The 54557-nt window shown below is 67.7% G+C and carries 54 protein-coding genes and 12 pseudogenes (1 of these 66 running past the window's edge); 41 read left to right on the plus strand and 25 right to left on the minus strand.

The features are described from left to right. Positions 1 to 233: 233 nt before the first annotated feature. A pseudogene (locus AB5J53_RS00005) lies at positions 234 to 596 on the plus strand (transposase); the annotation flags it as partial. 520 nt (positions 597 to 1116) lie between these two features. Here the strand turns inward: AB5J53_RS00005 and AB5J53_RS00010 are convergent. Next, the gene (locus AB5J53_RS00010; RefSeq protein WP_369243586.1) at positions 1117 to 1950 is read right to left on the minus strand and encodes a YhjD/YihY/BrkB family envelope integrity protein; all 834 of its coding nucleotides are present in this window, start codon (positions 1948 to 1950) and stop codon (positions 1117 to 1119) included. Positions 1951 to 2910: 960 nt separating this feature from the next. Here AB5J53_RS00010 and AB5J53_RS00015 point away from each other — a divergent pair. The 3 genes from AB5J53_RS00015 (at position 2911) to AB5J53_RS00025 (ending at position 4377) form a co-directional block, all read left to right on the plus strand. After that, positions 2911 to 3066, plus strand: a complete 156-nt coding sequence (locus tag AB5J53_RS00015) for a DUF6131 family protein (protein ID WP_369243587.1) — start codon at positions 2911 to 2913, stop codon at positions 3064 to 3066. A gap of 200 nt (positions 3067 to 3266) precedes the next feature. Further along, positions 3267 to 3818 (plus strand): hypothetical protein, encoded by a 552-nt coding sequence (locus AB5J53_RS00020; protein WP_369243588.1) that lies wholly within the window; start codon positions 3267 to 3269, stop codon positions 3816 to 3818. Positions 3819 to 3897: 79 nt separating this feature from the next. Next, positions 3898 to 4377 (plus strand): hypothetical protein, encoded by a 480-nt coding sequence (locus AB5J53_RS00025; protein WP_369243589.1) that lies wholly within the window; start codon positions 3898 to 3900, stop codon positions 4375 to 4377. On the opposite strand, the gene AB5J53_RS00030 is transcribed toward AB5J53_RS00025, so the two are convergent. Next, positions 4367 to 4732 carry a transposase gene (locus tag AB5J53_RS00030; protein WP_369243590.1) on the minus strand — a complete coding sequence of 122 codons (366 nt, stop codon included), beginning with the start codon at positions 4730 to 4732 and terminating at the stop codon, positions 4367 to 4369. The two genes, AB5J53_RS00025 and AB5J53_RS00030, sit on opposite strands and share 11 nt — an antisense overlap. 347 nt (positions 4733 to 5079) lie before the next feature. Further along, a pseudogene (locus tag AB5J53_RS00035) lies at positions 5080 to 5741 on the minus strand (GAF and ANTAR domain-containing protein). A gap of 1277 nt (positions 5742 to 7018) precedes the next feature. On the opposite strand from AB5J53_RS00035, the gene AB5J53_RS00040 reads away from it, so the two are divergent. From AB5J53_RS00040 to AB5J53_RS00050, 3 genes are all read left to right on the plus strand, one after another. Then, positions 7019 to 7363, plus strand: coding sequence for a MerR family transcriptional regulator (locus AB5J53_RS00040; protein WP_369243591.1), 345 nt, complete (start codon positions 7019 to 7021; stop codon positions 7361 to 7363). A gap of 477 nt (positions 7364 to 7840) precedes the next feature. Continuing rightward, on the plus strand, positions 7841 to 8197 hold the full coding sequence (locus tag AB5J53_RS00045) for a PRC-barrel domain-containing protein (protein ID WP_369243592.1): 357 nt from the start codon (positions 7841 to 7843) through the stop codon (positions 8195 to 8197). 27 nt (positions 8198 to 8224) lie between these two features. Continuing rightward, positions 8225 to 8398, plus strand: a complete 174-nt coding sequence (locus AB5J53_RS00050; RefSeq protein WP_369243593.1) for a hypothetical protein — start codon at positions 8225 to 8227, stop codon at positions 8396 to 8398. A 146-nt stretch (positions 8399 to 8544) separates the two neighbouring features. Here AB5J53_RS00050 and AB5J53_RS00055 read toward each other — a convergent pair whose 3' ends face one another. Further along, positions 8545 to 8742, minus strand: coding sequence for a hypothetical protein (locus AB5J53_RS00055; protein ID WP_369243594.1), 198 nt, complete (start codon positions 8740 to 8742; stop codon positions 8545 to 8547). A gap of 344 nt (positions 8743 to 9086) precedes the next feature. Between AB5J53_RS00055 and AB5J53_RS00060 the strand changes: the two genes are divergently transcribed. The 3 genes from AB5J53_RS00060 (at position 9087) to AB5J53_RS00070 (ending at position 11446) form a co-directional block, all read left to right on the plus strand. Further along, entirely contained in the window at positions 9087 to 9626 is a 540-nt protein-coding gene (locus tag AB5J53_RS00060) for a hypothetical protein (protein ID WP_369243595.1), read from the plus strand. A gap of 279 nt (positions 9627 to 9905) precedes the next feature. Beyond that, positions 9906 to 10196, plus strand: coding sequence for a hypothetical protein (locus AB5J53_RS00065; protein ID WP_369251961.1), 291 nt, complete (start codon positions 9906 to 9908; stop codon positions 10194 to 10196). A 500-nt stretch (positions 10197 to 10696) separates the two neighbouring features. After that, entirely contained in the window at positions 10697 to 11446 is a 750-nt protein-coding gene (locus tag AB5J53_RS00070) for an SDR family oxidoreductase (RefSeq protein WP_369243596.1), read from the plus strand. A 64-nt stretch (positions 11447 to 11510) separates the two neighbouring features. Here AB5J53_RS00070 and AB5J53_RS00075 read toward each other — a convergent pair. Further along, a pseudogene (locus tag AB5J53_RS00075) lies at positions 11511 to 11903 on the minus strand (transposase); the annotation flags it as partial. A gap of 174 nt (positions 11904 to 12077) precedes the next feature. Here AB5J53_RS00075 and AB5J53_RS00080 point away from each other — a divergent pair. Together AB5J53_RS00080 and AB5J53_RS00085 are read left to right on the plus strand one after the other, a co-directional pair. Beyond that, complete coding sequence (locus tag AB5J53_RS00080; protein WP_369243597.1) at positions 12078 to 12218, plus strand: hypothetical protein; 141 nt, start codon at positions 12078 to 12080, stop codon at positions 12216 to 12218. Then, positions 12187 to 13365 (plus strand): annotated as a pseudogene (locus tag AB5J53_RS00085) (recombinase family protein); the annotation flags it as partial. The gene AB5J53_RS00080 and the pseudogene AB5J53_RS00085, both read left to right, overlap by 32 nt. Before the next feature lie 860 nt (positions 13366 to 14225). On the opposite strand, the gene AB5J53_RS00090 reads toward AB5J53_RS00085, so the two are convergent. The 3 genes and pseudogenes from AB5J53_RS00090 to AB5J53_RS00100 all read right to left on the minus strand — a co-directional run bounded on the left by AB5J53_RS00090 (position 14226) and on the right by AB5J53_RS00100 (position 16395). Further along, positions 14226 to 14807, minus strand: a complete 582-nt coding sequence (locus tag AB5J53_RS00090) for a transposase (protein ID WP_369251963.1) — start codon at positions 14805 to 14807, stop codon at positions 14226 to 14228. Further along, positions 14692 to 15456 (minus strand): annotated as a pseudogene (locus AB5J53_RS00095) (transposase); the annotation flags it as partial. The gene AB5J53_RS00090 and the pseudogene AB5J53_RS00095, both read right to left, overlap by 116 nt. A 195-nt stretch (positions 15457 to 15651) precedes the next feature. After that, positions 15652 to 16395, minus strand: coding sequence for a hypothetical protein (locus AB5J53_RS00100; protein WP_369243598.1), 744 nt, complete (start codon positions 16393 to 16395; stop codon positions 15652 to 15654). A 306-nt stretch (positions 16396 to 16701) separates the two neighbouring features. On the opposite strand from AB5J53_RS00100, the gene AB5J53_RS00105 reads away from it, so the two are divergent. The 4 genes from AB5J53_RS00105 to AB5J53_RS00120 all read left to right on the plus strand — a co-directional run bounded on the left by AB5J53_RS00105 (position 16702) and on the right by AB5J53_RS00120 (position 19672). Further along, on the plus strand, positions 16702 to 17613 hold the full coding sequence (locus AB5J53_RS00105) for a pentapeptide repeat-containing protein (RefSeq protein WP_369243599.1): 912 nt from the start codon (positions 16702 to 16704) through the stop codon (positions 17611 to 17613). Between the two features lie 140 nt (positions 17614 to 17753). Beyond that, positions 17754 to 18374, plus strand: coding sequence for a helicase associated domain-containing protein (locus AB5J53_RS00110; protein ID WP_369243600.1), 621 nt, complete (start codon positions 17754 to 17756; stop codon positions 18372 to 18374). Between the two features lie 182 nt (positions 18375 to 18556). Next, entirely contained in the window at positions 18557 to 19027 is a 471-nt protein-coding gene (locus tag AB5J53_RS00115) for a ricin-type beta-trefoil lectin domain protein (RefSeq protein WP_369243601.1), read from the plus strand. Between the two features lie 381 nt (positions 19028 to 19408). Next, positions 19409 to 19672, plus strand: a complete 264-nt coding sequence (locus AB5J53_RS00120) for a hypothetical protein (RefSeq protein WP_248866513.1) — start codon at positions 19409 to 19411, stop codon at positions 19670 to 19672. Between the two features lie 104 nt (positions 19673 to 19776). Here the strand turns inward: AB5J53_RS00120 and dnaN are convergent, their stop codons facing one another. Beyond that, positions 19777 to 20916 carry a DNA polymerase III subunit beta gene (gene dnaN / locus AB5J53_RS00125; RefSeq protein WP_369243602.1) on the minus strand — a complete coding sequence of 380 codons (1140 nt, stop codon included), beginning with the start codon at positions 20914 to 20916 and terminating at the stop codon, positions 19777 to 19779. A 111-nt stretch (positions 20917 to 21027) separates the two neighbouring features. On the opposite strand from dnaN, the gene AB5J53_RS00130 reads away from it, so the two are divergent. Further along, positions 21028 to 21942: an IS982 family transposase gene (locus AB5J53_RS00130; protein WP_369243603.1), complete on the plus strand. Its 915-nt coding sequence runs from the start codon at positions 21028 to 21030 to the stop codon at positions 21940 to 21942. 130 nt (positions 21943 to 22072) lie between these two features. Here AB5J53_RS00130 and AB5J53_RS00135 read toward each other — a convergent pair. Continuing rightward, a pseudogene (locus tag AB5J53_RS00135) lies at positions 22073 to 23249 on the minus strand (IS3 family transposase). Positions 23250 to 23333: 84 nt separating this feature from the next. On the opposite strand from AB5J53_RS00135, the gene AB5J53_RS00140 reads away from it, so the two are divergent. Beyond that, entirely contained in the window at positions 23334 to 24176 is an 843-nt protein-coding gene (locus AB5J53_RS00140) for an acyl-CoA thioester hydrolase/BAAT C-terminal domain-containing protein (RefSeq protein ID WP_369243604.1), read from the plus strand. A 31-nt stretch (positions 24177 to 24207) separates the two neighbouring features. Next, positions 24208 to 24807: a DUF1349 domain-containing protein gene (locus AB5J53_RS00145; protein WP_369243605.1), complete on the plus strand. Its 600-nt coding sequence runs from the start codon at positions 24208 to 24210 to the stop codon at positions 24805 to 24807. A 106-nt stretch (positions 24808 to 24913) separates the two neighbouring features. Here the strand turns inward: AB5J53_RS00145 and AB5J53_RS00150 are convergent. Continuing rightward, a pseudogene (locus AB5J53_RS00150) lies at positions 24914 to 25321 on the minus strand (GNAT family N-acetyltransferase); the annotation flags it as partial. A gap of 608 nt (positions 25322 to 25929) precedes the next feature. Then, a complete protein-coding gene (locus AB5J53_RS00155; RefSeq protein ID WP_369243606.1) occupies positions 25930 to 26787 on the minus strand; it encodes a hypothetical protein in 858 nt (285 codons plus the stop codon). A 471-nt stretch (positions 26788 to 27258) separates the two neighbouring features. Between AB5J53_RS00155 and AB5J53_RS00160 the strand changes: the two are divergent. Both AB5J53_RS00160 and AB5J53_RS00165 read left to right on the plus strand, forming a co-directional pair. Next, positions 27259 to 27585: pseudogene (locus tag AB5J53_RS00160) on the plus strand (glutaredoxin domain-containing protein); the annotation flags it as partial. A gap of 262 nt (positions 27586 to 27847) precedes the next feature. Further along, positions 27848 to 28716, plus strand: a pseudogene (locus AB5J53_RS00165) (IS5 family transposase). Positions 28717 to 28738: 22 nt separating this feature from the next. Here AB5J53_RS00165 and AB5J53_RS00170 read toward each other — a convergent pair. Further along, the gene (locus tag AB5J53_RS00170) at positions 28739 to 29323 is read right to left on the minus strand and encodes a GNAT family N-acetyltransferase (protein ID WP_369243607.1); all 585 of its coding nucleotides are present in this window, start codon (positions 29321 to 29323) and stop codon (positions 28739 to 28741) included. A gap of 564 nt (positions 29324 to 29887) precedes the next feature. On the opposite strand from AB5J53_RS00170, the gene AB5J53_RS00175 reads away from it, so the two are divergent. Both AB5J53_RS00175 and AB5J53_RS00180 read left to right on the plus strand, forming a co-directional pair. Further along, entirely contained in the window at positions 29888 to 30247 is a 360-nt protein-coding gene (locus AB5J53_RS00175; RefSeq protein ID WP_369243608.1) for a DUF1707 domain-containing protein, read from the plus strand. A 25-nt stretch (positions 30248 to 30272) separates the two neighbouring features. Further along, positions 30273 to 30548 (plus strand): hypothetical protein, encoded by a 276-nt coding sequence (locus AB5J53_RS00180; RefSeq protein WP_369243609.1) that lies wholly within the window; start codon positions 30273 to 30275, stop codon positions 30546 to 30548. Between the two features lie 66 nt (positions 30549 to 30614). Here AB5J53_RS00180 and AB5J53_RS00185 read toward each other — a convergent pair whose 3' ends face one another. The 5 genes from AB5J53_RS00185 to AB5J53_RS00205 all read right to left on the minus strand — a co-directional run bounded on the left by AB5J53_RS00185 (position 30615) and on the right by AB5J53_RS00205 (position 33069). Further along, complete coding sequence (locus AB5J53_RS00185; protein ID WP_369243610.1) at positions 30615 to 31310, minus strand: hypothetical protein; 696 nt, start codon at positions 31308 to 31310, stop codon at positions 30615 to 30617. A 45-nt stretch (positions 31311 to 31355) separates the two neighbouring features. Then, entirely contained in the window at positions 31356 to 31553 is a 198-nt protein-coding gene (locus AB5J53_RS00190) for a hypothetical protein (RefSeq protein WP_369243611.1), read from the minus strand. A 171-nt stretch (positions 31554 to 31724) separates the two neighbouring features. Then, positions 31725 to 32012, minus strand: coding sequence for a hypothetical protein (locus AB5J53_RS00195; RefSeq protein WP_369243612.1), 288 nt, complete (start codon positions 32010 to 32012; stop codon positions 31725 to 31727). Between the two features lie 23 nt (positions 32013 to 32035). Further along, a complete protein-coding gene (locus AB5J53_RS00200) occupies positions 32036 to 32350 on the minus strand; it encodes a hypothetical protein (protein WP_369243613.1) in 315 nt (104 codons plus the stop codon). A gap of 434 nt (positions 32351 to 32784) precedes the next feature. Next, positions 32785 to 33069 (minus strand): hypothetical protein, encoded by a 285-nt coding sequence (locus AB5J53_RS00205; protein WP_369243614.1) that lies wholly within the window; start codon positions 33067 to 33069, stop codon positions 32785 to 32787. 81 nt (positions 33070 to 33150) lie between these two features. On the opposite strand from AB5J53_RS00205, the gene AB5J53_RS00210 reads away from it, so the two are divergent. Next, a complete protein-coding gene (locus tag AB5J53_RS00210) occupies positions 33151 to 33789 on the plus strand; it encodes a TMEM175 family protein (RefSeq protein WP_369243615.1) in 639 nt (212 codons plus the stop codon). 201 nt (positions 33790 to 33990) lie between these two features. Here the strand turns inward: AB5J53_RS00210 and AB5J53_RS00215 are convergent, their stop codons facing one another. Continuing rightward, the gene (locus tag AB5J53_RS00215; RefSeq protein ID WP_369243616.1) at positions 33991 to 34581 is read right to left on the minus strand and encodes a TetR/AcrR family transcriptional regulator; all 591 of its coding nucleotides are present in this window, start codon (positions 34579 to 34581) and stop codon (positions 33991 to 33993) included. 189 nt (positions 34582 to 34770) lie between these two features. Between AB5J53_RS00215 and AB5J53_RS00220 the strand changes: the two genes are divergently transcribed. From AB5J53_RS00220 to AB5J53_RS00235, 4 genes and pseudogenes are all read left to right on the plus strand, one after another. After that, on the plus strand, positions 34771 to 35262 hold the full coding sequence (locus AB5J53_RS00220) for an ATP-binding protein (protein ID WP_369243617.1): 492 nt from the start codon (positions 34771 to 34773) through the stop codon (positions 35260 to 35262). A gap of 654 nt (positions 35263 to 35916) precedes the next feature. Then, positions 35917 to 36045, plus strand: a pseudogene (locus tag AB5J53_RS00225) (ATP-binding protein); the annotation flags it as partial. Between the two features lie 635 nt (positions 36046 to 36680). Next, positions 36681 to 37322, plus strand: coding sequence for a carbonic anhydrase (locus tag AB5J53_RS00230; protein ID WP_369243618.1), 642 nt, complete (start codon positions 36681 to 36683; stop codon positions 37320 to 37322). A gap of 112 nt (positions 37323 to 37434) precedes the next feature. Then, the gene (locus tag AB5J53_RS00235) at positions 37435 to 37635 is read left to right on the plus strand and encodes a hypothetical protein (RefSeq protein ID WP_369243619.1); all 201 of its coding nucleotides are present in this window, start codon (positions 37435 to 37437) and stop codon (positions 37633 to 37635) included. Positions 37636 to 37655: 20 nt separating this feature from the next. Here AB5J53_RS00235 and AB5J53_RS00240 read toward each other — a convergent pair whose 3' ends face one another. Beyond that, positions 37656 to 38627 carry an L-threonylcarbamoyladenylate synthase gene (locus AB5J53_RS00240; RefSeq protein WP_369243620.1) on the minus strand — a complete coding sequence of 324 codons (972 nt, stop codon included), beginning with the start codon at positions 38625 to 38627 and terminating at the stop codon, positions 37656 to 37658. A 131-nt stretch (positions 38628 to 38758) separates the two neighbouring features. Here AB5J53_RS00240 and AB5J53_RS00245 point away from each other — a divergent pair, with 131 nt between their 5' ends. Then, a complete protein-coding gene (locus AB5J53_RS00245; RefSeq protein WP_369243621.1) occupies positions 38759 to 39310 on the plus strand; it encodes an SMI1/KNR4 family protein in 552 nt (183 codons plus the stop codon). Positions 39311 to 39410: 100 nt separating this feature from the next. Then, positions 39411 to 39950 (plus strand): DUF4262 domain-containing protein, encoded by a 540-nt coding sequence (locus tag AB5J53_RS00250; protein ID WP_369243622.1) that lies wholly within the window; start codon positions 39411 to 39413, stop codon positions 39948 to 39950. Positions 39951 to 40019: 69 nt separating this feature from the next. Here AB5J53_RS00250 and AB5J53_RS00255 read toward each other — a convergent pair whose 3' ends face one another. Further along, a complete protein-coding gene (locus AB5J53_RS00255) occupies positions 40020 to 40769 on the minus strand; it encodes a helix-turn-helix domain-containing protein (RefSeq protein WP_369243623.1) in 750 nt (249 codons plus the stop codon). On the opposite strand from AB5J53_RS00255, the gene AB5J53_RS00260 reads away from it, so the two are divergent. Both AB5J53_RS00260 and AB5J53_RS00265 read left to right on the plus strand, forming a co-directional pair. Next, positions 40751 to 41023: a hypothetical protein gene (locus AB5J53_RS00260; protein ID WP_369243624.1), complete on the plus strand. Its 273-nt coding sequence runs from the start codon at positions 40751 to 40753 to the stop codon at positions 41021 to 41023. The genes AB5J53_RS00255 and AB5J53_RS00260 overlap by 19 nt on opposite strands. A gap of 367 nt (positions 41024 to 41390) precedes the next feature. Beyond that, positions 41391 to 42692: a S8 family serine peptidase gene (locus tag AB5J53_RS00265; protein WP_369243625.1), complete on the plus strand. Its 1302-nt coding sequence runs from the start codon at positions 41391 to 41393 to the stop codon at positions 42690 to 42692. Positions 42693 to 43134: 442 nt separating this feature from the next. On the opposite strand, the gene AB5J53_RS00270 is transcribed toward AB5J53_RS00265, so the two are convergent. After that, on the minus strand, positions 43135 to 43662 hold the full coding sequence (locus tag AB5J53_RS00270; RefSeq protein WP_369243626.1) for a hypothetical protein: 528 nt from the start codon (positions 43660 to 43662) through the stop codon (positions 43135 to 43137). Positions 43663 to 43785: 123 nt separating this feature from the next. Further along, complete coding sequence (locus tag AB5J53_RS00275; RefSeq protein ID WP_369243627.1) at positions 43786 to 44151, minus strand: STAS domain-containing protein; 366 nt, start codon at positions 44149 to 44151, stop codon at positions 43786 to 43788. A gap of 1182 nt (positions 44152 to 45333) precedes the next feature. Here AB5J53_RS00275 and AB5J53_RS00280 point away from each other — a divergent pair. The 3 genes and pseudogenes from AB5J53_RS00280 to AB5J53_RS00290 all read left to right on the plus strand — a co-directional run bounded on the left by AB5J53_RS00280 (position 45334) and on the right by AB5J53_RS00290 (position 47909). After that, positions 45334 to 45873 (plus strand): hypothetical protein, encoded by a 540-nt coding sequence (locus tag AB5J53_RS00280; protein ID WP_369243628.1) that lies wholly within the window; start codon positions 45334 to 45336, stop codon positions 45871 to 45873. Positions 45874 to 46744: 871 nt separating this feature from the next. Beyond that, positions 46745 to 47023, plus strand: a pseudogene (locus AB5J53_RS00285) (transposase); the annotation flags it as partial. 649 nt (positions 47024 to 47672) lie between these two features. Beyond that, positions 47673 to 47909, plus strand: coding sequence for a hypothetical protein (locus tag AB5J53_RS00290; protein WP_369243629.1), 237 nt, complete (start codon positions 47673 to 47675; stop codon positions 47907 to 47909). Between the two features lie 84 nt (positions 47910 to 47993). Here AB5J53_RS00290 and phoU read toward each other — a convergent pair whose 3' ends face one another. Then, positions 47994 to 48665 carry a phosphate signaling complex protein PhoU gene (gene phoU, locus AB5J53_RS00295; RefSeq protein ID WP_369243630.1) on the minus strand — a complete coding sequence of 224 codons (672 nt, stop codon included), beginning with the start codon at positions 48663 to 48665 and terminating at the stop codon, positions 47994 to 47996. Between the two features lie 290 nt (positions 48666 to 48955). Here phoU and istA point away from each other — a divergent pair, with 290 nt between their 5' ends. The 5 genes from istA (at position 48956) to AB5J53_RS00320 (ending at position 53201) form a co-directional block, all read left to right on the plus strand. Further along, positions 48956 to 50575 carry an IS21 family transposase gene (gene istA, locus AB5J53_RS00300; protein WP_369243631.1) on the plus strand — a complete coding sequence of 540 codons (1620 nt, stop codon included), beginning with the start codon at positions 48956 to 48958 and terminating at the stop codon, positions 50573 to 50575. Between the two features lie 22 nt (positions 50576 to 50597). After that, positions 50598 to 51044, plus strand: a complete 447-nt coding sequence (locus tag AB5J53_RS00305) for a hypothetical protein (protein ID WP_369243632.1) — start codon at positions 50598 to 50600, stop codon at positions 51042 to 51044. 91 nt (positions 51045 to 51135) lie between these two features. Beyond that, entirely contained in the window at positions 51136 to 51309 is a 174-nt protein-coding gene (locus AB5J53_RS00310) for a CsbD family protein (protein ID WP_078983438.1), read from the plus strand. Positions 51310 to 51634: 325 nt separating this feature from the next. Continuing rightward, entirely contained in the window at positions 51635 to 52588 is a 954-nt protein-coding gene (locus AB5J53_RS00315) for a YihY/virulence factor BrkB family protein (protein WP_369243633.1), read from the plus strand. A 403-nt stretch (positions 52589 to 52991) separates the two neighbouring features. Next, the gene (locus tag AB5J53_RS00320) at positions 52992 to 53201 is read left to right on the plus strand and encodes a hypothetical protein (protein ID WP_369243634.1); all 210 of its coding nucleotides are present in this window, start codon (positions 52992 to 52994) and stop codon (positions 53199 to 53201) included. 104 nt (positions 53202 to 53305) lie between these two features. On the opposite strand, the gene AB5J53_RS00325 is transcribed toward AB5J53_RS00320, so the two are convergent. Then, positions 53306 to 54139: a YhjD/YihY/BrkB family envelope integrity protein gene (locus AB5J53_RS00325; RefSeq protein ID WP_369243635.1), complete on the minus strand. Its 834-nt coding sequence runs from the start codon at positions 54137 to 54139 to the stop codon at positions 53306 to 53308. Between the two features lie 140 nt (positions 54140 to 54279). On the opposite strand from AB5J53_RS00325, the pseudogene AB5J53_RS00330 reads away from it, so the two are divergent. Further along, positions 54280 to 54557: pseudogene (locus AB5J53_RS00330) on the plus strand (YihY/virulence factor BrkB family protein) (its annotated part continues 70 nt past the right edge of the window); the annotation flags it as partial.

The following is a 54557-nucleotide window of genomic DNA, read 5'->3' on the forward strand; positions in this document are numbered from 1 at the left end:
GAGTGCAGATCCGGACCGGGTCCCGCCGGATTTCGCCTGGCGCCCACGAGCCAGTGATGACGCCTGGGCCGCCATCTGCGACGGCGTCAGATCCAACGGCGGCACCGGCCGTGGCCGATCTGTTCGGCATGCACGCGAACACGCTCAGGGAATTCGCCCGACCTGTCGGCGCGGCAGGTAGCCGGATCGATCTGACTATCTGTCAGAATCTGCGCAAAACCTCAAGCGCCCCCATGACCCGTACTCCATGCGGTGAGGGGAGAGCTGGCACAGGCCCTCGGAGGGTAGCCCGAGGGCCTCTTGCATACCTGCGGTTGCCTGGCCGTACCGGAGCCAGACCGCAAGACACCCCAGACCGCTTCGGTCATCGTCAACTCCCAGTCCGTCACAGCGTCCGAGACCGTCAGCAAAGCTACGCGAGGGTGGACGGCGGGAAAATGATCAACGGCCGGAAGCGGCATCTGATCTGCGACCATCGCAGCCTCGTCCTGCTGGTCATGGTCACCCCTGCCGACGCCCAGGACTCGCTCGTGGCACGGGAGTTGCTGTTCCGCCTCACCCTGCTGCACCCGGAGATCGCCATCGTCTGGGCCGACTCCGCCTACAGTAGGTGGCGTCCAGGAAGACGTAGGGAAAAACGGTGTGGTCCAGCGGCCATAGACCTTGAAGGAGACAGTCACCTTCAGTCGGGTCACCCGCTGAACACGGCTGCTACAGCGATCCTGTTGGCCTACGGTGCTATCCGAGCCTGGCTGCCGGGGATGGCGAGACTCCTTTGCAGGTCGCGCGCAGCTACGACCACGAGCCAGCGCGCCGACGGCTTCAGCGGTTCCTGTCCCCCGGCAAGGGGCCGGGGTCTCGAGGGGGTGTGGGTCCTCCGCCGCAAGAGCCTCATGAACACCGCAACCGGCAAGCAGGCTCTCCCGCGACGCAGCCCCCGGCCGGGCAGGAAGCCCTCGACCGCGCTTGCCGCGGCCCGCGCGTTCGCCGCCGGCACCGGCCGCGAACGCCAGCTCCTGGCCGAAGCCCGCCCCACGGTGAACGCGCTCAAACCAGAAGCATTCCGCGTGCCGGTCCGGGGCGTTCGCCAACGGCCGTTTCTTCCAGATCCGGATCTCACTTTCGCGTTTTCAGAGCGTGTGCCACGCGTGGGAGTTCCTCATGCAGCAGACGGCCTACCAGCGCACCGCCGAACACGACCATGCCCACACCGACCAGCCAGGACTGGAGGACCAGCACAGTTCCGATGGGGCCGTAGGTAACCGTATTGGATGCAATCAACGGCGAAAAGACAAGCAGGGAGAAGACCCTGAGACCGATCAGCCCGATCACCGTAGCCACCGCGCCGGGCAGCAGGGCGCCCCAAGCGACCCGCCCACCGAGCAGCATTCGCTGCGACCACCACACAAACAGAATGGCGGTCAGGATTGCCGCCAACGTGACAGCCGATGACTGTCGCCACAACGTAGTGGTGGCGGACATGAAGAGGTACCCAATGAGCACGGCAAGCCACAGCGCATGCCGCCACCGGGCGTACCAGCGCGCCGGGGAGAGCTCCCAAACCTTCTCAAAGCCGGTCTGCACCGCCGCCCCCAACGACAGACCGAAGGCAGCAAGGGTGGCGATGCCGAACGCTGTCGTGGTCCGTGGTGCCTGGCCGGGCCGGGTGAACAGCTGCTCGATGTCCTCTCTGGAGGTCGCTGACACGCCGATCCCGTCCCCCAGCCACTGCGCGAACCCACGCCCGTGTGTCGGATCAGCCGCGGAGACAACGATCAGCAGTGGCACCAGCGTGAGAAGCGCGAGCGCCGCGAAACCCAGCGACCGCGGCCCCAGCTCTAGCCGGCGGTTCCGCCGCCATCCGCGCACGACCGGTGCTTGTCGGATCGCACGGCGCAATCTTGCGGACAGAGACAAATGGTCCGCGGCGTCGGAGGGCTTCATCGGCATGCATTTCCAGTACCACGGATGACGGGCGAGGCCAAAGAATTGACCGAGCACCCCGATTCGGCCTGCGGATCGCCCAGACAGCGGCGGCCCCTGCCATGAACAGAGAGTTCCCCTCGCGCCGGCAGTCCTTCGGGCCACGCAGCCGCCGTAATACACGACCGGCGGGTCGCGGCCTCCCTCATGTGGATGGTCATAGAGTCCGATCGCCGGGGCTGGTGGAACGTCTACGGCGACGTCCCGTTCAACGTCCAAGTCGGCCTCGTGACCGAAGACGCCCGATCCACTCCTACGAGCCTCTGGTAGCCCCCGGAGCCGAGACCGGCGGTCCACCAATACATCGCTATTGATCAGGATAAGTAGCCTGATACGGCTGATCTTCCCTGGCGCCAATCAAGGGCCAGAGGTGCATGCGGGGTCACCCCGCGCGCTCGGCGTCTGCGCGCGGGCGGTCTCGCGTTGGTCGATCAGGTCGTCGCGATCACTGCCGACGGCGGCCGTCTCGCGGCGCGAGGTACGGCCATGGCGAGAGGTGCGGCCGCGGTGAGAGCTGCGGCGCGCACCGGCCACGAATCCGGCCGGCGGGACGGAGTCCCGCACATCCGCACGGAGTGCGGATGTATTCCACGCGAAGCGTGGAATCCGCCGCGTAGCGGCGCCGCCCACGCCGTCCGTACCGTCACCGGGGGAATCCGCTGGAAACTTGCCGGACGCATCGACACCGTCCACCGCCCCAAACCGAGGCCGCCCCGCCACCGACCAGCCAACCACCATCAGCGACCGCCGTCACCACCCCGTCAAGATCACCAACAGAGTCACGGCATTGATCCTAGACCTCCAGTAAACAGTGGGTTGGCGAGACGCGGCGAGTCACCCTTGAGCCGCCGGTCAGCGGTTGCCCCTGAGGCCGAGGGGGATCAAAGTCAGAGAGGGAGAAGAACTCACCCGCGATCGGAGGACACCGTGATCGCCCTCGGAGTAATTCTGCTCATCATCGCGTTCCTGGCCAAGATCTCCATCCTGTGGATCATCGGGATCATCTTGATCGTCATCGGGGCGATCTTGTTCCTCCTTGGCCACGTGGGCCACGCGGTCGGCGGACGACGGCATTACTGGTAGAAGCAGCACACCCGCTGTGCGACGACCGCCGGCGTCGCCCCCTTGAGCCGCCCCTGCGGCGGTCGCAGACGGTGCTCACTTCAGAGGGGGTACGGTCTCGGGCCGCAGCCAGCAGCGGACACCAGTATCTAAATTTCGGATCACTGGTCGGGGGCACCCGCACTCCAGGGGTAGCCAGTCGGCCACAAGCGGAGGACCCAATGTCCGTCATCACAATCATCGTTGCCGTGGTGCTTGTGCTGATCGTGTGCGCGGCGGTGGCGTGGGTGGTTACCACGCGCCGCCGCAAACTACGGGAGCGCTTCGGACCGGAGTACGAGCGGACCGTGGAGGCCAAGGACAGCCGTCGGGCGGCCGAGCATGAGCTGCGCGAGCGCGAGGAACGCCACGATGCACTGGACATCAGGCCGCTGCCGTCAACTGTCCGGGATCGGTACGCCCAGGACTGGACCCGGGTGCAGGAACGTTTCGTCGACCGACCCGACGACGCGGTCCACGAGGCAGACCGGCTCGTGACCACCCTCATGAGCGAGCGCGGGTATCCGACCGAGGGGTACGAGCAGCAACTGAAGGACCTGTCGGTCGAACACGGGCGCACCCTGGAGCACTTCCGGGCCGCCCACGAGGTCAACGATCGCAGCAGCCGCCATCAGGCGACCACGGAGGAGCTGCGGGGCGCGATGGTGCACTACCGCGCGCTGTTCGAGGAACTGCTCCACAACGGCGACCGGCCGCGCGAGAGCCGGGCGTGAGCCCGGCACCAGCGACGTGAGCCGACGAGCTGGACCTGTCGGCGGCCGGCCCGAACGCGTCAGGAACGGAAGTGAAGAGATGCAGAGCCAAGAGACACCCGAGCCGAGCGAGGTCGGCCTGTCCACGGAGGACCTGGCCGGTGCTCGGCAGGACACTGGGGAAGACGAGCGGGGCTTGGCGGATGCGCCGGAGTACCCCGGGGAGTCGACCACCATAGACCGAGAGGATCGGCAGGAAGACGGCGGCCAAGACGCCGAGCCCGCTGGGGCGAATGCGGAACTCGACGAGGAGAACGAACCCCTCCTCGGACCGGAACAGGAGGAGTTCCGCGCCAGGTGGCAGAAGATCCAGAGCGAGTTCGTCGACGATCCACAAGATGCCGTCAACGCGGCCGACCAGCTGGTCGCCGAGGTGATGCAGGCCCTGGCCACGACCTTCTCCGAACACAAGCAAGGTCTAGAAGGCCAGTGGCAACGCGGCGAGGAGGTAGCGACCGAGGATCTGCGCGTCGCGCTCCAGCGTTACCGGTCATTCTTCAACCGCTTGCTCAGCACCTGACCACCAGCGCGGCCACGGCGCTGCCTCGCTGCGCGCGCGCCACCAGGCGCGCACGAAATTCTCGATCGGGACGGCGCCGCGGATCGCCGGTATCAGCAGGGCCTTCCTCCTGCCAGCGGGCGAAGTAGGCGTAGACGCTGTTCCAATAGGTAGTCGTGCGGGAGGTAGCGCCAGGGATCCCCGTGCGGTTCACGTAGAGCACCACGTCCAAAAGGCTCCGCAGATCGTGGTCAGGAGGCCAGCCGATGTCCAGGCCCCGGCCGCGGCGCTCGGACCACCAGGCGGTCAGGACCGGCTCGATCAACTCCCACCGGGCATCGGACAGATCACTGGGGTAACGGCGACGTTCTGGCACGATCAAGGGCTACCCGCCCATGACCGGCCGGGGCCCAGGCACGTGTACCGGCGCCCGAAGCACAGGGCGCACAACACAACGCCTTGGCATGAAACAGGAGCAGCCACACAGAGACACCCGCGCGACTGCCGCTCCTGCACCACACACCTCACCAGACCCAGCACAAGGCCGAAGCCAATATCGGCACAAATAATCTGAATCTCGGTCTAAACGGCCCGCATGCGGAGGTGTGGGGGTGGTCGGGCAGGGGACTTGGTGGGCAGGCCGGGTTCAGCGGCGTCCCATGGGGCTGGCTTGGCCCAGGCTTCTCCGGTTCAGCCCACGAGCCGGGGAAGCCGCAGGTCAGGTCACGAAAGGCTGCCCTCTTCACAGACCCGGCGGGCGACCTCGCGGAGCTTGATGGTGTTTGCTTGTGAGGAGCGGCGCAGCACGTTGAACGCCTCTTCTTCGGTGAGGTGGTGGCTGCTCATGAGGATGCCCATGGCCTCGCCGATGACGTGGCGAGTGGCGACGGCCTGTTCCATCTGGGCGTGGCTGCGAGCGTTGGAGAGGGCGACCGCCGCGTGGGATGCCAGCAGCCACCGGCCAGCTCGCTGGCCTCGGTAAACGCACCGGATTTGCGGGAGTAGAGGTTCAGCGCGCCGAAGTCCTCGTCATCGGTGAACAGCAGGAAGCCCATCATGCTGCCCACGCCGAGCGCCTGGGCCTGCGGGGCGTAGGCGGGCCAGCGCGGCTGCTCGCCGGTGAGGTCGGCGATGCGAAAGACCCGCTCGCCTTGCGAGCTGTTGGCGGCATCAAAGCACGGCCCTTCGCCCAGACGCTGCTGCAGCAGGTCGCTGTCGGTGACCAGCTGGTGGGTGGGGGCGAGCGTCTCCACCTTCGTGTCGTGCAGCACGAGAATGCCGGCCGCGTCGCAGCCTTCGACCAATTCAGTGGCCGATGCGGTGATCCTCTCCAGCGTGGCACCGACCGATTCCTGCGCCAGGAGATCCCGCGCCATCGACGCCATCTGCTGCGCGAACTGACCCCAGTCCACTTCGTCCTCCGCTACTCGTCCTGCCCAGACAAGCCTCATACCCAACTTTTGCCAGGTCCTCCAGGCGGGCGCCGGTGCAGTCCTGGTAGGTCTGGCTGAGGTCGACGATTCCCGGCTCGCCTTGGTGTTCGGCGGGCAGTTGCAGCCATCGCCGTGCGTAGCGAGTGGCTTCGTAGGTGAAGGTTGTGATGTCGTTTGTCGTTCAGTGCGGACGTCACCGTCATGTTGGCGGAGTCGAAGTCGCCCAGTTGTAAAGGCACTTTGGGCCTTGTGGTGGGACGATGGCTGTGCTTCTCCCGCTGGGGGCACCGGTGCGTCTGTCGAAATCCAAGGTGGCTTTGTAGGTCAGTTTTGTCACCTACGAAGCCACTGCCCCCGGTGGGCCAAACGGATACCGGGCATGACGGCTGGCCGTCAGCGTGACGGCGATGAGAGTGATGTTGGTCAGGCGGCGGTGGGCATGCCGGGGAGATTGGCGCTCGCCTAGGCTTCCCTGACCGCCGCCGTGGAGCAGGGCATTGGTGGCGTGTCCGGAGACCACGAAGGCGAGGGCGTCCGCCGTCCCCGGCACCGGGTCCGGGTTGAGACCTCGACGAGGACGCGGGTGGCGTCACGAACGTGAGCGATTCCGGCGGGGCCGCCACCCTCAACAAACCACAGGACCCTGGGACCTTGCGTGCGTCGTCTCCGCGTCGGTCATGCGCTACGACCCCGCCCTGGATCGGTTGTGCCGCCAGGCTCGGCCTGTGCCCGCTGGGCCGGACTCACCCCGGGACATCACTCTTCCAGGTGTATCTGCGGCAGAAATCCACGCATCAACCCCGAAGAAAACCTGCCGCGGTCACAGTAGACATTGGCTCGTCGCAGGGTTACGGTTTCCGTTGTACCCAGGAAGTCGATGAGGGCACGGCAGAGATGAACTGCCGTGCATGCAGGTCAAGCAGGACGCGGCCCGAGGGGCCGCGAGCAGTACCCGCGTTATCCAGCAGTACAACCGAGTAACCGAAGGTAAGGAGCAGACGCCATCAGGATCGCCCGGGCGAGGAAGAAGTCCACCCGGGTAACGCAGGCCCCGGATTGGAAGGTGGTCCCCGGTCACGCATCCGCGATCCCCGCAGCCCCGCCCTCCCAGGCGGAACCTGCGGACAAAGAAGTCCGGCGCAGTTCGCCGGTAGATGGTGTTGAAAGCTCGGGGCCCGGGTGCCGCACGGCACCCGGGCCCCCCGACGCGTCCCCGAAAGAAGAGGTCTATGCCCCCTGCCAGTTCCCGCCCCGCCGACAATCTCGACGATGACGACTACCCCGCCTACACCATGGGCCGGGCCGCCGAGATGCTCGGCACCACCCCCGCCTTCCTCCGCGCCCTCGGCGAACACCGCCTGATCACCCCGCTGCGCTCCGAAGGCGGCCACCGCCGCTACTCCCGCTACCAACTGCGCATCGCCACCCGCGCCCGTGAACTCGTCGACCAGGGCACCCCCATCGAGGCCGCCTGCCGCATCGTCATCCTCGAAGACCAACTCGAAGAAGCCCGACGCATCAACGAACAACTGCGCACTCAGGGCCGCGAGTCGCAGCCGAAGACCTCAGCCTGAATCAGGACGCCGGGCCTGGGTCTGAGGCGAACTCCGACCGCCGGCGGACGAGGCTGCCGTAAGCACTCCTCGATCGCCCCCGCCGCCGGGGTAGTCCGAAGCTGGCGCGGGGCGTCGTTTCTGACGGCTGCGGAGGTCGTTGAAGAAGACGGCGCGCACAGGCACCCCCGGCAGATGCGCGGCATGTGAGGGCCCGAACCCCGCCCGGATTCGGGCCCTCACTCACGTGGCTGCTTGTTGGTGCGTGCTCCGCAGGCCCAGCAGTGTCCGCGGTCGCGAGCGGTGCACGAGTCGGGACACTCGTCAGGATCGGGCTTCCCGATCATCGGGTTTCGGGTGTCTCGGTCGTCTCGGCCCACGGCACCAGTCTGCGCCGACCTGCGACCAGAAGTGTCACCACGCTGGTACGGGCGGGCTGTACGGGGCACGCTGAGAAGTGCCCTCTCCGGGTACACCGCCGTGCGAAGGGAAACCTCGATGATCCAGAGCGCGGACATCCGTGAGTGGCGCACCCACGACGTCATCGACACGGGCGGCCACAAGATCGGCACGCTGGAGTCCGTCTACGTGGACACCAGCACCGACGAGCCCGCTATGGCCACGGTCCAGGTGGGGCTGCCCACCCGCCGTCATCTGGTCTTCGTCCCGCTGGCCGGGGCGATCGTGGGGCCGGGCTACGTCAAGGTCGACTATGACCGGTCGCTGGTGAAGAAGTGCCCGGCGATCGGCACGGACGATGTCCTGCCCGCCGAGGACGAGGCCGCGGTGTTCGCGCACTACGGCCTGCCGTACAAGCCCGGTACAAACGGTGAGCGGCAGCTCGCCCGCCGCTGACCGGCCCATCGAGGAGGTGTCCGCACCATGATGTTCTTCCTGCTCCTCGTCATCGCGGCGATCGTGCTGGGCATCATCGGCGCCGTGGTCAAAGGGCTGCTCTACCTGCTCATCATCGGGATCGTGGTGTTCGTCGCCGCCCTGGTGTACCTGGGCGTGCACCTGCGGCGCTCCGGCCGCCACCGGCGCACGCTGCGCTGAGATGTCATGAGGCTGCCGGGCCGACAGGGGGCCCAACCAGAACCGGCCGGTCCCGGCAGCCCCGGGTGGCCGGGCAGGCTTCCGGGGCTGCCGGCCGGATGGCGTGGGTGCCTGCCCCGGGGGAAGGCAGTTGCACCGACGCCGGTCTAGGGGGCGGGCCACGGGCAGCGGCTTGCCAGCATCGTCCACTCCCGGTCCGCCTGGCCGGGCACGACACGCCCCGCCGCCTGCCAGCGCACTGCCAGCGCGGCGTAGATCGGCTCGTCGGAGCGGAGCTGGGCGGCTTCGCTGGTGCGGCCGGCCGGGTCGAGGGCGGGTACCGGCCGCACGGTCATTGCGGTCATGGTCGTACTAACGCGCCGGTCCCCGCTTGGGTCACCTTGCGGAACTGCGCCGCTGGGCGAGGCCGGCGCGGGCCTGGGCGGGGCTTGTCGCTGATCGCCGTACCGGCGATCAGCGACGTGGCTGGGCGAGGGCCGTCAGCCGGTCGGGTGCCCGGTACCGGAGCGCTCATCGGTCGTGTGGGGCTGTCCGGCCTCGGATGATGCTTGGTGCGACTGCCTGGAGACCTGGTGGGGCGGCTGCTTGACCGTTAGAGTCCGCAGTCGTGATCACTGAGAATGGGCCGTCCCAGCACGCCTCGGTCATACCGTATGGGCGACGTCGGCTGAATGGATGGCTCATCGTCATGCCGTTCATGATCGGTCTTGTCGGCGCACCGACGTGGGCGTTCCTTGCGGAGGGTAACCCCGGTGTCCTCGGCTGGATCTGGGTCTATTTCTCCCTGGTCATGGGGTGCGTGATCGCGGCGGTGGCCTTCTCCCATTGGCGGCGTCGCCATTCGGAGATGGCCTTCGACGCCGTCGGATTCTGGTGGATCACCGCTGCGGGTAACGTCCTGGTGCGCTGGGACTCCCTGGAAGGCATCGGAATCTACCGGTTCGGTCGCGTCGTCACGCTCGAACTCTGCCCGCGGGAAGGGCTGGAACGCGATCATCCGTTGCTGTGGAAGTTCGTGCGGGACACGGAACCGCTGAGAGCAGGCCTGCCGCGTCTGCGGTATCGCATAGATCTGGAAGCGAACCTCAAGCCGTGCGAGGAGGCGTGCCAACGGTGGGCGCCGCACCTCTGGTTCGGAAGGATGGACCAGCGCCCCGGCACCCAGGGCAGCCCCGACTACGCTGGCCACGACGAGCGGCTTCGTGTTCGTGCGACGCCCGCCGACTAACCTCCGCTGTCAGACGTCGACCTGATGCCGCAGCCGTAGCGACAAAAGCGCTGGGGTGAGGTCCGTCGCGCGCCTCACCGAGGACCTCACTTCCGCCGTCGAGGCGCTGCTCTCTGCGGTGTCCTCGCCCTCGCTCAGTTCGCCCTACCTGATCAACGGCGCTGTAGCGGTTCGACAACGACACCGCGAGCCCGTCGCGGTCCACCTGCAACGGCGCCCGTGCCGCGCAGTGGCCTGCGGGTGACGATCAAGCAGGGCGGCAATGTCTATCTGGCCGGAGTGAGCCCCCAGCAGGTCGGAGCGATTCGACGCGCCGACGGTCAGATCCAGATCACGGTAGGAGGGTGGCCCGTCTATCGACACGCGGGTGACACCAGGCCGGGCGATCTCAACGGGGAGGGCAGGCGGAACATGGTTTTGCTGTCGGGCCCACCGGCGAGAAAGCCACACGCTGACGCAGTCGGCACTACGCAGGCCCGCTTTCGCCCAGGTTCTTCTCGCCCGTCGTTCCTCGTCCAGCCGCGAACGCACGTCGCGCGTCAGCCCGACGTGCCGTTACTCTTTGTGTAGCAGAAACGGCATCCTCTCCCCCACGAGGTACCCCAGGTTCGCCGCTGAAGGGGCGCCAGCGTTCCGGCACCGGCTCCAGACAACGCTCCGCCGCACACCGGCAGATTGCGGACCCGGGAAGTACCGCGACAACGCCAGACCGAAGACCTTATGGCGGACGGCGCGTCTCCCTGCCGACCGAGCGCTTCGCCCCGGAACTGCGGCCCCACCGCGCCCTCGACCATGTCCGGCGTCCTCGATGCCGAAGACCTCTCGACGGCTGGGGCTCGAAACGCTGTCGACGAAGGGTTCGACACACATCCCTGCAGGTCAACCGGGCCGCTTGCTCACCCATATTGGACTGAGCGGACCATAACGCGTGCGTCGTCGCCCTGCCCCACCGCAGGGCGACTTGCACAGCAGCGCCGGCGAAAGCGAAGAGGGGACCCGGACGCCGGCCCGGCGACAGATCAGCGGGCGTTCAGTTTGACGATCCGAACAAGGCACCGGGAGAAAGACCCATGGGACAGCTTGACGGCAAGACCGCGCTAGTCACCGGCGGAACCACCGGCATCGGCCTGGCCACCGCCCGGCGCTTCGCGGCGGAGGGCGCTCACGTGTTCATCACGGGCCGCCGCCAGAAAGTCCTCGACGCCGCAGTGGCCGAGATCGGCGCGAACGCCACCGGCATCCGCAGCGACGTCGCCGACCTCGCCGACCTCGACCGGCTCTACGCAGCCGTCACCGCGCAGGGCCGCAGCATCGATGTGCTGTTCGCCAATGCTGGCGGCGGCGAGTTCTCCACTCTGGAGCAGGTCACCGAGCAGCACTTCGACTCGACCTTCGACATCAACGTCAAGGGGACGCTGTTCACCGTGCAAAAGGCGCTCCCGCTGCTCAACGACGGCGCCTCGGTGATCCTCACCGGCTCGACCGCCGCCACCACGGGGGCCGAGGCCTTCGGTGTCTACGCCGCTTCCAAAGCTGCCGTCCGCTCCTTCGCCCGCACCTGGGCCAACGAGCTGAAGGACCGTGCGATCAGGGTGAACACCCTCGTACCCGGCCCCATCGATACGCCGGGAATCACGGGTCTGGCCGCCGACGAGGAGCAGGCCGGCCACATGCGCGGATCTCTGGCGGGCTCGGTGCCGCTGGGCCGAATGGGACGCCCCGATGAGGCCGCCTCCGCAGCCCTCTTCCTGGCCTCCGACCAGAGCAGCTTCATCACCGGCGCCGAACTGTTCGTCGACGGCGGCCTCAACCAGGTCTGAGCCCCGAGGCCGAACCTCGAGCGGCCGGGCTGCGAACAAGCAGCCGGCGTCCCGACGAAACCCTTCAGCTTGATCCTCTGGCTTGGTCTCGTTCGTAGAGGGTGCTGGGTCGTTTCACGGTTTTGCCCACGTCGTGGCGGGTGGCGGGGTGACGGTTCTTGGAGCCGGGCGGGCGTCCGGGGCCGGGGCGGCTGGGTTTGGGCACACGGGCTGGGCAGGCCAAGTGCGGGCGGATGTGTCTGAAGCCGCGCCGGACCCGGGTCGGAGTGAGGACCGTGCCGGGGCGGGTGGTCTTCTCCCAGGGATTGCGCTGGTCGGCGGCGAGCGGGGCGGCGAGACGGAGTTGGGTGTGGGCGGTGATGACGAGCCAGGTCCAGCGGTCCGCTGCCTGCGGGTCGCGAAGGCGCTGTCGGGTCCAGCCGAGGGTCTGTTTGAACAGGCGGAATGTGTGCTCAAGGAGCAAGCCGCAATGCACACATAGACGACTCTGGATCGGGGAATGTGCCGGTCATAGGGGTGGACGGCTTGCTCCAGGCTGCTGCGGTGGTGCAGCAGTTGCGGGAGCGAGGGGCCGATGAGGATGAGGGGGGTGGGTCGCGGTGTCCGAGGACGTCGCCGCTGAGCTCCCCAGATGCCGTGGGAGACGGTTCCCGAGCTGAGCCGTCAGCAGGTGGTGCGGCTGCTGGCCGAGCTGGCGGCTCGCATGGTGATCGCGGCGGGACGGGACGGGGGTGAGTTCCGTGACGGCGACGGCTCCGTGGGAACGGCTTGACGGCAAGATCCAGCCCTGGCATCTGGACCGGCTCGCGGTCGTCTATGTTCGTCAGTCGACCCCGCAACAGGTCCTCGACCACGCGGAGTCGACCCGGCTGCAGTACGGACTCACGCAACGGGCCGTCGATCTGGGCTGGCCGGCTTCCAGGGTCTTGGTGATCGACGAGGACCTGGGGCAGGCGGCGTCCGGCCTGGTGGACCGGCCCGGCTTCCAGCGGCTGGTTTCCGAGGTCGGCCTCGACCACGTCGGCCTGGTCCTGGGCGTGGAGATGTCCCGGCTGGCCCGCAGCGGCCGCGAATGGCACCAGCTGCTGGAACTGTGTGCGCTGGCCGGAGCCCTGCTCGCCGACCCGGACGGCGTCTATGACCCGGCCGAGCACAACGACCGAATGCTGCTCGGTCTCAAGGGCACGATCAGCGAGGCCGAACTCCACCTGATCAAGCAGCGGATGTGGAACGGACGGATCGGCAAGGCCCGCCGCGGCGAGCTGGCCGTGCCGTTACCGGTCGGCTATCTGAGGCTCGCCGACGGCCAGGTCGTCAAGGACCCCGACGAGCAGGTGCAGGCCGTGGTCCGTCTGGTCTTCGACCTGTTCGACGAACTCGGCCTGATCAACGGGGTGTTGAGGTTCCTGGTCGACCACGGCATCCAGATGGGCATCCGGACCCGCGAGGGGCCGGAGAAGGGCCGGCTGGTGTGGCGGCGCCCCAGCCGGATCATGATCCAGAACATGCTCCGGCACCCGGCCTATGCCGGAATCTATGTCTATGGCCGCAGCCGCACCGATCCCCGCCGGCGCATCCCTGGGCGTCCCTGCACCGGCCGTGTCCGTAAACCGCGCGAGGACTGGCTGGTGTACTTGCCCGGGATGCTGCCCGCGTATATCGGCGCCGAGCAGCATGAACGCAACCTGGCCCGGATCGAGACGAACCGGTCCCGGGCGCTGAGTCTGGGCGCCCTGCGCGACGGTCCGGCCCTGCTGGTCGGACTCGTCTACTGCGGCCGGTGCGACACCCGGATGACCGTGCATTACCAGCGTGGCGCGGGCGGCAAGCTGTGGCCGAAGTACGAGTGCAGCCGCGTCAAGGCCGACTACGGCGGCGTCTTGTGTCAGCAGCTCTCCGGAGCCTGCCTCGACCGGTATGTCACCGCTCTGCTGCTGACCGCCCTCGCCCCGGCCGCTCTCGAAGTCTCCCTGGCCGCGGCCGAGCACGCCCAGCAGCGGCGCCACGAGGTGGACCGGATCTGGCGCCAGCGTCTGGAGCGGGCCGACTATGCCGTCGACCGGGCCCGCCGCCAATATCAGCTGGCTGAACCGGAAAACCGCTTGGTCGTCCGCGAGTTGGAGCGCGCCTGGGAAGCCGCGCTGGCCGATCGGCAGCACCTGGGCGAGGACTACGACCGCTTCATCGCTGCCCGGCCGCGAGTCCTCACTGCCTCCGAACGCGAGCAGATCCGGGCCCTGGCCAGCGACCTCCCGGCGGTCTGGCAGGCGCCCACCACGACGGACACGGACCGCAAACAGCTGATGCGGCACCTGATCGAGAAGATCCGCGTGACCGTCATCGACGACAGCGAACGCGTCACCGTCCAGATCACCTGGGCCGGCGGCCACCGCACCGACGGCGAGACCGTCCGCCCCGTCGGCCGCCTGGACCAGCTCAGCTACTTCCCTCAACTCGCCGCCCGCGCACGGGAACTGGCCGCCGCCGGACAGACCGCCCCCGCCATCGCGAAGATCCTCAACGCCGAGGGCTTCCGACCGCCCAAACGCCGCGACCACTTCGGCACTCAAGGCGTCCGCCAGCTCCTGCGCGAACTGGGCTGCATCAGCCCGCAGGAACAGAGCCTGCGCCGAAACGCCTCACCCCTCGGTCCCGACGAGTGGTGGCCCAGCGACCTCGCCCGCGAGATCGGCATGCCCCGCGTCACCCTGTTCGGCTGGATCAAGAACGGCTGGGTCACCGCCCACCAGCAAGATGACCGGCGCCGGTCCTGGGTGATTCACGCCGATCGTGCCGAAGTCGAACGGCTCCGCCGCCTGCACGAACTGCCCCGCGGACACGGAGCACGCCAACCCTGGCTGTACCACCAGCGGATGGCGATAATCCAGAACGAGACAGGAGCCCACGGCGATGACGACGAACCGCAGCTATGACAGCACTGCGGCTTGCTCATCTCCAGGTCGAATCTTCGCAGGTAGCACGACCAGGCGAAGTCGACGTCGGCCGGGGTGGCGCCGGTGGCCGAGGACCACAGCCATACCGGCGGTGCGTCGCGGTCGCCGGGTAGATGGTCGACCTTGAGCCGGATCAACGTGCCCTCGATGATGGGGAGTTCGCCCTCGTGGTCGATCCAGGCGGAGCGTTGCTGGAGTTCCGGGTGGAGCCGGTCCCAGGCGCGGGCTTCGGCCTTGCCGTAGCGGGGTGTGTCGTTCACCGTCATCACCGACGGCTCGGGCCAGGTCCCCGGCTTCGCGAGGCCGAACTCCGTTCCGTGCTTGGGCGGTCGGCCGCCCTTGGGCTGGTAGACGCGGGGCGGCGCCGGCAGCCGCAGGGCACGGTCCGAACGAAGGCGGCCGACCAGTTCGACCGGCAGGTCCCAGCAGCCACGCCAGACGCATCACGTCGTAGCCGGCGTCCATCACGATCAGCATGTCCCGGTCTCCGGGCTGCCACTGGCCGGCCGCGATGAGGCGTTCGGTCACCTGCCGGAGCTGGTCGGCCGTGACGGCCGCAGCGTCGTCGGCAGGTCCGAGGCGGACCGCGTCCAGCACCGCGGTCCACGAGGTGCGGTCCGGAGTCAGCGCAGCGACGAAGGAGTACGGCCAGCCCGGGATGATCTGTGCGGCCGCGCGGGAACGGCCGTGGACGTGGCAGAACAGCCGCTCCGGCGAGCAGGCGGCGTCCGAGCGCAGCCACGGAGAGACGTCCACGGAGAGCACGATCCGCCCGCCAAAGCGCGGCAACGGCAGCGATACCAGCAGGTCACGCGGGGCGTCAGTGTCGAGCCGGCCACGGTTCAAGGCCCCGTACAGCGAGCCGTAGCCGCGCTGGTGCTCGGCAATCAACGACAACTCGACCGGCGTCCGCACCGGGCCGTCCGCGCACAGCAGCGCGTCGGTCAGCTCGAAGAACGCATCCGCCCGCGCGGACAGACACCCGTAGAAGGCCGTCCGAAAGCGTGACAGTTCCGCGAACACATCCCGTTCACCGACCTGCGCCAGCACACTCATCACCACGGCCTTCCTTGTGAACCCCTGTATCTCGTCGCAGAGTTCAGGATCACGAGGAAGGCCACCCTCATACCCAGCGATCACTCCAACGAGTGACCACACGGCAGCTATAGATCAAGGCCGAGGTTAAGGATCAAGCTGATGAGACGTGGCCAAACTACACGCGGCGGCGCGGACGGCCTCGCCCTCAACGGGTTACCCGCTGAGGGCAGCGACAAAGGCGGGAGCGAGCGCGCGAATGCGGTCTGCGGGTACATCGCCGGCGAGTGCCTGGATCGCGAGGTTGGTGCCGGGAGTGGCGGCCGCACCGAAGAGAGTTCGCAGAAGCTGCATGCCTTGGCGGGCAGTGTCGCCTACACGCGGGTCGTTCCGCAGGTTGGCGAAGGTCTGCGCGACTTCGTCGGCGGGGACAGTGGTCATGATGCGGTAGACGTCGCCGGCGTCTTCGTTGTTGAGCCGGTCGGGGCGCTTCTGGGCATCGCGGATGCGTTCGTCGAGCTTGATGGCCTTGGCGACCAGGAGCGCGGTGGGGCCGGCGACGTAGGCGTCGACCTGGCGGGGGTCGCCGGGAGTCAGGCTTCGGATAGTCATGCTTGAACGGTCGGCGACTGCAACTTCGAGGCCAGCGACCTTCTTGGTTGCCCATTCATCGTGCGGTGGCAGCTCGGTGCGGCGTTTTGTGTTGGGGCGTGGTGCAAGCTGGTGAGGCACCAGCAGGTCGACTTCTACGGGGACGGTGAGGGCGCCGACTTGCTGGGGGCGTTCCCATAGACCTGACTGGCGGTCCCTGAGGCGGAAGCCGGCGTCATGCATGGCCTGCTCGATGAGCGGCTGGTCTCCGAGGCGCTGCGGATCGATGCTGATGTCGCCGTCAGCGGTGTAAGCAGCGCTGCGGATGGTCGCGTGCTGGGTGTGGAGGTAGACGGCCTGGGCTCCCACGACAGTCGTGGCGTCGCGGTGGTCCTGCAGTGGCTGTGACGTCGATATGCGGCCCCACGATGTCGGCTTGACCTGGACCCGTTATGTGAAGATCCATGACTGCTTGAAAGTCGCTCCAATGGACAGCGTCAGCAGCTCACGGGCCGTGGTGGGGCCAGTTCAAGCCGTCCCTTCACAGTCGGGCCTCCGTGGTAGGCCGCCGAACGCCGTCGCGGCCACACGAACGCCCGCGCCTTCGATGACAATTCGCCATCGTTCTGCGGCCGTTGCCTGTGTACTCCCGCAGCAGTGCAGCACAGTTGCGGCGTGACCTCATCGTTGAGCCGCCTGTTCCGGCGGTCAGCCATGGATACGAGGCCCACCGCCCCGCCACGTATCTGGCCCCGGGCCGTGGCAGCGTCGGCGGGGCTAGTGCTGCTCGGCTGGCTGATCTGGCTGCTCGGGCCCGGTGCGGGCTGGGTGCTGGAGCACGTCGACGGCGTTACCGACGTCAGTGACAAGGAGCGCGCCCTACTGCTGGACGCTATCCGTGGCCGCGCATTGACGATCACCACAGGGCTGGCTGCACTCGTGGCCGTCTACTTCACCGCCCGCAACGCCGACACCGCCAGACGCACCTACGAGGTCGGCCAACGCACCCTCGCCCTCGCCGAACAAGGCCATGTCACCGACCGCTACACCAAGGCGATCGAGCAGCTCGGCTCCGCCGAACTCGCCGTGCGACTAGGCGGCATCTACGCACTCGAGCGCATCGCCCGCGACTCGGCCCGCGACCACTCCACCGTGCTGGAAGTCCTCACCGCCTTCGTCCGCACATCCCCTCCCCTGGGTACGACGCTTGCTCCGGCGCCCCTACCAGAGCGCCGGGGCCGGCCCCGGCTCCGGGCGGACATCCAGGCAGCCCTGAGCGTTATAGGCCGCCGGAACACAGACCACGACCGCCCTGGCCAACACATCGACCTGGCAGAGGCGAACCTCCTGGGAGCCGACCTGGCAGGTGCGGATCTGCGTGGCGCCGACCTTGCCCAAGCCGAACTCACCGAAGCGGACTTCAAAGGCGCCGACCTGTCGCACGCCAATCTGTGGCGGGCGAACCTCACACGCGCCGACCTCGCCAGGGCGAACCTGGCCCATGCGATCTTCGAGGGCGCCGATCTCACCGATGCGCAGCTCGACGGCGCGAGCCTCCACGGCGCCCGTGGGCTGCCCCCCGGCTGAGAAGGCGCGGGCGTTCGTGTGGCTGCGACGGCGTTCGGCGGCCCACCACGGAGGCCCGACTGTGAAGGGACGGCTTGAACTGGCCCCACCACGGCCCGTGAGCTGCTGACGCTGTCCATTGGAGCGACTTTCAAGCAGTCATGGATCTTCACATAACGGGTCCAGGTCAAGCCGACATCGTGGGGCCGCATATCGACGTCACAGCCAAAACCGGCGTCTCGAGCGCTGGGGAGCTCTCCCACAGCCGCATGGAGGCCTTGGAGGATCTCGATCCCGGGTGGTGCCCGATGAGGTGGGACGTCTCCTGGCAGCGTAACTACCGGTTGGCGCTCGCCCACGTGAAGGCCGGCGGCGCGCTGCCTGGCGGGCCGCGTGAGGTGGTGGTGCAGGGCGAGGACCTCGGCGTGTGGATCGCCGGGCAGAAGGCCGCATGGCCTCAGCTGACGCCTGCACAGGCCTACTTGCTGGAAACGTTGGGCGTCGACCCGGATGACACGGCGGGTGCGCGGCCGGCCCCGCGCTCGCAGGACGACCGGTGGGCCGCCAACCTCGCCGCAGCTCGCCAGTTCCGTGCCCGCGAAGGCCACCTGCGCCCGGCCCGAAAGCACCTTGAAACGATCACTGTGGGAGTGGGTGGAGACGGCGGCCAGGAGGTGGCGGTGAGGCTGGGGGCGTGGTTGGACAACACCAGGCGAAGGGCGGCTAAGTTGAGCCCAGAGCGCCGCGCTGACTTGGATGCGCTTGGGACGCGGTGGTCCTGATGCCGGGTGGGGATGAGCAGCACGATCCATACCTGGAAGAGCTGGCCTGGATCAGCCTGCACCAGCGTGATGCGGTGACCGCGCGCATCACGATCTTCGATGCGCGCGCCCTGACCTGCCGCCCACGGCACGTGCAAGAAGCGGTAAAGTCTGGCGTCCTTCCACGAGACCGAGGAGAGCGCATGCTCAAGAAGACCGCTGCCCTGGGCGCGGCCACGCTGCTGTGCTGGGCGCTGGGAACCGCCCAGGCCAGTGCCACCTCCTCCTACCGCCACCTGCGCAACGTCGGCGATGTGGGCGAGTGCCTCGACTTCCGGGCCGACTACGGCCCCTATACGACCGGCTGCAACGGAGGCGCCTACCAGACCTGGACCATGGCCACGCTCCCCGAGACCGCGACCGCGCTGCGCCAGAACGCGGGCGATCGTCTGTGCCTGGTGGCCCGCAGCGGCCAGCCGACGATGAAGCCCTGCCTGGCAGGCGACCAGGCCGCCCTGTGGACCGTCCACGACTTGGGCCCCAGCAGCACCGGATACGAGATCATCAACAAGGCCACCGGGACCTGTCTGGTCGCCGGGTCCGGGGCGATTCATCACGTCTCCCTCGGGGCCTGCACCGGAGGCGGCTCACGGCAGTGGATCGTGTACTCCTGACCTGCGAGCCGGGCCCCGTCCTCTGCGGAGGGCGGGGCGCTCGGGCAAACCCGACGGAGTACGCCAGGAACTCTGGGCCCTGCTCTGCGTCTATCAGGCACTGCGGACCCTGATCGCGAAGACCGCCGTGATCGCGGGCATCGACCCGGCCCCCTTCCTCCAGGAAGGGGGCCGGTGTCGCATCCGGCGCAGCACGCCCGCGCAGAATGCAGACATGACTGTCCTCACCATCCGGGACGTGCCCGAAGAGCAGGTCCACGTCCTCAGAAGCGGTCCACCAGCACGGATGCAGAAGGCCGCAAGACGGAGACCGTCGAGGTCAAGCCGTCCGTTCCGCCAGCGCACTGATCTGACGGAGACGTCGGAGAAGAAGGGCACCGTATGAGCAGGCTGCTGGAAGCGGTGTGTGCGCTGACCGTGGGCGTCCTCGTTGCGCTCCTTGTATGGGGTGCTAACCCTGGCGCCGTGCGGGTGGCGTGGCGGGAGGGCGAACTGAGCGGTGTGACGGTCGTGTTCGTGGCGGCGTGTGCGCTGTGGCTGGTGCTGTGGCGCAGGCGTACCGGGCGCGGCTGGCTGGCATGGCCGCTTGTGGTGCTGCTGTGCGGTGCGGCTGTTGCGCTGGTCGTGGCGGCCATGGCCGGTTGACCGGGGCAGGCAGGCAAGTGGAGCTTCCCGTTCTTTTGGGCGCGGAGCCCCGCTGGCGTTTTCGGGCTAGACGAGCTATTCCAAGGGGTCGCTCCGGCTGTTCGTCAGCTCAGTTGCCGTACTGATATGAGTAGATGGCGGTGGTCTTCGCGTGCCGCGTCATCCTCGTCCGGTACGCCACTGAGTAGTGCCCGCTGGCCGGGGCCCAGAAGTTCAAAGCGCACTTGGGAGGCGTTGAAGGAGTTGAGGGCTTCCAGCAAGTACGCGGGGTTGAAGGCGACCGCCAGGTCATCGGCGTCGGCCAACGTGGCCGCGAGCTGCTGCGAAGCGATGTCGTCTTCGTACCCCGCTTGCAGGAGGACGGTTCCCTGGGCGGAGAAGTCGAGCCGGATCGGGCTGGTCGGCTCCGCGACGACCGCGACACGGCGGACCGCGTCGGCGAGCGCCTCCCGCCCGGTGACCGCGACTGCCGGGCCGTCCAGTGTGAACAACTTGTCGTAGCGCGGCAGCCGCCCTTCCAGCAACCGCAGTGTCGTACGCATCCCGGTTCCCTCGAAGGCGATCAAGCCACCACCCGAGCCACCCGTGTCGTTCAGCCCGATGCGGATCAGCCCCGACTTCGTCAGCGCACGGGAGATCTCGGTCAGCCTGCGGCCGGGAACCACTACCTCCACCGCATCGGAAACCGCCCCCTCCGGCTTCCACGGCAACACACGCACGGCATACCGGTATCGGTCCGTAGCGGCCAACGTCATGGACTCGCCATCCAGCCGGAGCTGGATCCCCGTGAGCACCGGGAGGTAGTCGTCACGGCCGGCGGCTATCACGACCTGTGCGACCGCCGCCGCGAACTCTGCCGCATCCAACGTTCCGCGAAAGGCGGGAAGCTCGGGAAGGGCCGGATACTCCTGCATGGGCAAGGTCGACAGCCCAAAGCGCGTACCGCCCCCTTCCATCGTGAAGCGCGCTCCTTCCAGCGCGCACGCCACCATCGCATCGGGCAATACCCGGCAGATATCCAGCAGTCTGCGCCCAAGCACGAGCACCCGACCGGCTGTCGGCGTCTCCGCGGGGACCTCGATGGTCGCGGACGCCTCGTAGTCGAAGCCCGAGATACGCAGCCGTCCCTCCGCCGCGTCCAGCATCAAGCCACCCAGCACAGGCACAGGCGAACGTGCGGGCAACGACCTGGCCGCCCAGGCCACGGCCTCGGCGAGAGCGCCTCGCTCGATCCGGAACTCCATCCGTACATCCCCCATCGCGTCGCACCAGTTGGTCCGCGCACGCTATATGTCGCCACTGACAACGCTCGGTCCGTCCCGGCACACCAAGGCGAGGGAGCCCACGATTTGGTGGTGACGCCCGACTTGGACTCCCTCGCGACCGCGCTCTATGCGAAAATCGACGACCTGCTGAAGGAGTCGCCGCATCTCGCGCCATGGCGGCCCACGGTAGGGATCGCGCCGCAGCTGACCGACGCCGAGCTGGTCACGCTCGCGATGATGCAGGCCATGCTCGGCTTCACCTCCGAGGCCAAGTGGCTCCGCCATGCTCGCTGCCACCTGCGGCATCTCTTCCCGTACCTGCCCCAGCAGCCCGGCTACAACAAGCGGCTGCGCAAGGTCGCCGAGCTGCTCCGCCGGGTCACCAGGCTTCTTGCCGCCGACACTTCCGTGTGGAGCGATGACGTGTGGATCGTGGACTCCACACCCGTCGAGTGCGGTCGCTCGCGCGAGACCGTCAAGCGCTCCGACCTGGCCGGATGGGCTGAATACGGCTACTGCGCCAGCCACAGCCGCTTCTTCTGGGGCCTGCGTCTGCACCTGGTATGCACCCTGCAGGGACTGCCCGTCGCCTTCGCACTGACCGGAGCGAAGGCCGACGAGCGCGAGACCCTGCTCGACCTGCTCGCGGCCGAACCCGGCATCGTCGCCGCCCGGCCCGGGCAGACGCTGATCGGCGACAAGAACTACTTCGGCCGCGACTTCGAACATCAACTGGCCGAGCACGCCATCCAACTGCTGCGGCCGGCCCGCAAGGGCGAGCCCGAGCGGCCCGGAGCACCCTTGTTCAAGCCGTTGAGACAGGTCATCGAGTCGATCAACGAGACCTTCAAGGGCCAGCTCGATCTCGAACATCACCGCGGCCGCACACCCCGCGGCGTCATCGCCCGGGTGATGCAGCGGATCCTCGCACTGACCGCCGCGATCTGGCACAACGACCACACGCGACAACCCGTCCGACGCTCACTGATCGCCTTCGATCACTGACCCCTTGGAATCGATCATCTAGTCGTACTCATTGACCCTGCTGCCAGCGCGCTGGTCCCGCTGGCCTGACGGCAGAACCAACACATCTGAGGGGCCTCGCGTTTTCCGGACAGACGTCTGACCGTCTATTTCATGCGGCGATTCGCAACTTCTCGTACTCGGCGTAGACTTCGCGCGGAGGACGGTAACCCACCGCCGAGTGGAGGCTTTTGCGATTGTACCAGAATTCGATGTAGCGAGTGATGTCCTGCCGGGCGGCCTCGCGGGTCAGGTAAGTCACCCTTGATACGCGCTCGTTCTTCAGGGCGCCGAAGAATGATTCGGCCATGGCGTTGTCGAAACAGATCCCGGTGCGGCCGGAAGATCTGCGGAGACCGAACCGGTCGAGCGTCTTCCCGAACTCAGCTGACATGTAGTTGCTTCCGCGGTCGGAGTGAAATATAGCGCCGGCCGAAAGGTGCCTGTTCCGTGCCGCGTTGCGGATCGCCCTGGATATCAGTGGGGTTTGGTAGTGGTCGTCCATTGCATAACCGATGACTTCCTTCGTGCAGCAGTCGATGACCGTCGCGAGGTACAGCCAGCCTTCCCCGGTCGCGACGTAGGTAATGTCGCCGACGATTCGCCGGGCGCGTCAGCGGTGAAGTTGCGACCGACGAGGTCCGGTACCTGGCTGGCCGTGGCCTGGGTGAGGCTGAACCTCTTCGGCCGCGGCTGGCAGGGCTCAAGACCCAGCTCACGCATGAGCCGGCGGACCAGTTCCAGGCCGGCAGTGACGCCCCAGCGGTCCAGCTGAGCCTGGATGCGCCGGTGGCCATAGGTGCCGTCGGACATGTCGAAGGCTTTCCCGATGAGCAGTTTCAGTTCCTCGCGCCACTGGGCCGTTGCGGATTCCGGGCGGGATCGCCAGTCGTAGTAGCCGGATCTGGAGACGCCGAGTCGGCCGCACATGAACTCGACGCTGTAGGCGTACTCCTCGGTGCCGAGCCGCATCTCGTCGATGAACTCGCACTTACTTGCTACCGGGGATCCTTCGCGAAGTACGCTGCGGCTTTTTTCAGGAAAGTAACTTCCATCTCCAGCTCGCGGTTGCGTCGTTCGAGTTCCTTCAGGCGCGCCCGCTCATTTACCGTCAGTTCCGCATCGGGATCCGGTTCCTGCTGTTTCTGATGCTTCTTGACCCAGCCGCGTAGCGTCTCCGGGTTCAGCTCGAGCTCCCGGGCGACTTCGGAGATCGTCTTGCTCGACCTCAGAGCGATCTGGACGGCTTCCTCGCGGAACTCCGGCGAGTACTTGCTGGGTGGCGCCACTTCTTCCTCGTTTCCTGTTCAGGACAACCCTATTGGGTCCCTGTCCGGAAACTTCGTGGCCCCTCACGCGTCACGCTCACCGCCATGGCGCACGGACACCAGCTCGCGTCCCGTAGGGTGACCCGCGCATGGTTCGGCACCGGCGTGACCAGCAGAAACCTCACCGTCGCGGCCGACAAGGTCGCCGGGACCCTGCACCTGCCTGCCCCTGGCACCCCGCGGCACTCGGCGGTCCTCCTCTTCGGCGGTTCAGAAGGGGGAAACAGCAATAAGCCTGCTGCAGCCCTGCTCGCCTCGCACGGCTACCCGGCCCTGTCGCTCGGCTACTTCAACCTCCCCGGCCTCCCCCAAGCCTTGGAGAACATCCCCCTGGAGTACTTCGCCACCGCTGCCCGGCTGCTGGCCGCGCAACCAGGGGTCGACCCACGCCACATCCTGGCGATGGGCTACTCACGCGGCAGCGAAGCAGCCCTGCTCCTCGCCAACGACTACCCCGACCTCATCCACGGTGCCGTCGTCTACTCCCCCTCTGCGCAGGTCAACAGCGGATTCCCGGACTACGGCACCTTCGCCTGGACGAAGGACGGCAAGCCCATCGCCGAACGGCTCATCCCGCTCGGCCACGTCAGCGGCCCCGTCATGGCCATAGCGGGAGCTCACGACCTGCTGTGGACATCGTCTCGATGGGCGCGGCAGATCGTCCAGGAACTTGACGCCGCCGGCAACCGGTATCCCCACCAGGCTCTGATCTACCCGAACGCCGGGCACGGCGTCGGTACCTTCCCCTACCTCCCGGCCGGCACCCGCTTGATTCACCCCGTGACACGCCGGGAGACCGACCTCGGCGGCACCCGCGCGGGCGATGCCGCCGCTCAAGAGGCAGGCTGGCCCAAAGTCCTCGCGCTCCTGGCCTCACTCGGCTCCTGAGCACCCCAACAACCTGGTGAAGGAAGGGCGCATGGACGCACAGCGCGCGGTCGACTGGTCGGAAGCCGCCTGGCTCAACCCGCCATTGAGCGCAGAACTGCACGGTGACGAGCTACTGGTGACGAGCCGGAACCGGAGCGACTTCTGGCGCACCACGAGTTACGGCTTCGTACGAGACAACGGGCACGCCCTGTTGACGGACCTTCCCGCCGGTGCCGCCGTCGAGGTCACCTTTCTTGCGCAGTTCGAGGCATTGTATGACCAGGCCGGGATCATGATCCGCGTGGACGACCGGACCTGGATCAAAGCCGGTGTCGAGATGACCGATGGAGCGCCGCACCTGGGCGCCGTAGTCACCCGCGGCCAGTCGGACTGGTCCCTGACCCCTGCCCCCGGCTGGAACGGATGCAAGATCACCGTTCGGGCCAGCCGTGAGAAAGACGCAGTGACCATCCGGGCGCGCCGCGAGGACGAAGCCTGGCAGATGGTGCGACTAGCTCCCCTGGCACCTGACGCGACGGCATCGGCTGGACCCTTCTTCTGTTCCCCGCAGCGAGAGGGACTGCAGGTGCAATTCACACGGTTCGCCTTGGGACCTGCTGATATCTCGCTCCACAATCCTCAGGCCTGAAAGGGTCGTTCTCTCCCGGCGTTTCATCCTGGAAATGCCGTTTGCCCCGTGGTGTCGAGTCGCGCCAGGAAGATGGTGGCTTCGCCGTTGCTGCGGCGGGCCCTCCATCCCGTACGGACTTTTCGAGGAGCGTCAACGACTTGGGCGTACCGCCCGGCTGCGGCTTGCCTTCCTGGCGTCCGACAACCTGATAGCCGGCGTTGAGGTAGTACGCATTCAGGCGTGCGTTGCCGGCCAGGCAGTCCAGACGTACCAACGGTCGGCCCGCCTCGGCCACGCGGCGCTCCGCGACTCGCAGAAGCTCCCGCCCTGTCCCGGGCGGGACACTGTTGTGGTCGACCATCAGCCGGTGCACATAGCCGGCCGTCGGCGGCTGTGGCCCCCAGGCGTCCTCGTCCTCCCACCACAGCTCCCAGGCCCCGACCACATGATCGGCAGCCTCCGCGAGCCATACCTCCCCGTTCTCCATGATCCGGCGGAAGTGGTCCCCGCCCAGCTCACCAGGCCGCTATCTTCGTCGCTTTCAGTCGCCGCGTCCCATGTGGGTGACAGTCCCAGCTGCTCACCTCGGGCCCGCTCATACGGAAGGGGTTCACCCAAGGTCAGGTAATGATCCTCCCCGTCTCCGGTCTCGCAATAACGCCGCACAACGCTGCCCCGCTCAGCGATGAGCCAGGCCGAACCGTCGCCCTGCGCACCGTAGTAGTAAGCCTGCGCCTGCCCGTAGCGCGCGCTGAGCTCTACGCACATACGCAGGACCTCGTCGCTGCGTTCGCCGTCGCACGGGTTGCACCAGCGGCCGATGACTAGGGTCCACCCATCGAGTTCGGGGCTCACGTACACCCGGGGGCGCCCCTGAGGCTCCTTGTTGAATCCCCGATGGCTGTCCGCGTCGATTACCTCTTCGGCGACCTCGAATGTCACAGGGCTGGGCTGAGTCAGCCCCAGGGACGCCATGACCCCTGCCTGGTCCCCCGTCGGTACCGCCAACCAGTGAAGCCAGCATGTCGTCAGGGGTCTGGGCCGGTCTGCCGTTGAGATGTACACGAGCCCACGATGCCATGCCGAGGCTCAGTGACTGAGCTGAGGTTAAATCTCAAGCTGAGGGATCAGGGAACGGGCTCAGTCCGTGGGGACGGGCGTGCAGACCGCGTACACGTCGAAGGTGGTCGAAGCGTCGCCGCCGTTGAATACGGTTCCCGTCCAGCCGGTTGGGGAAAGGGGCACTCCCAGGGGGAACGTCTCGACCAACCTCAGGTCGTCGCTGCCCGCGCTGACTCCGCCGCCGAGCGGCCTCTTGCCCGCGGGACAGTCCACGGCCGCGCTCGCGGTGGTTCCGACGGCCACCGGCACGTTGCCGACCCCGGCCACCTCATAGCCTTCCCCAGGGCTGACGCGCGCGCAGATCACGTACACGTCCATGACGGACTCAAAGCCGCTGCCGTTGAACACGGCTCCCGCCCAACGGCGCGAGCTCGTGGGGAACGATTCGACCACCCTCATGTCGTCGTCGCCGGTATATACCCCGCCGCCGAGTGGCCTCTTGCCCGCGGGACAGCGCATGGCCGCGCTTCCGGTGGTTCCGACGGCCACCGGCACGTTGGTGACTCCGACCGCCTCATAGTCTGCCTCAGGGCTGACGCGCGCGCAGACCGCGTACACGTCGAACACGGAGTCGGTGCCGCCGTTGAACACAGCTCCCAGCCAGCCGGTCACGTCGCCGGCCCCTCCCAAGGGGAACGACTCGATCAGCCTCATGTCGTCGTTCCCTGTATAGACTCCGCCACCGACCGGCCTCTTGCCCTCGGGGCAGTCCACCCCCGTAGCTCCGGTGGCTCCCGCAGCCACCGGCACGGTGGCGCTGACCACCTCGTAGCCGGACAGCGGGAAGACAGCCGCATCCGCCTGTGCCGTCGGCGCGGTCATCTCGCCGACCACCAGCACAAGCAACGCCCCCAACGCAGTCAGCAGACGCTTCATTCGGTCTCCTTCGATGGGCCAGGCGTCCCACCTCTTTCGGTGGTGACCGACTCATCGTCCTGCTGCAGCGCGCCGTGCTCGCGGCGCAGATGGGCTGTGCACCCGTCCGTGGTATCCCGTCCGAAGGCCGACGATGAATTTTCGAACGCTTCACCCGCCTCGACGCCGCACGCACCCCCTGGCAGATGACCTATCACCGCCGGCCGGCCCACCCGTCTCGGCCACAAGCTCACCGCGCTCGACCCGTGGTGGAACCCGCCCTGGCCGCTCACCTGGCAACGCTCCTACTGGGCTGCCCACCACCACACCCACGGCATGCCCGAGGGTGTGGTGTGTGGCCCGACGCACCGGACGAGGAACAGGCACGACGCTGGCTCAGCGTGCAGCAAGCGTCACGACCGCACCAGCAGTCCGGGCAACAAGAGTTAGTGGACACTCTGGCAGCGGCCCCACCGGCACCCCACACCGGTCTTTGTGCTGCTCACAGGCGTGAACTCGCCTCTGATCTTCCCGCGGTCGATCAGCGCGCTGGAGGCACAACGCCGCAGCGCGGCCGACGGCCGGCCGGTCGTCTTCTGGCGGCCCGGCTGCATGTACTGCGTGCGACTGCGCATCCGGCTGGGCCGTAGCGCCCGCCAGGTGCACTGGGTCAACATCTGGCGCGACCCCGCTGGATCTGCAGCGGTGAGGGCAGCCAACGACGGCAACGAGACCGTGCCGACCGTCATCGTGGCGGGCTGGCCGCACACCAACCCCGACCCTGCATGGGTGCGCGAGCAACTCTCCCGTTCCGCGTGATCGGGAGCAGCCGAGGTTAAAAGACAAGCTTAGAGGTCGTTTTCCTCTGTAGTGCAGTGTTATCTCTAGTTTGCACCCACTGGTGATCTGGTGCTGGCGAGTCTGCAGTGCGGGCCGCGGTTGGCGAGGCGGATGGTGTGGCGTCTGGGGGGAGAGCCGACTTACGCCTGTCTCATTCCAGGACGCCCAGATTTGTCCCGTGCTCCCGCGAGGCAGAACACACGCCTGGGCGCACGCCCCCGAACGGCGGTATGCCCAGGTCATGACCGACCGTCGTGCGTATCCGAGTGATCTGTCCGATGCCCGCTGGGAGTTGATCGAGCCGGTGCTGTCCGCCTGGCGCTTCGAACGCCGCGGCCGGGCGCTGGACTTCGGTAGGCCGCCCCGGCACGACCTGCGCGAGATCATGAACGCGATTCTCTACGTGGACCGCACCGGCTGCCAGTGGGCCTACCTCCCGCACGACTTCCCGCCCCACCAGACGGTCTACGGCTACTTCGCCACGTGGCAGACCGACGGCATCTACACCCAGCTCAACGGCCTGTTACGGGAGTTGGTGCGCCAGCAGAAAGGCAAGCACCGCCACCCCTCGGCCTGCGTGATCGACGCGCAGAGCGTCAAGACCTCCACCTCCGTCCCCGCCAGGACACAGAACATCGACGCGGGCAAGAAGATCGTGGGCCGCAAGCGCAGCATCATCACCGACACCCTCGGCCTGCTGCTGGCGGTGCTGGTCACCGCGGCCGGCGTTCAGGATTCCACCGCCGGCCGGGCACTCCTGGAGTAGGCCGCCGCCGACCATGCCAGCCTGCGCAAGGTCTGGGTCGACGGCGGCTACCGCAAGCACTTCGTCGAGCACGCCGCCGCCCTCGGCATCGACCTCGAAATCGTCCAACGCGCCCCCGGCGCAAGGGGATTCACCCCGATCCCAAGCGATGGGCGGTGGAACGAACCTACGGCTGGCTCATGCTGCACCGGCGCCTGGCGCGCGACTACGAGACCCATCCGCACCGCTCCGAAGCCATGATCCATCTCGCCATGACCGACTTGATGGCCCGCCGCCTCACCGGCGAGACCACCATCTCCTGGCGCGACCCCGCAAAACTGCATCAACCGCCAATTCCGGGATGAAACAGGAGGAGAAAACGACCTCTTAACGCCGCTCTTCGCGGGCTGGAATCGGCACGGCCGCCGGCCGCCACTCTCGCCTGATCAACCCGAACACCCACGAGTCGGATACCTCGCCGTTCACGACGCAGTCCTCCCGCAACGTCCCTTCACGCATGAATCCGATCTTCTCCAGGACCCGGGCAGATGCCACGTTGCGCGTATCGGTCTCAGCCTGAACTCGATTCAGGTCCAGTGTGTCGAATGCCCACTGCAGCAAGGCGTGCGCGGCCTCCGTCGCGTAGCCGTGTCCCCACATCGCTTCGTCGAGGACGTAGCCCAACGACGCGCTGCGGTAGTCCGGGTTCCATCCGGTCAGACCGCACCAGCCGACGAAGGCCCCGTCAGAAGCGCGGTCGATGGCCACCCGGGCCCCGGTGCCTTCGTCCGCCATCTTCCGGCACATGTTGATGAAGCGTTCGGCGCGGGCCCGTTCGTTCCACGGCGGGGAGTCCCAGTAGCGCATCACGTAGGTGCTGCTGTGCAGGGCGAAGAGCAGGTCCGCGTCGGCGTCGGTGAAGGGGCGCAGTCGCAGGCGAGCGGTGTGCAGTATGGGGGTGGCCAAAGTCATGCGCACCATCTTGTGTCCTCATGGGGCGGGCAGAACACCGAATATCCGATCCCGGTCCGATCCTCACGACCAAGGCTCCGCCTACCAGCAGATCGTGCACGGCACGACTACTCGGCCTGCCCACGGACGACCCAGACATGAACGTCACCCACAGCCGCCTCGCCCGCCAAGGCTTCCTCACCCAACCCGGACGAGGTCACTACTAGAAAACGGACTTAACGACCTCTCAGTGGCCTTGGCGGGGTGCACCAAGAGTGGCACTGACGCTGTTCAGTGGGCTCTGTCAGCGATCGCGGGAAGCCGGCCCGGTCGGTGAGAGTGGTGTTCGATTCCCGCGTCTGCGCCGGGGTGCGCCGTGCCGGATAATCGCCAGATGTGACGCTCCCTCATGTACGTCGAGACCGGGCCTCGGAATGATGGATGCCGCATGCCGTGAATCGACGCTGACCATCGCCTCTCCGTGATGGGGCCCAGCCGGGATCCATGTCGCGATATAGCGTTAGTCTTCATCTCGCGCCGCTGCCTGCGTCGCGCGGAGACGTTCGACAGGACCAGGACGGAAGTATGTCGGGAGAGATTTCGCCCACCGGGAAGCGCTCCGGCCCCGACTCGTCGCCCGAGCTGAGGGCCTCTCATGCGGACCGGGACCGGGTGGTGGACGTGTTGCGTATCGCGGCGGGGGACGGCCTGCTGACCGCGGACGAGTTGGACGAGCGCGTGGAAGCTGCCCTGTCGGCACGTACCGTCAGCGAGCTGACCGCGCTGACCGCTGACCTGCCGGCCGTGTCCGCTTCGACCGGCACGGCCGTAGCGGAGGTCAAGGACGTACGTACTCCGGATCGAGGGGATTCACAGTGGTGCGGTCAAACGCGTGGGGCGCTGGGTGGTGCCGCGGAGGCTGGAGCTGGCTACTGCGTGGTGTGAGCTGACGCTCGACTTCACTCAGGCAGTGATCACGCAGGAGACCTTGCGGATCGACATGAACACGGCAGGCAAAAAGCTGACGCTGATCACCAAGCCGAGCATCGTGGTCGATGCCGGTGCCCTGAGCCTCGTACACAGCAAGATCAAGATTCGTCAGGCTCCAGACCACGGGACGCCGATCACGCTGCGCGTGGAGCTGGTCGGCACGACGACCCACGGCCGCGTCGTGGTGCGGCCCGCACGGCGGACGTTCGGACAGTGGCTGCTGCGCAAGCCCCCGTCCCTGCCTGCAGGCGATTGACTCCATCGTTGTGAACTGTCGGCGGTGGCCCGGGGCGCGGTCCGAATTCGTCTGCCGCCGGTCGGTTCAGTCGTTGTCGTTGTAGAAGGCGATGCCGCGCCAGTCGGTGACGCACGAGCGGCTGAGGAAGATCCAGCCGATCGCGCTGTCGCGCACGACGATCGCCGGGTTCGAGCCGTTGGTGGTGAAGCGGTACATGGCGGTCGAGCCCGGGTTGCCGGCCACGTCGCGCAGCGAGCCGTCGCTGTAGGTGCTGGTCGTGTAGTAGTTGTAGTACGCCGTGCAGGCCGGGTTGACCGTGATCGCCGTGCCGTCCGTGGCCGCGTGCGCGGCCGCGTTGAAGTTGTAGCCGACTGTCCGGCGGTGCGCGATGTTGTCCTTGGTCGCCTCGCTGCACGACTCCGCGACGGATGCAGTCGGGCTGGAGCCGAGGGCGCCGGGCGGAATCCAGGCGCAGATGTTGTTGCCGCCCCAGCTGCGCCCGTAGTGGTAGTTGCTGGCGGCGGTCTGGTGGACGTCGAAGGACGAGCCGGCCATGGCGGTGCCGACCCAGTAGCCGCAGACCTTGTTCTGCATCCAGGTGCCCGCCGGGACGGTGCCGGAGTTGTTGCACGCCGCCGGCTTGGGGGAGTTCGGCTGGACGGTGTACCTGTTGACGTTCGCCTGGGAGGTGATGGGGAGCAGGCCGACGAGCGCGGCCGCCGCGGCGAGAACGGTGGCTGCGCGGGTGCGGCGCCGGAGAGTTGTACCGGTCCTGGTCATCACTGCATCTCCTTCGTGGCGGGATGGTGCGGTGGGGTGGAGCGGTCAGCGGTACACCAGGAGCCGAGGGCGGAGCGTCGGATCCGCGGCGGCGCGGCCGGCGAGCACCGTTCGGCGCCCGTTGTCCGCGGTGTCCTCGGCCCCGCGCGGGCTTCCGATCAGCAGGAAGCCCAGCGCGCCCTGGTGCAGATGAGGAAGTGCGTCGGTGACGTCGAGTCGGCCGGGGCCGGCTGCGGGGAGCACGGCAGCCGACCGACCGGGAAGAGCGCAGCGGTTGCCCAAGAATCGGGCGACAAAGTCCCACAGCGTTCCCGAGGGTCTACCGAGGAACTGCACGAGATCGGGGGGAGGCACCGCCAAGACCAGGGCCTGTCCTGCCGTGCTCGGCAGGACAGGCCCTGCGGCGTTCCCGGTTCAGCAGAACCAGCCGTCCTGAACCCAGCCGTGGCGGTTGATGTAGCCGTAGGCAAAGCCGTACACCCAGCCGGACTGCTTGCTCTCCACCAGGAAGGTCTGGCCCTGGTAGAGGGTGCCCATCCAGGCGCCTCCCGGGTCGGTGCGGACGAAGAGGTCCTGGGCGCAGACGGTCTCGCGTTCGCCGATGGTGCCGTTGGCGGCCTGGGTGGGGCCCGAGCCGAGCAGCAGGGCCGCGCCGACGGCGGCTGCCACCGCCGCGGTGCGGACGGTGCGGGGTGCGGACATAACGTTTCCTCCCGAATCCCGGCTCACCAGGAGCCGTAGCCGCCGATGCATTCGTAGCGCACGTAGCCCCAGTCGTTGGGGCCGAAGTCGAAGGTGGCGGCCCAGCCGTTGTAGACCGGGTGGACGCCGCGGGTGTGGCCGACCTTGTCGCCGTAGGACAGGGTGCGGAGGAAGCCCGTCGGGCCGGAGGAGCTGTCGTAGTTGGCGTAGAAGCTGGCGCTTTGACAGATGATGATCGCATGCTCGGGCACCACGGCCGCCTGGGCCGGGGACTGCAGCAGCGCCGCCGTGGCGACCGTGGCTGCGGCCGTGGCAAGCGCCCGTCTGACGTACGGCATCGCTCATCGACTCCTTGAGGCGAGATCATCGGAATCCGGTCAACGCGCGTAAACCATAGCCTCGTGGTTGTCATGGCCTCAACACTTCAGCTCAGGTCCAGTTGTCACGACGAGCGGATCGACGGGCTCGACGAGTTCCTGCCAGACCCCACGTCGCACCCGGACTTCGCGTTCGCCACCAGGTCCGATGCCGTGGTGATCCCAGCGATTCACCGCCCCGAACCGCTCAACGCCGAGTGCCGCCATTTCGTCGACTGCATCCAACGCAGACTCCGCGTCTGGCCACGGGGATCGCACGCCCTAACACGATCAGCTCCTCGGCGACTCCCCCGTAGGGTGCAGCACCGGTGATCGGGTCCAGGGGTTCGAATGGTGGCGTGCCGATCACGAGGAGGACTCCGGATGCCTTGGTGTCCGGCCCGATCTGTCGGGGATCAAGGCTCGACTCCGCCGCGACTGTCGGCGCGTCGCAGTCGCCCCAAGTAGCCGCCCAACTGCTGGCCCGGTCGTCTTTGGGGGTCAAGGTCTTCGAGCCTGCCGGGGATGCCGAAAGCGTCCAGGAGGCGGTGTTCGACGCCGAAAGGCTCGCCCATTGCCAGCTCGGGGCACTCGGCGATCCACCGCCTGATGACGGCGCCCTCTTCGGCGATCAGCCAGGCCTCGCCGTCGTTCTGCTCGCGGTTCGATCCGGCTCGGCCACCACGTGCGACGTTCAGCAATAGTCGGCCATCCACAGGCGAAGCCGCCCAAGCCCTGGCCGATGCGTTACAGCCTGGGCATAACGCCCTACTGTCGTCGGCATGACGGAGCCAGTGGCAGAGACGCACCCACACGAGAACGCCACGGGCGCGGCACGCCTGATCGTTCTGTCCGACGGCGTCTACGCCATCGCGATGACACTGCTCGTTATCAACGTGGCGGTCCCCGCACATCTGGACGACGCCGCATTCCACAAGGCCCTGAGCGATGCGCTGCCCAACCTCGGCGCCTTCGCCCTCAGCTTCACCCTCATCGCCGGATTCTGGCGTGATCACCGCCGCCTTCTCACCGCACTACCCATCGAGACGGCCGTGGTCACCCGCCTGATCCTCCTCGGTCTCGGCCTGGTCGCGCTGCTGCCCTTCCCCACCGCGCTCCTGGCCGAGTACGCCTCTCAGCCCGAAGCCGTCGCCCTCTACGCGGGTGCCATGGCCGCGATCCATGCGGTGCACGCAACCCTGCTGCTGCTCACGCAACACCAAGTGCACCCCTCGCCCGCGTCATCCGCCGCCGTGGCCCGCCGCCGCTTCACCGCCCAACTCGGCTCCAGCGTTCTGATCTTCGGCCTCTCCATTCCCGTGGCCTTCGTCAACACGGAAGCAGCCATGTGGTTCTGGCTCACGCTCATCCCCGCCCACTACGTCCTCGGCCACTACCGGCCTCGACCCCCGCACCAGTGACAAAATCCGAAGCGAGCTGCCCAGCGTGCCGGTTCGGCTCCAGCACGAGGCCCAGACCTGTGGACGGGCCCTTGTCCCCCGTGCTCGCTGGCGCCATGACGTGTCAAACGAACGCTTGGCTCGCTGGACAGTCTCCATGGCATGTCAGCATCAGACACAGGCACTGACATCACCCAGGACTCATGCAGCCCGGCTTTCGTGTCACCCGCGACCGTCAAGGGCGTCGGCGAGGCGCGGGTCGATGTTTCTGAGCGCCGCGACGGAGAACTGGGTCGCGAACTCGGCGGCCGACGCGGGATTCAGCGATTCGGTGACCAGTGTGTACCGGGCACCCTCGACGACCAGGCCAACGACACAGGCGGCACAGAGCTCTGCGCTGGTGCCCCAGGGGCCGTCGCCGTGGCGCCCGGTGAAATTCCTGATCAGGCCGGTGATCTCGCGGGCGGCAGCCGACATCAGGCGCTGGCTGGCCACATACGCCGCGCCAGTCGCGTGTGAGCCGAAAAGCAGCCGGAATCTCGCCGGATGAACGGCTGCGTAATCGAAGAACGACGCCACACCCGCTCGCACCTGCCGCTCGAGCGGGAAGTCCGCGGCGGCCGCGTATGCCTCGAACAGCGACTTCGCCAAAGTGCCGGCTGCCAGGTCCGTGCATCTGGCGAAGAGGTCCTCCTTGCTGCCGAAATGCGCATACAGGGTGGGCTTGGTGGATCTTGCGCGTCTGGCCACCGCGTCCATGGTCGCCGCATGGAATCCAACCTCACTGAATACCGAGGATGCCGCGTCCAACATGTCTGCGTCAGTCGGCCGCGCCGCGGAGGGACGCCGCCGGCCCACAGTCGGCCGAGCCTCGGGCGAGGGATTATTCATGAAATAACTTTACTTCAAAGTAAATTCGTATTACGGTTTTACTCCGAAGTAAACATTGATTGATTGTGATCGACTTCACTGGTCCCAGAAGCCGGTCGGGTGGAGGCTCCCATGCACCACACTCACCTCACCGGCCCGACCGGGACCGCGATACCTCGTCCTGTTCCCGGCCCAGCACCTGACCTCGCCCCTGGCCAGGACCTGCTGGCCATCGCGGGCCCCTGGCCGCTTCCCCGGACTCCGGAAGCCTGTAGTCAGGCACGCAGAGCGGTGCGCCGCACCCTGGACAACTGGGCCCTCGACCACCTCGCCGACACGGCCGAGCTCCTCGTCAGTGAATTGGTCGGCAATGCGCTGCTTCACGCCTGCGGTCCCGTCAGCCTCACCGTCGTACGCCGCCAGGTCATCTGCTGCCAGGTCCGCGACGGCAGCCGGGAGCTGCCGTACTTGCGCTCCGCCCAGGCCGACGACGAATTCGGGCGTGGCCTGCACCTGGTCGACCTGATGGCGAGCAGTTGGGGCGCCGAACCGACCGCCCGGGGCAAGGAAGTGTGGTTCGAACTTCCCGAGGCCCCAGATCTCCTTGCTGGAACGGGACGCTGAGCGCAGCGATCCGGCGTGGATGACGTCACGGCGGTCGTACTTCTCCGGCCGCCCGCCCGTCGGCTCAGTGCAGATCCGGACCGGGTCCCGCCGGATTTCGCCTGGCGCCCACGAGCCAGTGATGACGCCTGGGCCGCCATCTGCGACGGCGTCAAATCCAACGGCGGCACCGGCCGTGGCCGATCTGTTCGGCATGCACGCGAACACGCTCAGGGAATTCGCCCGACCTGTCGGCACGGAAGGTAGCCGGATCGATCTGACTATCTGTCAGAATCAGATTCCTTAAGCGCCCCCTTGACCCGTACTCCATGCGGTGAGGGGAGAGCTGGCAGAGGCCCTCGGAGGGTAGCCCGAGGGCCTCTTGCATACCTGCGGTTGCCTGGCCCCGACTATCGCCGTACGGGGATAGTCGCGCTTCTGCACGACTCCCTGCTGGACCGACGCCGCGATGTGGGGCACCGGCTGGTGATCGCGAAGTTGGCGGCCGGTCGGCGTGATCTTGTCCCCATCTACGCCGGGTGGGGATGGAGCGTAGGAAATCCCGGCGCGGGGGTAGCGGTCGAGATCGGCCACGAGCCCATAGTCCTCGCAGAGGACGCAGCCACACGCGTGGCTTGGACCGCCCTCGCGCCTCAGGTGCGACAGAAACCCTCGAAGACCTTCACTGATCCCCGGCTTTGCGCGGCCATCGTCGATCGGCTGACCTTCAACGGCGCGATCATCCAGACCGGCACGGAGTCCTACCGGCTCGCCCACACCAAGGCCCAGGCCCGTCAGGGCTGACGCCGCGGGCTGATCGTTCACGCGAGCGTGTCCGCCATGGGGTGGAAGGCTGAGCAGGACGTTCCCGGGCGGGGCATTGGGAATCGCGATGCCCCCAGGTCGGCGGTGGACCTTCCTGACCAGCCACACGCTTGGATACGACTCGTCGCCGCACGCTGTCCAGGAGCGCGGGTCCTCTGCTTGACCGCTGCGGTCGGCGGCTCCTGCCTGAGCTTGTCCTACCTTCCAAGCGTGGGTCTGAGCTGGTCATTCGTAAGATCGGCGGACCCGGGGGTCACTTTCCGTGGACGTCATTTCGACGTGAGTTCGGGAGTCACCCGTGACGCTTCTGCATGATCAATGTTGATGAGAATCGATGTCGCCGCGGGCTGATCCGAGTGATCCCGGCGGTCCGCCCTCGTTCGGCCGACAGCGCGGGCAGCGCCTCGCTCGTTGTGCGGGTGTGGACGATGAACGGAGGGGTGTGGACCAGTGGCCGTACGGGGCGGGGCAGCAGCGCTGCGCGCTGAGGTCCCGCATCGAGGCCGCCCTCGCCCGGCGCCTGGGGGTGACGCTCAAGCCGTCGGCGTGGCCCTCTCCGGCGAGCTCCGGGGCCAGGCGGCGCGATGGCTGGTGCCGGCTCGTAGGCTGCGGCCATGACCGAGATCCAGACCCCGACGCCCCGCGACGCCTTCGAGCTGCTGCTGGCCGGTAACCGGCGCTTCGTCGCCGGCGCCCCTGAGCACCCCAACCAGGACGCCACCCGCCGCGCCGAGATCGCACCGGCCCAGCAGCCCTTCGCCGTGCTGTTCGGATGTTCCGACTCCCGGCTGGCCGCCGAGATCATCTTCGACCGCGGCCTGGGCGACCTGTTCGTGGTGCGCACCGCAGGCCACGTGATAGGCGCGGAAGTGCTGGGCAGCATCGAGTACGGCGTGGACGTACTGGGCTGCCCGCTGGTCGTGGTGCTCGGTCACGATTCGTGCGGCGCGGTCGGCGCGGCATGCGCCGCGCTGGAGGACGGCATGGCGCCGGCCGGGTACATCCGGGACGTCGTGGAGCGGGTGACCCCCAGCGTGCTGGCGGCGCGGGCCGCCGGACGGGTCGAGCCGGAGGAGATCCTCGCCGAGCACATAAGGCACACCGTCGACCTGCTGCTGAACCGCTCCCGGGCGCTCGCCGAGAAGGTCGCTGCCGGGCAGGCCGCCGTGGTGGGTCTGTGCTACCGCCTGGCCGACGGCAGTGCGCAGCTCGTTGCGTCCCGCGGCCTCGATGCGGCGGTGCCCACCGCGTCCTGACCGCCCCGGCCGTGGCTGCTCAGCGTGCGTTTGCCGCGGTCGGAGGACACCCGTATACGTGAATGAGGAACCCCTCGCGTTCACCGCTTGATCATCCGTGGAAGGGCCCCCGATGGCTCACGGAGCCGACCCCGCGCCCAGCACCGTACCCCGCGCCGACCTGGCGTGGGCCGCGGGCTGCGAGGTGTGCCGGGGATGGGGAACGGTCGTCACCGACGACTGGCGGCACGAGCTGTGCCCGGCCTGCCAGACCAGTGGGCGCTCAGCCGAATCCGTCACCAATCAACCCGGCACCGGCGTCCGGGAGCAGTGAGGGCACAGCGTCGGTGCTGGTCACGCGGTAAGCCGGGGCCCTGCGGCGCGGCGGAGCCGGTTGGCGATCCCCAGCCCCTCCTCCACCGGCAAGGACGCGACGATGAGGTCGCACCTCTGCTGATCGAGCTCGCGCAGAAACCCGTACAGGCCGCGCGCATAGGCGGCTGGCGAACCGGGCACCGTCACCACGGCGTGCGCCTTCACCGGAGCGTCGGCGAGGGAAGGGGGAAGAAGGACGCCCACCTGATGCCCCAGCTCCTGCGCACGCTCTGCTTCGGCGATGACCTTCTCGGGCTCGACGAGGACGACCCGCGCACGCGGCGCGTAGTGGGACGGGTGCTGCCCCGGCACCCGGACGGGGCTCGTCGAATGGACCGTGAGCGGGCATCCCAGAACCGCTTCGAGGTCCTCGCGCGTCACCCCGCCGGGCCGCAGGATGCTCGGGATCTCGCCCGTGGCGTCGACGATCGTGGACTCGACGCCGACCTGGCAGGGGCCGCCGTCCAGCACGAAGTCGACGCCATCACCGAGCTCCGCACGGACGTGGTGTGCTGTTGTGGGGCTGACCTGGCCGAAGCGGTTGGCGGACGGGGCCGTGACGCCGCCGCCGAAGGCCGCCAGAAGTGCGAGTGCGACGGGGTGGTCGGGCACGCGCACGGCCACCGTCTGAAGGCCGCCTGTCGCCTCAAGGGGCACCCGGTGACCGCGCCGCAACACTAGCGTGAGGGGCCCCGGCCAGAAGTGTTCGGCCAGCAGGCGCGCCGTTGCCGGCACGTCCTCGACCCAGTCGTCCAACAGCTCCGCGCCGCCAAGGTGGACGATCAGCGGGTGGGAGGGCGGACGCCCCTTGACCTGGAAGATGCGCGAGACAGCGGCGGGATCCTCGGCGTTCGCGCCCAGACCGTAGACGGTCTCGGTCGGGAAGGCCACCAGCCCTCCGGCGCGCAGCACAACGGCCGCCTTCTCGATGTCACTGGTTTGTGCCGTCACCCTCGCAATCCTAGGGCGACGATCATGATCAATCTCAGCGCCAACCACGGTTCCAGTCCGGGGCCGTGATCGCTGACGCGAGCGTGTCCCGCTGGTCGCCGGCCGCCCCGGATCTCGGATACGGTCCAGGCGTGGACAGGTGGGACGCCGAGGTCGTACGGGCGCGGATACATGAGAAGGCTGCGCGGGATCCGAGGCTTGCGGTCCATGGGGCCGCAGACCACCGGTACGAGCTCGGTCAGCGGCGTACGGAGGCTGAGGTGCGAGCCTTCGAGGAGGCCCACGGGATCCGGCTACCCGAGTCGTACCGCTCCTTCCTCACGGAGATCGGCGACGGCGGAGCCGGGCCAGCCCACGGGCTCCTGCCGCTGCTCGACCCGGTACCCGAGGAGCACGGGGACGAGTGGGCGTCGGTCGACGAGCGACGAAGAGACCGGATACCCGGCTTCCTGGCCGCGCCGTTCCGGTTCACCAGGCACGTGCCGATCGGCCGCGTCCTCGACAGCGACTCCTCCCTCGCCGGCACGCTTACCCTCTGCGAGATAGGGTGCGCGACCTTCTACCGACTCGTCGTGAATGGCCCCTGTACAGGGCAGGTCTGGTCCCATGACCCGGACTGGGGCGGCTTCCGGCCGGGTCCCGACTTCCGTGACTGGTACACCGCATGGCTGGACCAGCCGTGACCCGCTTCGCGCACACCTCGAGACTCCCCCGACCACCCCACCCCACCCCACCACCGGGGCCCCTGAGATGCTCCGCTGTTCGTGGCGTTAGCATCGCCAGGTGGGAATTTCTGGGTGCCCGTGCATCCTGTGTACACAGTCCTCGCGGGAAGCATCATGGGACCAGCGTGACCGGACGATAGCCGCCAGCACCCGGGACCACGGCTGGCACGTTATGGGAGTGCACGCAGACGACGACACCCCGGCAGGCTGGGCCTACTCCATCGGTCTGTGGCACACGCTGCGCAGCCCCGAGATATGCGTCTTCGGGCTGGCCGTCGACACCATGATGCCCCTCATCAACGCTGCGGGCGACGCCGTAGTCAACGGTCCTCCCCTCATGCCCGACCAGCGCCGGAACGACATCTTTGACCACGTCCCCGCCGTCATCCGGCCCGTGCATGAGAGCTGGTGCACCGACTTCTTCGGCGCGGGGCTGGACTTCTACCAGGTCTCGCCCCTGCCCGTGGCCCAGCTCTTCTGGCCCGACAGAGAAGGCTGCTTCCCCTGGGAGGACGGGGCTGCCGACTACTGCCGGGACAACCAGCCTCTGCTGTGGATCCCCAAGCCGGACACCCCCGGTCCGTGGGGAGCGAGCTGAGTCCTGAATGATGGTCCAACAGCCGCGATGACTGCCCCGGTCAGTGAGGGCCGTGGCAGAGACTGCCGATCAGTCGCCGACGAACCATACGTACCTATGGCGCCCTTCTTCCGCTGTCCGGCACATGGCCCGCACCCTGATCGACCCAGGGACCGCTACGCTCCGCGGGCAGTCGATCCAGCTCCTCCAGCAGCATGGGTCTCTGCCAGCTGTTGAAGACTGTGTCCGCGTATGGGCACAGCCCCGCGAGCACGGGGAACTGTGCTGGGTCGATGTCCACAAGCGCCTCGTCCCAGGACACACCGCGAGCATCTCGTACGCACGGGCCGACAGCGGCCCTTTCGACTGGGCCGCGGCATACAGCAGCGCGCGACTCTCCCGCGCCGACTCCTCGACGAAAGCCTCGGCGTCCGGGTCGGCCAGCAGCTGATGGAAACGAGTGAGGAGCTGCGGTTCCGGGAGGCTCTGGCCCGACAGGTAACGCGAAAGCCGGGTGGGATCCACACCAAGCACCTCGGCCAGGTCTGCGGAGGTCATCCCCGCCCGCTCGCGCAGGCCACGAAGGTGCTCAGCGAAGGCTCTCTCCTTCTTCCCGAGTTCATCACTGAGTGGTGCCAGCGCAGGCGGCCGTGGCACGACAGCTCGTTCCGGCGACTGCTCAGTCACTGATCCTTCTCCCCCGGATTGTCTGCCCGCAAGATGCCTGGAGCACCGCAAGATGGTCTTGCTCTCTGCCGCAACAGGTGTGCGGCGCGGTGGGGTTGACCCTAGCCGGACCGCCCGGCTGGAAGGAGATCCCCATGCCCACCACCCCCTCACCGCAGCAGCCCCGGCCGTTCCCCGAGCTCCGAGTCGGTGGTCTGCGCCTTGCGATCAACCGCCTCCCGCACCGACTGCCGGCACTGCTCAGTCGCACTGCCGGTCCGTGCCGGACAGGTGAATCCGACGGACGCGGACAGCGGTACCGGCGCCGGGCAAAGGCGCTGCTCTGGCGCGCAGCGCTCGGCGCGGCGTACGCCATCGGCACGGGCGCGGTCACGATCGCGGTTCGCTGGGTCGTTGCCTCGCTCTGACAGAGCGTCGGCCGGCGTGGGGGGACCAGCCCGCGCCGGCCGACGCTCGCGCTACAGGACGAAGCTTCAGACGCGTCTTTAGTCGGAGCACAGGATCAGATGAAGGCCGTGTTCACGTCCCCGGAATCCCCGCACGGGCGGTCATGTTCGGGGCATCGTTCGAGGCCAGACCACAAGAACAAGCTGAGCTCACACCTCATTCATGACACTCCCGAAGCCCTTTCTTGACCCATTTACCCTATTCGCCCTTTTGAAGTGCTTTTGCGTCTGTTAAGTGTTCGCAGCGAAACAGTTCGTCAGCTGACAAAAGGAAGCGAGGGGCCCTCGAGTGGTGTGGCGAGAATGGGTTAAGAAAGGGCCGCAGAGATTGGCCACCGTCTCCGCGCTGGTGGCCGCGACGCTGGTCGGACTTCCGTCCGCAGCGCCGTCCGCGGCCGTGCCCGTGCAGGAGGCTGCTGCGATGGGTGCGTATGTGGTTGTGCTTCATGACTCGGCGCGGGGACAGCTCGACGCGATCGTGAAAGAACACCGCGCGCGCTATGGGGAGGTGACGGGGTTCGTTTACCGGCATGCCCTGGTCGGCTATTCGGCCCGGATCCCGAACTCCCAGGTGTCGCGCCTGCAGAACGACCCCAGAGTGGAGATGGTGGCGCCTGACAGGCCTGTCCACGCCACCCAGCAGAGACTGTCGATCGGCGTGGACCGCGTGGACGGCGACGTGAGCAGCACGCGGTCCGGGAACGGGTCCGGGTCGGTGGATGCCGGTGTGGCGATCCTTGACAGTGGGATTGACCTCGACCACCCCGATCTGAACGTGGCCGGCGGGGTCAACTGCGTGAATCGCGGCAAGCCCCCTCAGGACGACCAAGGACATGGCACCGGCGTCGCCGGCATCGTCGGAGCCAAAGACAACGACGCGGATACGGTGGGCGTCGCGCCCGGCGCCCGGCTCTATGCGGTCAAGGTGCTCAACACCCGCCTGGCCGGGAATGACTCCAGGATTGTGTGCGGGCTCGACTGGGTGGCCCAGCACGCCCAGGGCAGCAACATCAACGTGGTGAACATGAGCCTCGCGGGAATCAGTCCCGACGACGGAAACTGCGGGCGCACCAAGCGCGATGTGCTGCACCTGGCGGTCTGCAAGGTCAACGAGGCCGGGGTAACGGTCGTGGTCGCGGCCGGCAACGACAGCACCGACTTCGCCAACACCTCCCCGGCCAACTACAACGAAGTCCTCACCGTCACCGCCATGCAGGATGCCGACGGCCAGCCCGGCGGCCTCGGCACGATCGCGCCCGGATGCCAGACAACGGTTCCGTACGACGACGCGGCGACAGACTTCTCCAACTTCACCACCATCGGCTCCGCCGATGCCGCCCACACCATCGCCGCCCCGGGCCTGTGCCTGCGGACCACCGCCCTCATCGACGGCCCCGGCGGGGGCAACGTGATCTGGTTCGGCGGAACCTCGTTCTCCTCGCCCCACGTGGCCGGCACCGCCGCCCTCTGCATCACCACGAGCTGCGCCGGAATGACCCCCGCCCAGGTCATCGCCAAGCTCCGTGCCGACGCCGCAGCCCAACCCGCCAGCTACGGCTTCACCGGCGACCCCCACACTCCAATCGACAACCGCTACTACGGCTACCTCGACTACGCAGGAAAGTACTGACCTGGGCAACCGCCCGGCTGGGTCACCCAGTGGCTCCAGGTATCGGTGTCCACGGCACTGTGCTCTCGCAGGCGCAGGTGGTGCAGTGCCGTCGACTTGCCTGTGCCGGACATCCCCGTGATCAATGGCGGGCACCTCCGTGTAGGTCCCGGACACGCCCTTCCAAAGGCTGCCCCAGCGCCCCTGATTGCGACCGGCCGTGGTTCTCGCCCAATGCCCGCCTCGGTCGCCCGGCGGGCTTCCCGCCGAACATTGCGATGCAGCAGACTCACCTCTGGCGGCCTTGGTCCTGACAATGTGAACGCGCGCTCTGGACAGCACCCAGGATCACGCCACGGCCGCCACCACGTCCCCTGAATCCCCAGGTGAGTGATCAAGTTCGAGACGCCGTTCGAGGACCGGAAGAAAAAGATCAACGGCGTGCGATCGCGTCCCGCGGTGGTCACCCGACCGCGTCGTCCTGTCGGCGTAGTTCGCCGCCCGCCAGAACGACACCGGCGGCCGAGGCAGACATCAGGCCCGCGATGGCGAGCATCATGCGCTGCTGGCTTTCGATGACGGCCTCGTACTGGCTCCGCGAAAGCTCCACCTTGACTCGGGGCGAGGTGGATTGGTCGTAGGAGAAGTACCGGCCGCCCTCGGCCGTGGGCGACTCCAAGGCCCCTTCCCCGCCCGCCGCGTTGATGATGATCATCGCGACGCCCAAGGCGATCAGCAGCCCGGGCACCGCCTTCACCCGGCCGGGCAGACGCAGGAAAACGGACCACCTCGACCGCGCGTTCGATCCGGTCCCGGCCATGGGCACGACGGCGGTCCCCAGGACCAGAAAAGCCAGCAGGATCACTGGCACCGCCCACCCTGTGCCGTCGACCGGCGACGGCCCCGGTAGCCAGGTGAGCGCGACAAACGACAGCACGACGGCGCTCAGCCCCGCCGCGAACCCGCTGTGCAGCGTGAAAGTCCTTCTCATGACCCGGAGCCTCGCACTTGCACCGCTCCGGGTCATTGCCCTATCCCGCAAAAAACAGCGCGGTAAGCAACGTTCCTCGCCGGACTGTTGGCAGCGCATAGCTACGCTGCCCGGTGCTGATCCTCAGGCCACCGCGCGGCCGGGGCCGCCCCTGGGCGTGCCGGCGGGGCCGATGCCCGGTGGGACGGATCGCTGCCGGCCAGGCGGGTGTGGGTGAAGTGCAGCAGTCGCTGCAGGTGGCCGAGGATGCGGCGCACGCGCAGCCGGTGGCCGCGGCGGCGGGCCAGGTTCCCCGGCGGCGACCAGAGTGCCAATCCCGGCGCAGTCGCAGAAGTCGACGCCGGCCAGGTCGATCACCGTCTCTTCGTACACGGTCACCGCAGCGGCCAGTGCCTGGCGCAGATCCGCGGCGGTGTCGATGTCCAGTTCCCCGGAAACGGTGATCACGGCCCATCGCAGACTCGGCCCGGCACTCACCGCGATGTCCATGTCCCAGCCACCTTCCCCGCAGCACGGATGGGCCCGGCCCAGCACAGGGTCGACGTGTCACCGGGGCCGGACCGCTCTGTGCCGCACGACCGCTCATCACATATGCGGCAGATATCAACCAAAACCGGGCAAGGCGTCCCTGTCCAGGGACGGAAATTCCCTGGACAGGGACAGCAGAGCCGCTGGTGGGCGCTGCCGCCGTCAGGGGCGCCGGTGGTAGGCAGTGAGGGCCCCTGGCCGGAGGCCCCGTTGCGGAGCCACGACGAAGGTAACTCGGGGGGGCAGGCCGGCTCCCCGCCGCCCGCCGCGCGGAACTCGATGCCCTCGGCATGCGCTGGTGAGGCCTGCTGCTGTCCCGGCGCAGGCCGGTACGTCGCCCAGATGCTTTGGATTCAACGGTGAGCCAGCGCGGTGCGGGCCGCGGGCATCGGATGGACTCATAACGTGATCCGCAAGGCTCCCCCAGCCTGTCGTCGGGGGCTCTGGAGATTCCCTGCCTCCCTCTCCAGGGCCCCGACGCGTCTGCAGCGCAGTTCTTCTGCCATGCCGGCCGCCTTGCTTGTACGGACAGCTGCCGGGGCTGTCACACACTTTGGTCCGGCCTGATGATCTGCGTCTCTCGTCGTACTCAGGAGAGCTCAGGGGGGATCGAGGCGCGGCCGCCCGCCCCGGACTGGCTGATCGAGCAAGGCGGCGTTTGAGTCCGACTGGCCACCATGGCGCCCCTGGCGCAGGGCGGCTCAGGATCCGGCTGGCTCCGGTACGGCGAGACAACTGCAGGGATGCAAGAGACCCTCGGGCTACCCTCCGAGGGCCTCTGCCAGCTCTCCCCTCACCACATGGAGTACGGGTCATGGGGGGCGCTTATGGAGTTGCACAGATTCTGACAGGTAGTCATATCAACCCACTACCTGCCGCGCCGAAAGGTCGGGCGAATTCCCGGGCTGTACTGGTAGCTGGTGGCGCTCAGGGCAAGACGGGGACGCCCGTGATCACCAGCCATCCCGGCGCAGCCACCCATCCATGGACGTACCGCCGTCCGGCATCGCCGTTACCGAAACGCCGTCACGGAACGGTGAGAAGCCGTGGACAAACCCATCAGGCTACGGCTGTCTCTGAACCGGGTGCTTCGGTCGGGTGTGTGAACGCGCGATCCCCGGCACAGTGTGGTGATGCTGAGGCGTGAGCATCAGAAGCGAGCATCCGGCGAATGCGGATCAGATCTATCGCGCCCTGGTCCTGCTGGGGGCCGATCCCCTACTGGATCCGGAACTGTGGCCGGAGAGCCCGCAGGAGGAGAACCGTCTGCGGCCGCTCCGTCTGCGGCTGCTTGGTGCTCTGCTCGCCAAGGTGGAGCTGGAGATCACCGCTGCGACCAGTCGGAATACGGAGGAAGAGCCGGATGACGTCGCCGACACGCTGATGGGGTGGATGGGGCAGACCGAGCCCGCCGCGCTCGGGATGAACGTGCTGATCAACCGGTTGCAGCGCACTGCGGTGCAACTCATGGGCCCGGAGGAAGTGGGAGACCCCCCGGCAGGCCGGGCGGCTTCCTCGGCGGCCGTGGTCGCGGCAGCCGGCATGCTCAGCGCTCACCTGGTGTTCCAACAGGGTGAGGTCGAGCGGACCCGGCGGGCCCTGGATCGGACCGGCGCGTCCGTCATCGCCGTCCTGGAGGGCATTCACGAACTGCGCGTCGCCATCGGTGACGTGGAGGAGTAGCAGGCACCGACCAGGGGGTCTCCAGGCCGGTGCCGGGCTGTGGTTGCCTCATCTCCCACTCAGCGCAGACTCGTCGACGCCAGACCAATCCCCCCGTCGCCGGTGGAGATGCGGCGTCGTGTCTGACGGCCGCAAAGGTCGTTGAAGAAGCCAGCGCGCACAGGCACCCCCGGCAGATGCGCGGCATATGAGGGCCCGAACCCCGCCCGGATTCGCGCCCTCACCCGCGTGGTCGCGCTGGCATGGGGACTGCTGCCGGCCCGGGGCACATTGGTTGGGCGGCGGCCGACGGGACCGGTTCCGATGCGGAGCGACCACGCCAGGCCCGGCCACATCGCGGCAGCTGCCGCTCCCCCGCAACCACGGCCAGCGGTGCGATCTCCTCACTCTGCCGCCGGGGCCGGCGGCGCCGAGAACGCCGGGCCCCTTCGTACGGATCGGCCGCAGCGAGATCACGCGGGCCTCCCTTCGTCGGCGGCCTGTCGGGCCAGCAGCTCCAGCAACTCGGCGTTCGACCCGAGACGTGACCTGGCGGGTGAGGCATTCCATGAGTTCGGGATCGGTGCCGCCGCTGACGGGCTCGGCGATCCGGACGGAGACCGGGCGACGCTGCTCGATCACCCGGGTCCGGTCGTCCGGCTCCTGCTGTTCGGCTTCGGCGAGGGCCCGTACAGCGAGGCGACCGAGGGTTCGGGTGCCCGCGTTCTTGCCGGTCCTGATGGTCAGCTTCTTCGCGATCTCGGGGACGGGGACGCCCTTGTCCTTCCAGCGCGCGGGCGAAGAGGAGGGCTTCCTCGCCGATGACCTTCGGCCGTCCGCCGTAGTTGCCCTTCGCGGCGGACGCCACCTGGCCCTCCAGGGGCTTCTCCGGTACTCATCCCGCCGAAACCGCCGCTACCTGCGAAGACGCCAGATCAAGCACACCATCCCCGAGCCGAAGGACCAGCGGGCCAACCGCAAGCGCCGTGGCAGCCAAGGCGGCCGGCCCACCAGTTTCGACAAGACGATCTACAAGCGTCGCAACGAAGTCGAGCGAACGATCAACGCCCTCAAGAACTCCCGGGCCGTCGCCACGAGATATGACAAACGGGCCTACATCTTCCACGGCACCGCCACCGTCGCAGCGATCCGACTCTGGCTGCGGCCTTGATCCGCTGGGTCAGCCTTAGTTATCGAACCAGACCACCAGACGGACGTTCTCGGCCCCGTGTCGCTTGGCAAGCACGGCCATTACCGACCAGACGTCACTCCAGTCCTCGTCACGCACGACCTGGCGCCGGGTGAGACGTGTCTCAGGCGCGGATGGCCCCGCAATTGATTCCGTGCTGTCCCAGTCAGCCTCTTCCAATTCCGCCCAGCTCACCACGGCGCCCGTATCTCTCACCTGGCTGGACGCGCAGAACGCGGAGTACCCGCATGGTGCTCGAACTCGCCAGCAGCCGTCTCAGCCGCCCAACTCGTCGGGTCAGCGGACCATCGCACCTGCGGTACTGCCTTACGGGCATTGGCGGGTCACCAACCTCCTCATGCAGACGTTCGACGCGCGGGGGCTGCCGTGCCACCGAGGCGGAGGCGGAAGAGGACTTCCTTCGCGGCTGAGGAGTCGTGCAGGTCGGCCGGGGTGACCAAGCCGAGCAGAGGCAGACCTCCCTCAGAACGCCCGTAACAAGGGATTAGGTACGGAGTGCCTGAGTGTCAGAAATCGGGTTGTCGGCCGGGCCGATCACGGTCCTGCGGCGAGGACATTACGGGCTGACTCCTGCTCGTCGCCCGTAGCGGGGGTTCGTCGTTGGCACGGCGTGAGTGGTGTGAGCAACGGCGAGGACAGCGTGGTCTATGCCCAGTTGAACGGCGCCTACTGGTTGGACGCCTCCGGCGGGGAGTGCCGCTGGTGCAGTGAGCTGTTCACGGGACGGCAGGCGTCGGCTGGTGCCGGCCATGGCATGCCAGGCCGATGGGGACGGTTGCGTGTGGTCATACTGCCCGTTGCGGTGCTCACGGTGGCGGCCGCGCTGCTGGTGGGAGTCCTTGCCTAAACCGCCTTCTGCGACATGCAGGCAGTGTGCTGCGGCTGCGGTCAGGGCGTCAGGTGGGCTGCCGGGGAGGGCCCAGGGGCGTGATCACGCAGTCGTGGGCGGGTCGGCCAGTTCATCCGCGTGCTCGCCAGTCACCAGGTACACCACGCGGCGGGCGATCGAGACGGCATGGTCGGCGAAGCGTTCGTAGTAGCGGCCGACCAGCGTGACGTCGACGGCCGTCTCCACGCCGTGATGCCAGCGGTCGTCCATCAGGTGCTGGAAGATCACGCGGTGCAGCTCGTCCATCCGGTCGTCGTCCCGTTCCATCTGCAGCGCGGCGTCGATGTCGTGGGTGATGAGCACATCGGCGGCCTGCGCCATCAGCCGCTGGGCGAGCTGGCCCATCTCCAAAATCGTGCGGCGCAGATCCCGTGGCACGGCGTGCCTGGGATAGCGCCGCCGGGCCAGCGTGGCGACATGCTGGGCCAGGACACCGCAGCGCTCAAGGTCCGCGCTCATCCGCAGGGAGGTGACGACCACGCGCAGATCGGTGGCGACCGGCTGCTGCCGGGCCAGCACCGCGATCGCCTGGCCCTCCAGATCCCGCTGCATGCCCTCGACCTGGTCCTCGACGGAGATCACGCTCTGCGCAAGCTGAAGGTCAGTGTCCAGCAGGGCGCCGGTGGCACGGCCCATGGCCGAACCGACCAGGTTCGCCATCTCCACCAGAGCCTCGCTGATCGACTCCAGCTCCTTGTGGTAGGCCTCGCGCATCCGCCCTCACCGTCCAGTCCTCGGCCCGCCTGCACCACCTGCCAGATTCGCACACGGTGTTTTACCGGGCGGCCGCTGGAGGGCTCGTCAGCGTTCACGGCGGTAGCCGGTGACGAGCTCATGCGGGCTCGGGGTCGACAGAGCCATGACCTGCGCAAGCCGTGAGAGCGCGAGTGGTGGCTTTGTAACCGAGGGTGGGAGTCGTTTCGAGGTGACTGCGGGAGTCACCTTCTGACCGAGTTTGCGGTGTCGGTTTGTTTTGACGTCACCCAAGGGCTTGCGGTGGGACGGTGGGGTGTGCTTCTGCTGCAGGGGGCCGGATCGGGAAGTCGCAGTCGAAGGTTGATCTGTACGCCGCGATACGCCGTGACCACCTCGGTGGTCTGACCCAGCGGGCTTTGCAGCGCAAGTACAACGTGACCTGGCGGATGGTGCGGCGGGCTCTGGACGGGCAGTGGCCGCAGGAGCGCAGGAAGCCGCGGCGGCGGGAGTCGCGGCTGGATCCCTACAAGCCGCTGATCGACGGGATTCTGCAGGCGGACCTGGACGCGCCGGCCAAGCAGCGGCATACCGCTCAGCGGATCTTCGACCGGCTGGTGGACGAGCACGGCGCCGATGACATCTCGTATCCGATGGTCCGCTCCTATGTGAAGGACCGCCGTCCGCAGGTGCGACGGGAGGCGGGGTTAGGTCCGCAGGCGATGTTCGTGCCACAGACGCACCTGCCCGGGGCGGAGGCGGAGGTCGACTTCGGCGAGGTGCACATCGTGCTCGCGGGCGAGCTGACCCGGGTCTACCTGTTCTCGCTGCGCCTGTCGTACTCCGGAAAGGCGGTGCACCGGGTGTTCGCAACCGCCGGTCAGGAGGCGTTCTTCGAAGGCCACGTGCATGCTTTCCGGGTGCTGGGCGGTATCCCGCGGGCGCGCATCCGCTACGACAACCTGCGGGCCGCGGTCGAACGCGTCCTGGGCTTCTCCCGCGGCCGGGTGGAATCGGACCGCTGGACAGCGTTTCGCTCGCACTGGGCCGTCGAACCGTTCTACTGCCGGCCCGGCATCGAAGGCGCCCACGAAAAGGGCGGCGTCGAGGGGCAGATCGGCTTCTTCCGCCGCAACCACTTCGTCCCCGTCCCCGAGGTCGCATCGCTGGCGGAGCTGAACGCGATGGTCGATGAGTGGGACCAGGCCGACGAAGGCCGCCGGCTGCGCTCGCGCACCCGCACCATCGGCGAGTACTTCGCCGCCGAACAGCACCTCCTCAAACCGCTGCCGACCGAGCCGTTCGAGACCGGCCGCTGGTTCTCCCCCAGGGTCAACCGCTTCAGCCAGATCAGCGTCCGCGGCAACACCTACTCAGTGCCGGTCCGCTTCATCGGCCGCCAGCTGCGGGTGCTGCTGCACGCCAACGACCTCATCGTCTACGACGGCCGCAACGAGATCACCCGGCACGAACGCCTCGGCGGGGTGCACGGCTCCCGACTGGTCCTGGACCACTACCTCGAGGCCCTGCTGCGCAAGCCGGGCGCCTTCCCCGGCTCGACCGCCCTGGAACAGGCCCGCTCCGCGGGCCGGTTCACGCCCGTTCACGACAAGTGGTGGGCGGCGGCGAAGGCCGCCCACGGCGACGGGGCCGGCACCCGCGCGCTGATCGAGGTCCTGCTGCTGGCCCGCCACATGGAGCACGAGCAAGTCGTCGCCGGCCTGGCCGCCGCCTACCGGGCCGGGGCCCTGACCGCGGACGCGGTCGCCCTGGAGGCCCGCAAGCTGGCCCCTCTCTCGCCTACGGCCACATGGAAGATCGAGCGGTGTCGCGGTCGATGGTCTCCCGCGAGTGAGCCGCCAGTCCCGACGAATCCTGCCCGTCCCTGCCGCGGTGGCTTCGTGGACGCTGCCGTTCTACCGTGGGAGTAGCGGTAGATCCTTGGAGCGCGTCATGATCGCCATCCTCGGACTCATCATCTTGATCGCCGCGGTAGTCGTCGGCGTGGCCGGTGTTCTCACCAACAGCGGCAGCGGGCATGAACTCACCGGCGGGTTCTCGGTATTCGGCCACGGCATGACCGGATCCACCGGCACGCTGTTCCTCTACGGCATCATCGTCGGAGCGGCGGCCCTGTTCGGGCTGAGCCTGCTCTTGACCGGTGCACGCCGCCGCGCTCCTCGCCGAGGCAGCGCATCGCGCCGCGAAGTCAATCAGTCACGCCGCGAGACGACCTCTGCCGGGCCGGGCCGCAACGACCGGGGCGACCAACGCGAGCCCGCCCGCGCGGAAAACGCGAACGCGCAGGGGGACTCACCCCACGGTGATCGCGCTCCCGCCCCGGACGGCGGTCGCCGGAGCAGGCTGCACTTGTTCGGGCACCGATCCGCCCCCGGGTAGACCGCCCCCACGCGTAACTCGGTGGCCGGCCGGCGTCACGGATCTTCCTGCCCCTGAACACCAGCAGACAACTCACCCAGGGTGGCAACCCATGAGTATCGCGAAGAAGATCGCACACAAAGCCGAAGCGATGAAAGGCGGCGCCAAGAAGACAACCGGCCGCGCCACCGGCAGTCGGCGCCTGCAGGCCGAAGGCCGCGGAGACCAAGTCAAGGGCAACATCAAGCAGGCCGGGGCGAAGATCAAGGACGCCTTCAAGCACTGACCACTCCGCCCCGGGCCCGGCGAAGTACGGGTCGATGGTTCCAGTTGAGCCGTCCCGCTAGGAGTGGAAGCTGTGCAGAGTGGGGGAGTTTTGCTGTCTGCGGGGAGTTTTAGTATCCGCCAGTGGGCGGCGATCGTTTCCGCCACCGGGGAGATCAAGGTTTCCGCCGACAATCCGGGCCCTCCAGCGGATTCGCCGCATGCCAGTCGGTTACCACGACTGCTCTGTCCCTGAACTGGCGGCCAAACGATCTCAGCGCGGAAACGGGTTTCGCCGCCAAATGCCTCTTCTCCCGCCACGGGTGCGCTGAGAGTAGGTGTTCACCATGGATCGGCTGACAAGGCTTCCTGGTATCGCACGGCTGATGCGTACGCACGTGTGGCGGGCGTACGAGCGGCTGGCCAAGACCCACTGGGCCCGGCTCGCCGCCGCCATCACCTACATCAGTTTCGTCGCGCTCTTTCCGCTGATCACTGCGGGCGCGGCGATCGGCGCCAAGCTGCTGAGCAAGGACCAGCTCAGCAAGCTCCAGGACAAGATTGCCGGCCAGGCGCCGGGCCTTTCCCACCTGCTAAACCTGAACAGCCTCGTCGCGCACGCCGGAACCGTCGGGCTCATCGCGGGCGCGCTGCTGCTCGTGATCGGCATCAACTGGGTCGGCGCCCTTCGCGGGTGCCTGCGTGCGGTCTGGGAAAAGGAGCAGGACCCGGGAAATCCGATCCTGCTCAGGCTCAAGGACACCGGGGTACTGGTCGGTCTCGGCGTGGTCGGGCTGGTAGCGATGGCCAGTTCGGTATTCGCGAACAGCGCGGTCGGCTGGGCAGCCGACAAGGTCGGGATCGAGGGCGGGGCGGGACGGGTGCTGCTGTTCTTCGCCGGCCTGGCCATTGCCCTGCTCGTCGACTTCCTGCTCCTGGTCTACCTGCTCACCAGGCTGCCGCGGGTGCATCCCGGCCGACGTGCGGTCGTGGTCGCCGGTCTGATCGGTGCGGTCGGCTTCGAACTGCTCAAGCTGCTGCTGACCGGCTATTTTCAGGGCGTCGCAGGGAAGAGCATGTACGGCGCCTTCGCCGTCCCGGTCGCCGTCGTGCTGTGGATCAACCTCATGGCCAGGCTGCTGCTGTACTGCGCCGCTTGGACGGCGACGGGCACAGCAGCGGAGTCCAGCGAAGCAGACGCAGGTGAGGGCCCGGTTCCCGGGACCAGACCCGCAGTGACCGACAAGCCCCAGCGGGCAGCGGAAGGCGGCGGTCCACCAACAACACCGCACAGGCCCTGATCCCGAGCGGTCCCCAACCCGCCCCTGCGGCGAGTGCCCACCGACACCCACCGAAGGGGATTGGGCTCCTGCCAGATCCTGCTTCATTCCCACGACGAGGGCGCGCCAAAAGTCCGCCGCAACAGCCACACTGGGCAGCCTGCCGAAGGGCCAGGGGTGGACGGGCCGCCGACGACGAGTCGGTGAGCGTGTTCACAGAGTGTCGCAGTACTCGTGACTCACATTGAGTCCGAGCAGGTTGACACCTTCCGGTTCACCCGAGTGCCCCTTTCCGATGGTCCGATCAGGTGCTGCGGAGTTGCATGGACGAGCGGGAGGGGGCGCGGTCAGCAGCGCGGTACCCGGCTCGCCCCAGACGAAGCGACCCCACGGCCCGCCGGGGCCTCAACCAGGGGAGAGGCCGATGTACGAGATGATCGCCGCCCCTGCGACGACCGATGCCGGGGTCATGTGGCACGTAAAGGCCAAGGGCGATGCCCGCACCACACTGTGCGGACAGGAGGTCGCACAAACCGTGCGTGCCAGACCCGTCCTCGATGACACGCCGGCCGAACGCTACTGCTCGCCCTGTATGGCCGTCGTCCACGCGAGGATGCGGTCTGATGCAGGCTGATCGGGCGCACGCCTCACTGGCGTCGGTCGTCCGTTCGCGCTGTACCTCTTGTCCGTCTGCCAGTCCAGTCAGGCGTGAGCAGTTCCGGGCTCCGAGGTCCCGTCTCATCCTCGCCGTTTCAGTGCACGTGCCACGCGTGGGAGCTCCTCGTGCAGCAGCCGGCCGACCAGGGCACCGCCGAAGACGACGACGCCCACACCGACCAGCCAGGACTGGATGACCAGGACGGTTCCGACGGGGCCGTAGGTGACGGCGTTGGACACGATCAGCGGCGAGTAGACGAGCCGGGAGAAGACCCTGAGACCGAGCAGCCCGACCAAGGTGGCCACCGCGCCAGGCAACAGAGCGCGCCAGCGAACCCTCCCGCCCAGCAGTATGCGCTGCGACCACCAGAAGAACAGGACGGCGCTCAGCGAGGCGACGAACGCGCCGGCCAGGGACTCCGGTCGCAGCGTGGTAGTGGCGGAAGCGAAGAGATAGCCGATGAGTACGCCGAGCCACACCACATGGCGCCACCTGGCCCACCAGCGGGCCGGGGGCAGATCCCAGACCTTCTCATAGCCGGACTGCACCGCTACCCCGAAGGCCAGGCCGAAAGCGGCGAGGACGGCAATGCCGAACGCGGTCGTGGTCCGCAGAGCCTGACCGGGACGAATAAACAACTGCTCCACATGTTCCCTGGAGGTCGTCGACACGCCGAGTCCTTCCCCCAGCCACTGCGCGAATCCCCGCCCATGCTTTGGATCGGCCGAGGAGACAATGATCAGCAGCGGCACCAGCGTGAGGAACCCCAGCGCCGCGAAGCCCAGCGAACGCTGCCCCAACTCCAGGTCGCTGCTCCGCCGCCATCCACGTCCGACTGGTGAATGGCTGATCACGCGGCCCAGCCGTTCGAACAGAGAGGAACGGCCCGCAGCACCCGGGGTCTTCATCGGCATGCCTGTCGACTACCACGGTCGACCCCGGCGCTCCGCGAGGGCGCGACGCGGCTGCCCGAACGGCGCAGGACGAGGCCATGATCCAGGAAGCCGATATCCGTGAGTGGCGCAACCACAACGTAGTGGATCCTGGGGGCCACAACATCGCCAAACGGCCCGTGATGATCATGCTCTTCGCCGCGATCATCGCCCTGCTGTACTGGGCGGCACCCAACGTCAAACGTAAGTTCCGGTGGGTCAGCCCCGGCAGCCTCATTGCCATCGTGCTCTGACTCATCGCCTGCGCCGCGTTCGCCTTCTACGTGGCGAACTTCAGCAGCTACAACACGACCTACGGCAGCATTGCCGCGATCATCGTCTTCCCGGTCTGGATGTGGATCTCCAACATCGCCATCCTGCTCGGCCTGGAATTCAACGC

It is taken from the genome of Streptomyces sp. R41 (assembly GCF_041053055.1).
Taxonomy (GTDB): domain Bacteria; phylum Actinomycetota; class Actinomycetes; order Streptomycetales; family Streptomycetaceae; genus Streptomyces.

Bases quoted from the DNA above. Each gene is read 5' to 3' on its own strand.
- AB5J53_RS00305 (WP_369243632.1), top strand. From the start codon at position 50,598: ATGATCGCCATCCTCGGACTCATCATCTTGATCGCCGCGGTAGTCGTC.
- AB5J53_RS00275 (WP_369243627.1), bottom strand. From the start codon at position 44,151: ATGGACATCGCGGTGAGTGCCGGGCCGAGTCTGCGATGGGCCGTGATC.
- AB5J53_RS00010 (WP_369243586.1), bottom strand. From the start codon at position 1,950: ATGCCGATGAAGCCCTCCGACGCCGCGGACCATTTGTCTCTGTCCGCA.
- AB5J53_RS00320 (WP_369243634.1), top strand. From the start codon at position 52,992: ATGTACGAGATGATCGCCGCCCCTGCGACGACCGATGCCGGGGTCATG.
- AB5J53_RS00110 (WP_369243600.1), top strand. From the start codon at position 17,754: ATGGATCTTCACATAACGGGTCCAGGTCAAGCCGACATCGTGGGGCCG.
- AB5J53_RS00060 (WP_369243595.1), top strand. From the start codon at position 9,087: ATGCCGTTCATGATCGGTCTTGTCGGCGCACCGACGTGGGCGTTCCTT.
- AB5J53_RS00200 (WP_369243613.1), bottom strand. From the start codon at position 32,350: ATGCCGTACGTCAGACGGGCGCTTGCCACGGCCGCAGCCACGGTCGCC.
- AB5J53_RS00070 (WP_369243596.1), top strand. From the start codon at position 10,697: ATGGGACAGCTTGACGGCAAGACCGCGCTAGTCACCGGCGGAACCACC.
- AB5J53_RS00230 (WP_369243618.1), top strand. From the start codon at position 36,681: ATGACCGAGATCCAGACCCCGACGCCCCGCGACGCCTTCGAGCTGCTG.
- AB5J53_RS00045 (WP_369243592.1), top strand. From the start codon at position 7,841: ATGATCCAGAGCGCGGACATCCGTGAGTGGCGCACCCACGACGTCATC.
- AB5J53_RS00055 (WP_369243594.1), bottom strand. From the start codon at position 8,742: ATGACCGCAATGACCGTGCGGCCGGTACCCGCCCTCGACCCGGCCGGC.
- dnaN (WP_369243602.1), bottom strand. From the start codon at position 20,916: ATGGAGTTCCGGATCGAGCGAGGCGCTCTCGCCGAGGCCGTGGCCTGG.
- AB5J53_RS00215 (WP_369243616.1), bottom strand. From the start codon at position 34,581: ATGTTGGACGCGGCATCCTCGGTATTCAGTGAGGTTGGATTCCATGCG.
- AB5J53_RS00140 (WP_369243604.1), top strand. From the start codon at position 23,334: ATGGCGCACGGACACCAGCTCGCGTCCCGTAGGGTGACCCGCGCATGG.
- AB5J53_RS00325 (WP_369243635.1), bottom strand. From the start codon at position 54,139: ATGCCGATGAAGACCCCGGGTGCTGCGGGCCGTTCCTCTCTGTTCGAA.
- AB5J53_RS00195 (WP_369243612.1), bottom strand. From the start codon at position 32,012: ATGTCCGCACCCCGCACCGTCCGCACCGCGGCGGTGGCAGCCGCCGTC.
- AB5J53_RS00170 (WP_369243607.1), bottom strand. From the start codon at position 29,323: ATGACTTTGGCCACCCCCATACTGCACACCGCTCGCCTGCGACTGCGC.
- AB5J53_RS00310 (WP_078983438.1), top strand. From the start codon at position 51,136: ATGAGTATCGCGAAGAAGATCGCACACAAAGCCGAAGCGATGAAAGGC.
- AB5J53_RS00185 (WP_369243610.1), bottom strand. From the start codon at position 31,310: ATGACCAGGACCGGTACAACTCTCCGGCGCCGCACCCGCGCAGCCACC.
- AB5J53_RS00040 (WP_369243591.1), top strand. From the start codon at position 7,019: ATGCCCCCTGCCAGTTCCCGCCCCGCCGACAATCTCGACGATGACGAC.
- AB5J53_RS00120 (WP_248866513.1), top strand. From the start codon at position 19,409: ATGAGCAGGCTGCTGGAAGCGGTGTGTGCGCTGACCGTGGGCGTCCTC.
- AB5J53_RS00155 (WP_369243606.1), bottom strand. From the start codon at position 26,787: ATGAAGCGTCTGCTGACTGCGTTGGGGGCGTTGCTTGTGCTGGTGGTC.
- AB5J53_RS00260 (WP_369243624.1), top strand. From the start codon at position 40,751: ATGCCCACCACCCCCTCACCGCAGCAGCCCCGGCCGTTCCCCGAGCTC.
- AB5J53_RS00315 (WP_369243633.1), top strand. From the start codon at position 51,635: ATGGATCGGCTGACAAGGCTTCCTGGTATCGCACGGCTGATGCGTACG.
- AB5J53_RS00220 (WP_369243617.1), top strand. From the start codon at position 34,771: ATGCACCACACTCACCTCACCGGCCCGACCGGGACCGCGATACCTCGT.
- AB5J53_RS00175 (WP_369243608.1), top strand. From the start codon at position 29,888: ATGTCGGGAGAGATTTCGCCCACCGGGAAGCGCTCCGGCCCCGACTCG.
- AB5J53_RS00235 (WP_369243619.1), top strand. From the start codon at position 37,435: ATGGCTCACGGAGCCGACCCCGCGCCCAGCACCGTACCCCGCGCCGAC.
- phoU (WP_369243630.1), bottom strand. From the start codon at position 48,665: ATGCGCGAGGCCTACCACAAGGAGCTGGAGTCGATCAGCGAGGCTCTG.
- AB5J53_RS00115 (WP_369243601.1), top strand. From the start codon at position 18,557: ATGCTCAAGAAGACCGCTGCCCTGGGCGCGGCCACGCTGCTGTGCTGG.
- AB5J53_RS00080 (WP_369243597.1), top strand. From the start codon at position 12,078: ATGCCGTGGGAGACGGTTCCCGAGCTGAGCCGTCAGCAGGTGGTGCGG.
- AB5J53_RS00025 (WP_369243589.1), top strand. From the start codon at position 3,898: ATGCAGAGCCAAGAGACACCCGAGCCGAGCGAGGTCGGCCTGTCCACG.
- AB5J53_RS00145 (WP_369243605.1), top strand. From the start codon at position 24,208: ATGGACGCACAGCGCGCGGTCGACTGGTCGGAAGCCGCCTGGCTCAAC.
- AB5J53_RS00210 (WP_369243615.1), top strand. From the start codon at position 33,151: ATGACGGAGCCAGTGGCAGAGACGCACCCACACGAGAACGCCACGGGC.
- AB5J53_RS00050 (WP_369243593.1), top strand. From the start codon at position 8,225: ATGATGTTCTTCCTGCTCCTCGTCATCGCGGCGATCGTGCTGGGCATC.
- AB5J53_RS00270 (WP_369243626.1), bottom strand. From the start codon at position 43,662: ATGAGAAGGACTTTCACGCTGCACAGCGGGTTCGCGGCGGGGCTGAGC.
- AB5J53_RS00020 (WP_369243588.1), top strand. From the start codon at position 3,267: ATGTCCGTCATCACAATCATCGTTGCCGTGGTGCTTGTGCTGATCGTG.